Here is a 57,671-nt window from a genome sequence, read left to right on the forward strand (position 1 = left end):
ACTGGCAATACATTCCGTAGAAGATGCTGACCGAGCTTCGCATGCGCTAGAAGAGATCAACACAGCGGTGGCTTTGATTAGTGATATGGCGACTCAAATCGCCACGGCTGCTGAAGAGCAAACGCATGTGACGGGTGAAATTACCCAAAACATTACGACCATTAAAGATGTTACTGACCACTTGGTTGTGGGCGCACAGGACAGCTTAACTGAGTCGAACGAACTTAAAAGCCAAGCCGCTGGTTTAAGTGACAAAGTGGCGACTTTTAAGCTTGCTTAACTGTTTCACTCACTGATGCCTGATCAGTGAGTGATTGTTAAGCAATAAGTCAAAGCGACGTAGATTACGTCGCTTTTTTTGTGTCTGTGAACCATACAATTCTTTATTAATCAGTTTCTGAAAACTCTCTAAGCGCGCTCATTGCTTCGTCTGCTTTCTCTTTTTGAACGAAGATATGGTCATGGTAACAACCAGCAATCACGTTGGCGCTAATGCCGTATGAGCCTAGCTTGGTGGCAAAGGCCGCTGTTAATCCAACTGCTTCAAGACTGGAGTGTACCGACAAAGTGATCAGGCTAAATACACTATCGAAATCGAGTTGCTCTTGGCGTGCGGCATCCTCAGTGAGCACCAAGGTTAAGCCTTCTTTTTCACGAAAGGTCGCGATTGGTTCGAGTTGAACATAATCTGCCAATCCCCCGTCTACAGTACAAAAAACGTAATCACCTTCAATGAGCTCTGGTGACATGGACTTTAGCAGAATGTTTAAATCGGTAATGGCGGTCATCGTCTTTTTCCCTGCGTAATCGCGTTTGTTTATGGTGTTGGATCATGCAGCCAAGATAGAATTTAGCTCTGCATAAGTAAAATTAATAATACTTATTCCACATCAGCATCGTTAATGAGAGAGCTTGTCTACCAGCTTGTTGATTGCCCCATCTCGCTAGATAAATGATCGATAAAGGCTCTTAACAGCGGAGTGACTTGCTTTCGGGTTCCGTAAACAGCGTGTACTCCGAGTGTTTTAGGTTGCCACTCAGGAAGTAATGACACTAAAAGACCATCTCGTATCAAGCCTTCGACGGAAGGGAAGGGCAATATGCTGATCCCATTGCCTTTAAGTGTGGCAGACAACAATACCTCAGAGGTGTTGGCACTGATATTCCCTTTAATCGGCACTGATTCCAATCCGTTCGGGCCATTAAACGTCCACGCGGTTTTACCAAAGTAACTGAATGACAGACAGTTGTGGTGCGCTAAATCTTGTGCGTTTGATGGCGCGCCTTTCTCTTTTAGATATTGAGGAGATGCGCAAATCACCGAGCGACATTCACCTAGCTGCTTAGCGACAATATTGGGCGTCAGTTCGTTGGTAATGCGAATTGCTAAATCGATACGTGACTCAACAAGATTGACCGTTTGATCGGTAGAAACGATATCAATCGAGATATCTGGCCATTTAGCGATGAAGCTGCTGATCACCTCCATCAAGAAACTGTCGACAATGGAATAACTCGCGGTAATACGCAGTTGGCCCTTCAAGTGTTCTCGGCTTTGGTTTCTGATACCTGCTAACGATGCTTCAAGGGCAAGCAGCTCTCTCGCGACTTCAAGCGTCTCTTTCCCCGCACTGGTTAAGCTCAAGCTTCGAGTGGTTCTATGAAGCAGGCGTGTGTCCATCCAGTTTTCGAGTTCACCCAAATAGCGCGTGACTTTGGTTCGAGAGAGATCAAGGTGTTCGGCTGCGGCACTCAAACTGCCACGCTCCACTATGGTGACAAAGACATTCATTGCCTCGAGTTTATCCATTGTTCTTATTACCCAAATGATTTTTGAATCTAATAGCTACTGGAAAATTATTATATGTCCGAAAATCGCAACAGTGAAAGTTGATTTGATGTCTATTTCATCTAAATCCAATCAAATAAGATGTTTGCACACTCAATGAGTTGGCAGGCGTTCAGCTCTTAATAACGGAATCAAGCTATGAAAAAGTTATCTAAAATCCTTGTATCAAGAACCGCGCTTTTAGGATCAATGAATTTAGGAGCCATGCTAGCTGCATCGAGTGTAGTCTCTGCTACTGAGCTAAACATCACTCATTACAATCCGGGTGAAAACGCGATATTCCCCGCAAGCTCTGTGTTGGTCGCGGGTGAGAAGGAAGTGATTTTGTTTGATGCGCAATTTAGCGTCGCAGATGGGCAAAAGTTGGTGGATCAAATCAAAGCGACTGGCAAAGAGTTGTCGATGGTTTACATCAGCAGCGGCGACCCAGATTTCTACTTTGGCTTAGAACCGATTGTGGCTGCGTTTCCAAACGTCGAGATCGTAGCTAGTGAAGCGGTTGTTGCACATATCAAACGCACTAAAGATGCAAAGCTCGAATACTGGGGCCCAATCTTAGAAGACAACGCACCGTCTAAAATCATTGTTCCAACCGTGCTTAACGACACTACGTTGAGCATAGAAGGTGAAGCTATCGAAGTGAGAGAAATTAATACACACCAAGCTTACCTGTGGGTTCCATCTGAAAAGACCGTGTTTGGTGGTGTGTCGGTGTATAGCGGTGTGCATGTATGGATGGCAGATACTGCATCGAAAGAGATTCGTAGCCAGTGGTCACAATCATTAGAGCGTATGAAAGAACTTGAGCCTGAAGTTGTCATTCCGGGTCACTACTTAGGTGAAATGCCAACGGGTACTAATGGCGTTCAATTTACATTGGATTACGTGGCTGATATTGAAAAGGCGTTAGCAAGCACAAGCAATCCAACGTCTGTAGATATCAGTGATTACATGAAGACTGCTTACCCGCAATTTAAGGCAACGGAAGGCGACCTAGAGCTGGGTGCCAAAGTGTTAAGCGGTGAGATGGAGTGGCACTAAGTTCATTATCTCGGTTGTATCTCAGAAAAGCTTGAAGATTGTGTGCTAGATTTAAGTTGATACACAACTGGAGATATCGATGGTCTGGCTTTCGGTGAAGGTACTACAGATTGGACTTGTCTACGGATACAGGAAGTATCAAAAAACGAAAAGAGCGCCTATTTAGGGGCTCTTTTTTTGATGTATTAGAAGCATGTGGAAAGAAAACTCACCATTGTCCGGTTTAATACTAAGTATCTAAATTGACTCTGAAATCTAACATCATCAATAAGCGAATTTATGTTGAAAATAGAACCCAATACTCCTCACATCGGTGCACGTATCCATGGTGTCGATCTCGCCACATGCAGTGCGACTGAACTCGATGAGATTTATCAGGCACTGATTACACATCAAGTGGTTTTTCTCGATGAGCAAATCCTTTCGCCCGAGCAACACTTGATGATTGCAGAGCGATTTGGAAAGCTCGAACCTGCGCATCCTTTCTTTCCTCGCGTCGAAAGCGCACCTCAAGTGAGTGTGATTGAAACAACCCGTGGCAATGCACCCATGGAAAGCTATTGGCATACCGACTTAACGTGGCGTAGCCTGCCATCTAAAGCTTCTTTGTTGCATGCTCGGCATGTGCCCAGTGCTGGAGGGGATACGATTTGGTGTTCGATGACCGCTGTGTTTGATTCATTAGATGAAATCATGAAGGCTAAGTTGAGAGGGTTGTCTGCGACTCATTCGCTGGTGGCTTTTGAAGGCATAGAACCGGATCAGATAGAGCTTGATTGGCACAAGTCGTTAATCAAAACCGCACAGGAAAATCCACCAGTAATCCATCCAGTTGTTCAAAGCCATCCGGAAACGGGTAAAGAAACACTGTATATCAATGAGCAGTTTACCCGTTATATCAACGAACTTGATCGTCAAGAGAGCGATGAGCTGCTCTGTCATCTGTTTGAAATTGCTCGACGTCCAGAGTTTCAGGTGCGCTTCAAATGGAAGAAGGGATCAATAGCGATATGGGATAACAGAGTAACGCAGCATTATGCGGTGATTGATTACGGCGATACTCCAAGAAAGATGCATCGCGTTACAGTGACATAATGCAAACTAAGAGGCGCACCGCTTGCTAAGGCGCGTTATTGGTGTAGGCGTGAGCGTATAAATCTGAATTACGAAGGGATATTGTCTGAATCAAAGTATGAAACCGAGACTTTATCCATCTAAATCAATAATAAAATTAAAAGCGTTGATACATATTTGATTGAAAGCTCACTGCTCTGAGGAGATGTGTAATATACTCAGCGGAAAACATAAGAACCAACATTAAATTTTAGACTTTGTAAACGTCAAGGCTTAGTAAATAAAGTATTTGTATGAACGCTATTCGTAAAGTTTATCAGTACGCAGAACCTAACCTAACTCTTGTGGGTTGGATGGGCTTTGTCGGTTTCCCTGCTTACTACATTGTATGGGAATTCTTGTTTCCGCAACCCTATGAAAATTTGGCCCTGCGTCTATTTTGCTCGGTATTATTCCTGGGGATTGTCGTTCGTAATCGTGTTTCATTTGTTTGGCGAAAGTACCTTCCGGCTTATTATCAAGTCGCTATCACCCTCTGCTTACCGTGTTTTTTCTTTTACATGCTGCTGATGAATAACTGGTCCAACGTATGGGTTATGTCTTTCATGTCGGCCATTTTCCTCCATATTCTACTAGTTCACGTGACCCGAGTGATGTTTGCACAAACCTTTGCCGGGATAGGGATTGCTACCTTGTGTGCATGGGTGGCACAAGGCTTCTACTTAGAGCTCACCATGAATTGGACGCATGTACCAATCTTCTTATTTATCTATTTGTTCGGTAACTTATTTTACTTCCGCAATCAGGTGGAACACGAGAATAAGGTGTCATTGGCGAAATCTTTTGGGGCCGGTATCGCGCACGAGATGCGAAATCCTCTGAGTGGTTTACTGACCTCTATTGATGTCATGCAGTCCATACTGCCAAATCCGAAAAGTGGTGATCACAAAGGGCAATACGCTTTAAGTAATGAAGAAGTCATACAGTTACGTGAAGTGGGCGATGAAGCGATGGAGATCATTCATTCAGGTAACGAGACGATTGACCTGCTATTGACTTCAATTGATGAAAACCGAGTATCTCGCTCTACGTTTAAGAAAAATTCAGCTCAAGCGGTGATCGAAGGGGCAATAGACAGCTTTAACTATAAGCGCTCGGCCGACAAATCGGCGATCTCTTTAGATGTACAAAGTAACTTTGACTTCTTGGGCAGTGATACCTTGTTGAAATACGTGATGTATAACTTGTTCAAAAACGCATTCCATCATCGCAGCCCTGAAGATTTTCACATTCATGTCACCATGTGCAGTGATGACGTGACCAATCAAATTATGGTTACCGATAATGGAGCCGGTATTTCAAACGATGTTATTCGTCGTATTTTTCAAGACTTCTACACGACAGGCCAATCGGGTAACTACGGTTTAGGTTTGCCATTTTGTCAGAAGGTCATGCGCTCGTTTGGTGGTGAGATTAAATGTCAGTCTGAAGTGGAACAGTGGACGCAGTTCACTATGACTTTCCCATCTTTGACTTCTCACTCTGTGAAGGAAATTAAGAGTGAGCTCACTAAGCTAAAGACAGTGTTGATGGTCAGTGACCAGAAAGTGCTCTCTAATAAAATTACTGATACGTCACGTTTTATGGGGTTTGACCTCACCGTATTAGACGTTGTATCAGCACTTAAAAATAAGGAATATCAATTTGAGTTCGATCTGATTTTCGTTGATATGGAGAGCTTAGATTTAAGAGCCAATTACCTCGATAGAGTTGAATCTTTGCTATCGTTCACTCAAGCGCGAATCATCTATTTGTATGAGCATCACCCCGTGAAGCGTGTTCGCAACGTTGCTTTTGAACCGATTTGGGTGGAAACACAAGTTTGGCTACTTAATACCAAGGCGACCATCGAGCGCTTACTTTTCGATTCCAATTACGTGTTGCCATCGGTGGCTGTAAAACCACTTGAGGCGACTAATAAACGCACGATAATGGTGGTAGACGACAACGAATCTTTGCGCCGTTTTACCGCAATGTTATTAGAAAAGCAGGGCTTTGATGTTGTGCAGAAAGAAGATGGCCAACAAGCGTTAGATGCTTTGGATACCGAGGATGTTGATTTGATTCTGATGGATATCGAGATGCCGATTATGGATGGTATTGAAGCTTCTCGTCGAATCCGCAGTGCTGCCAAAGAATACTCTTCAGTGCCGATTATTGCTCACACGGGCGACAGTTCCCCAGTGACATTGGAAAAAATGGAATCGTCAGGCATGTCAGACTTTATTGTGAAACCGGCAGATAAAACCCGATTGTTCGACAAAATTGCACACTGGATTTGATTGGTTTCAGCGCTTTGTTATCCAGTTATCCTAAATATATACAAGAAAGAGCTCAGCAATTCGCTGGGCTCTTTTTGTATCGCGACATGATAGTTACATGCAGTCTTGCCGTTCAACGCTACAAATAGCAAGCTGCTATCAACAAGCTTCTAGCAAAAGGTTACACGAACTCTAACTCCGGATGATTGTATGCCTCATGACAAACGGTGAGAACATGATCAATATCACTAGGTGTCATGTCGGCATTGACTGAAAAGCGGATGATGTTTTTGTTCCTACCCGTAGCGGGGCGACAAAAAACAGCACCGAACACATCACGCTGTTCGAGGAAATCGCGAACACGCTCGGTGTTTCTTTCACTGCCGCACTCTAATGCCACAATTTGAGACTCGCTGCGGATATTAAAGCCTATTCGTTTGAGGCCGGTAGTAAGTGATTTAGAGCGATTGAATAAGGCTTGTCGTTTGTCTTCTGCACCTTTTATTACCTCTAATGTTTTCTCTAAACGAACCACTTCTTGTGGTAATACCGTCGAACTGAAAATCGCGGGATAAGCAACAAACGGTAAGGTTTCTGAAAGCAGTTTTGGCCCAAGGATCGCGCCTGCACGATAAGCAAAGGTTTTAGCCAAACTAACGGTAATGAAGTCGACTTGGTTAGTGAGACCCAATGCGTGAACTAAGCCAGCACCATTCTCCCCATGCGTGCCCAATGAATGCGATTCATCAACGACAACGGCACAATCAAACTCCTGCGCCATTTCGTAGATGTCGCGTAGTGGGGCGATGGTCCCAATGGTGCTGTAAACTGAATCGACCACAATAACGCCTGTGCCGTGGCGCTCTAGCTGTTTGCGCAGGTGATGCATATTGTTATGCATAAACGGGTGGGCAATGCCGCCAGCGGCACGAATGCCTTCCCATAGCGACATGTGGGCAAAAAAGTCGATATACACAGGTGTGCTCGGAGGGCAGATCGTTTGAAGTAACCCAATATTAGCCGCCCAACCCGACTGAGAAAGTAAACAGCTTTCCATTCCGACATAGTTCGCGAGTTCGGTTTCAAATGCAGGTTTAGACTCTTCATCTTGTAAGAAAATAGCAGACATCACTACGTTGTCATCGTGTTCGATGATCGCCGCTTGATGAGCCTCTTGGATCGGTTTGTTGTGTGACAGTGCTAAGTAATCATTGCTCTGCATTACAACGGCGTTGCGCTGAGGTCGTTTACCCAACACCAAGTGCTTTTGGCTTTGGTTCTGGGTAATGAGGTCTTGAATATAGAAGTTCAAGCGTTCTTCGATAAAGGAAGGTAGTGGTTTGTTTTTTGTTGTATCACTCATAATTATTCTCTTCAAATACGGGAAAACGCCAGCGCCGGCGGTTGTATATTGAAGTTAAAAAGTGATGTGTCATTAGTCAGTTTGCATAATTTTGTATGTGCTAGCAAACTCAGTATTTAAAGGTATCGAAGCGAGTCATTTTCCTTACGGTGCGGGGCTTTAACCTAGATAAGATAGGAATGATAGCCTTCTTTTTTATGATAAAACGCTATTAAAATTAGGTATTCGAATGACCATGAAAAAGTCGATTCTGAAAAGCTTTGATGTCCTAGCTGCGTATTATGAACTGGAACGTATTAGCTATGAAAGTGAATCAGTTCGATTAAGTCGTTCAATTCCTGCTTGGCTTTTCCCTCTAACGAGTAACCAATATTGATGCGTAAGCAATTGCTGTAAAGGTCATGAGTGCTAAACAGGTGCCCCAGCCTGATATCAATGTTGTGGTCGGCAACTGCCTTAGCAAAGCTTGATTGGTTCAAATTTGGTATTTGTAGCCAAAGTACCATGCCACCTTGTGGGTTACTTATCTTTACTCCTTGAGGAAGGTGCTGAGCCAAATAACTTAGGTATTGCTGGCGCAAAGAGAGGAGCTGAGTACACCTTCTTCTAACGTGTTTTGCGTATTGACCAGATTCGATAAAGTCAGCAACCGCAAGCTGAGTGGGCAGGGCGACGCCATAGCTTGCAGCAGAAAACTGAGCCTTGTATTCGTTAATGAACATCCCTGGTAAGCACCATCCTAATCGGTAACTCGGTGACAAGCTTTTCGATATTGAACCACACCATAGTACATAGCCGCCTTTGTCGTAGTATTTCGCGGGGAGTGGAGTGTGTGAGGAATAAGAAAGTTCCAGATACACATCATCTTCAATGATCGGTACTTGATAGTGATTCGCTAATTCAGCAAGCTTTTGTTTTTGACTAGCCGACATGTTGATCCCTTGAGGGTTCATATGAGAGGTACAAAAAATCGCGGCATCCACTCGTTTATTCTTCAAATGTGCTTCTAATTGTTGCAAGTCGATACCGTCATCTAGAGATGGGATCTCGATGATTTGTCGCGACATCTTTCCGAGCAACTCCAGAATGCCGTTGAAACAAGGTGAACTAATCGCGATGGTGTCGCCTTCTTTGGTGCACGATTCAAGTGCAGCCTTAATCGCAGACATACAGCCTGCCGTAATCACCATCTCTTCAGGTGAAAAGTGTACATCGAGCTTGGCAAAGTGAGTGGATAATGCCTGACGTAACATTGGCTCACCTTGTGTATCTGGGTAATGGTTTAGCCTGCTGCTCATACGCCGAATAGCGCGGCGAAAACTGCGTTCCAGTTCAACAATCGACTGTTCATCATTGGCGGTGCTAGACACCCCTAAAGGTCCATTGATTGAGCTGTGAGTCGATGAGGTTAGCTTGACGCTCGACACTTTACTTTCAAACTGTGCCCACTCTGGGGTTGAACGAGCAGGTTTATGAGGAGAAACAAAATACCCTGCTTGCGGTCGAGAGTGTATCCAGCCTTGTGATTCCAGTTCTTGGTAGCAGCTCACCACGGTCGACATGCTGATGGCTTGTTGTTTAGCTAATTGACGCAGCGAAGGCATGCGTCCACCTTCGGGTCTTTTCCCCGTTTCAATCTCATCAATAAACTGATTGGCTAGCTTTCTGTAGATGCTCATGGTCACGACCGTTGTTAACTGTACTGGTTTTTATTGTAAAAATTGTATCTGTACTGGTTTTATTGATCAAGGGATACTCATTCAAAACAAAGGAGGGGTCAGTATGAAAAGAAATGATTTGTTGTTAGCGGTGTTCGTGATGGCAATTTGGGGATTCAATTTCTCGATGATCAAAATGGGTGTGACCAACGTTCATCCATTATTAGCAACAGCCGCGCGTTTTTCGCTAGCGGTGATTCCGGTGATATTTTTTGTAGCAAGACCGAATGTCGCGTGGCGTTATTTAGTGAGTTATGGCTTTGTGTTTGGTGTGGGCATCTGGGGCATGGCTTCATGGTCAATCACTGCTGGGTTATCTTCTGGGCTTTCGTCGGTTTTGCTTTCAACCAATATGTTAATTGGCATGGCGGTTGGCGTGTGGGTGTTTAAGGAGAGTGCGTCGGTTCGTAAGTTAATGGGTGCGATGTTAGCCATGTGCGCGTTGGCGGTGCTGGTTTCCGCAGCAACGGGCAACATCACCGTTAATGGCGTGATTCTTATTATGATCGCAGCGTTTAGTTGGACGTTAATGGGCGTGATTGTTAAAGCGTCTAAAACCACTCAGGCTTTTGCGTTTAACGTGTGGGGCATGCTATTTGCGCCAGTTCCATTAGTGTTGTTTGCGGTGATGCTGCACGGTGACCAAATTATTTGGCAGGCGATAGAACAATGGGATTGGAACGCAACGATTGCTGTGTTGTTTCAGGCTTACCCAACCACGCTATTCGGTTACTGGGTGTGGAATAAACTGTTAATCCAATACCCGTTAAGCACGACAGCGCCGTTAACCTTGTTAGTGCCAATTTTCGCATTGATCAGCGGTTACTTTATGTATGACGAGGTGCTGTCAGTTGCTCAAGTTGTGGCATCTGTACTGTTTCTAGTCGGTATCGGTTTGATTGTGAAGCCTGCTAAGGCTTCTAATACTCAAGCTACAGCGAAACTCGCACAACAAAAGTGACGGATAAGCGAGGGTATTCGATAAAAAGGATAAGGCTCAAATGCTTTGAATAACAAATAAGGCCTCGCACTTGCGAGGTCTTACTTTGTTTCGAAGAAATGAAGTTATTTTAAGAATCAAATAACTAGCTCTCTCTTAACTCGCTCGAATTAAGAACTCTATTAACTAAGCGATCAGGTAACTAAGCAATCAATCAAGTAATCATACACGTAAGTAATTGGCGCTCTAGGTCTTCATTTATTTCATGAGCGATCACTTCAATTCTGGTTTCTGCACACTCATCAAGTTCCGATTCCGTCAAACCGTCTTCTGTTAAGTTGTAGCCAAAGATACCACTTGGGGTAATGAATACCGCTTTCATTCGTTCAGCTTTTAATCCTATTAAAAAGTGTCTCAAACGCTGCTGGTCAAACAGTTTCTCTGCTGAGAATCGCCAACCAACGCTTTCAAAACCTTCACCTTGGTTGGTCGCTTTGATCATGCCGCTTTCTGGCATCGGTAATTCTGAAGCGAGCAGCTTTTCTTGTTTATGGGCGTGGTGGTGGTGCGCTTGTTGATTGAAGAAATGAGTGTCTCCTTCGAACTCTTCAAAAGGGATTTTTCCATGGTGAGCAAAGATCAACTTAGTATTCGGCTGACAAATCTCGGTGACGTATTCAGCCAGTTTCTCTGCGTCGCCATCTTGATATAAGTCGACTTTGTTACCCACCACGGTATCGGCAATGGTGATTTGCTGATTGAAGGTATCGTGATCTGAGTAGCGAGAATCAGAGAGCTTACGCGCATCGACTAAAGTAACGTTTTTCTGCAGTGATAGTACTTTACGATAATGCTCAGAACACAAAACTTGTAGCACTTCTTTAGGGTGACCAAGCCCTGTTGGTTCGATTAACAAGCGATCTGGTTTGGCTTCGCTAAGCAGTTGATTGAGCGCGATTTGCATCGGTAAACCTGCCGCGCAACACATGCAACCGCCGGGTACTTCACGAATGAACACTTGTTGTTTGGTCTGGTTGCCTTGAATCAAACTGCCATCAACGCCGATTTCTCCAAACTCATTCACTAACACTGCCCAGCGTTCATTTACTGGCTTGTTCGTCATTAAGTTGAGAATCGCAGAGGTTTTTCCTACTCCCAGGAACCCGGTAATAATATTGGTTGGAATACCTAACATCGGTGACTTATCAGAGCTCATTGACAATTCTCCTATAGCCTTGAACTAGGGTGTGGTTGGCTGAAACCACAGACTCTGAAAACGCAGAGTACTCAGGTGGTACTGTCGAAATGCTATTTAAATCAAACCCTGAGCCTATATTGGTCATTGGTGGAACGTGGAAGTGCTCCGGTAAGTTGAGCCCATCTACCACACAGTTGTGTCGAATGACGCAACCTCTACCAATTACAGCATTGAATACCACTGAGTTGAAGCCAATAAATACGTCGTCACAAACTTCACAAGGGCCATGTATGATCGAACGATGGGCAATAGAAGAACGCTCTCCGATGGTAACTGCTGCTCCTGCTTTTGAGTGAATAACCACACCATCTTGAATATTGGTATCGCGCTTAATCACAATCGCTTCCATACCACCTTGTTCGTTAACCTCGTCGGCACGAATGACGGCGTAGGGTCCGATAAACACGTTATCTTCAATGATGACTTTACCGCAGATGATAGCAGTCGGATCAATAAATGCAGTTTCCGACACGTTGGGCATATGGCCGCTTGGGTTTCTTCTTAACATATAGATTTCTTGTTTTAATGAGTTAATTTACATTTGTATTATCTTAATTGTTCTTGATTTTGAGCGATGACTGACCCGCTTACATTATGGGTAACAATTTGGATGGGACAATCTCGAAAACTGGCGTCTAGATCGTGATGCATGGTTGTAGAGTCGTTGTGGATCAAACTTAGATCTAGTAGTGAGTTTTGTCTTAAATTATCAACAATCGTGATGTTATAACATATCGCCAAGTTGAGTAAACGTACTTTCTCATTAAAAGTGTTAAGGGGAGCGGAGGAACGATGTTTGGTTAGATGGGGTGGCAAGTGTCATTGAAGGCACGGTATATAGAGAAGCATTCTAATTGTTTGTATTAGCCAAATTCGAATTAAATTCTGAAATGATACAAATGTCATATTTAATAATGCTTACTTAGTAACCTCTGTTGAGTTGGATATCAAATCAAGTGGCTGATTTTATTGGGTATAGGATAAATGTCGCAAAAATTATCTTTTAGAACACTAAAGTTTTAAATTCTGCCTTTAGCTAGTTGGTTGAAATATAATATCACATCGTACCTGTTGGTTAGGTGTTTTTTAGCTATATATGTGACTTTACAAGAGAGTTATCTTTCTGATTTGAAAGAATAATTAAATAGATGAGATAAAAAAGTTGGCGAAAATCAGAAGCTTGGCATACACTTTCCTTGTAAATGACCTTATCTCATTGATTGAATAGGGTAAATGCTTTGGCGCTACTGAAGATGGTAGCAATGTATAACATAGCTTTGAGGAAAGTTTTATGGCACTCACTAAAGCCGATTTGGCTGAGAACCTGTTTGAAACACTCGGATACAGCAAGCGGGATGCCAAGGAAACGGTTGAAGTGTTTTTCGAAGAAGTTCGTAAAGCACTCGAAAATGGCGAACAGGTAAAACTGTCTGGTTTTGGTAACTTTGATCTTCGCGAGAAAAACGAGCGACCTGGTCGTAACCCGAAAACTGGTGAAGACATTCCAATTTCTGCTCGACGTGTTGTTACTTTTAGACCGGGACAAAAATTAAAGGCCCGAGTCGAAAATATTAAAATCGAGAAGTAGCCAAGCAATAGACCACGCCAAGCGTGGTCTTTTTGTATCTGCGTGTTATGCATCATTTGCTGACTTTCTTGTCACTAGTTTCTCTTAGTGGTATCACCTGACTCTCTTTTCTTAGCTGTCCTCTTTCTCTTTAATCATCATTAGTGACATCCCTATATTTATCTTTCTGATAGTAATTAAGCAATTAAGCAATTAAGTAATGAAAGCAATGCGAGAACGCTAGTAAAAAGAAAGGGCTGCGATTATGCAGCCCTTTGTTGTTTATGATAATTGCTTAGTCAGTGATTAAGCCGCTTTAATGTGCGTTGTAATGTACGGTTGCCATGCTTGTTGGTAAAGCTCTAAAGATTGGCGTCTTAGACTATTTATTTGTGCCGCTTCGATATCGTTGATTGGACGATGTTCTGCAATGGCATGACGCTCAATGCCTTGGATAATTTCATACAGTTCGTGCTCAGGGCCACTTTTTACATCAGCAATCGCTTTTAAGTGAAGTTGAACTTCGGCAATGATGTTGGTCTTTGGTAAACGAACCAACAAGTTAAGGTCACGGTAGCCAGAGTCGGCTGGTGATTTAAACTTGTTTTTCAGCTTAACAACGTCCGCTTCACGGCTTAGTGCTTCGTAAACTTCAACCAAGCTCTCTACATCGTTCGCGATGATAGTTGCACGGGCTAAGTCGGTAATTTTTGTTACGTCACCATCAAGCTCAAGAGCGATTTTTTCTTCTGCTCGAGCTTGTGATTTAACGCCAGCAAATAGCGCTTCAGAATTGGTGAGCAGGGCAGTACTTTTACAGATGGTTTCTAGTTCAGCTTGGCCTTGGTGCGCCTTGCTGTACAGAATATCGAAGTCGGTGTAAGGCTGAGTCGGGCGTGAGTCGAAGGCTTTGATGCCGTAGAGGCCGCTCAAACTATGACGGAATACGTTTGATGAAACTTGGTTTTGCGCAGGAGTGCGCGTTTGATCAGTCGAACTTGTTGAAACAGGTGCTGCTGCGAATGCAGGCGCTCGGCTCAATACCAATAGCATTAGGGCCGTCGTGCGGAGAAATACACTCATTCAAACTCCAAAATACAAGGTTACAAAAACGGGTAGTCAAAAGGGGTAACCAGTAACGCATAAGAGTAAAAACAGCTTAACTAAACTCACTACATATTAAATGGGGCTAGTTAAGACAGAAACCAACTCTAACGTTTAATATTGCTTTAAAATGTGAAGATATAGACAAATAATCCAACCGTTAGTTCCGCAATTATCAGAACTTTGAACTTAGCCAGTTTCTGATTTTATCGAAACCAATGTGGTACTTTAAACCAAGCTAAGGTTGCTCTTACCTCTCTATACTGTACCCTTGCATTATGACTGTTTAACATGAACGAAAGATGAATAATCCTGAATTTTGGCACAATAAATGGGCAGCCAACCAAATTGGTTTCCACCTTGAAGATGTAAATCCACTTCTGATTAAATTTTGGGAAAAGACGGAGCCTAGTTACGAGAAGAGTGTGTTTGTGCCTCTTTGTGGCAAAAGTGAAGACCTGATTTGGCTAGCGACCAAGCATGAAGAGGTTCAAGGTGTCGAATTAAGCCAGATCGCGGTTCGCGCATTTTTTGCAGAGCACCTTTACACCCCGACTGTGACTCAAATCAGTGGTCAGCACGAGTTGTACCAATTCGATGAGCTTAACGTTTACACGGGTGATTATTTCACCGCGCCCATTCAGCCAGTCGACATCATTTATGATCGCGCGTCTTTAGTGGCATTGCCTAAAGAGATGCGAGTGCAGTATGTAGAGCGTTTAAAGCAACTGTTAAAGCCTGGTGGTAAGATCCTTCTGGTGACTCTAGATTATGACCAAAGCGAGATGGCCGGGCCTCCGTTTAGCGTACCTAAGTTAGAAATCGAACAGTTGTTCGCGGGATACAAAATCACATTGTTGAATCAAGATATCGCAGACGATGAACATCCGAAGATTGCTAAGAAAGGTTTGTCTCGATTCAGTGAAGAAGTGTATTTGATTGAGTCTGACGCTTAAGTTCAGTGAGCTTTCAAGCGAAAAGACCGCTCAAATAAAAAAGAAGACACCAACAAAAAGACGGGCTCGATAGCCCGTCTTTTTTATTGTTCAAATCTGAAGTTGTGATTGTTCAGAATGAAATCGCTGGTTAGTAAATTACTTTTACTTTAGAAGCACTCTCAATTGCATCTTCAATCGCTGTCTCGGTGCTGTTACGACGAGTAAGCGTCACACCTAAACGACGGCGACCATCGATATCAGGTTTACCAAACAGGCGAACTTGCGTTTGTGGTGCGTCTAGAGCCTCTGTAAGGCCTTCAAAACGAATGTTGGTTGAAGTGCCTTGACCAAGGATAACCGCAGATGCACATGGGCCGTATTGCGTGATTGATTTGATTGGCATACCCGTAAACGCGCGTACGTGTAGTGCAAATTCCGATGAATCTTGAGACATCAATGTTACTAAGCCAGTATCGTGTGGGCGAGGGGACACTTCGTTGAAGATAACGTGATCGCCTTTAACAAACAGCTCTACGCCGAAAATACCGTGACCACCTAGTGCGTTAACCACTTGTTCAGCCGTGTATTGAGCAGCTTTAAGTGCGTTGTCTGACATCACTTGTGGCTGCCATGATTCACGGTAATCACCATCTTCTTGACGGTGGCCGATTGGTGCACAGAAATGAACGCCGTCGACTGCGCGAACGGTTAGAAGCGTGATTTCGTAATCAAAATCGATGAAGCCTTCAACGATCACACGACCGGCACCAGTACGACCACCTTCTTGTGCGTAGTCCCAAGACTTCTGAATGTCTTCTTGTGTTTTGATAACACTTTGGCCTTTACCTGAAGAACTCATTACTGGCTTAACAACGCAAGGCATACCCACGAATTCAATAGCGGCAGCAAAGTCTTCAAAGGTGTCTGCAAAGCGATAAGGAGAAGTGCTCAATTTTAGCTCTTCAGCAGCTAGGCGACGGATACCTTCGCGGTTCATCGTTAGCTTGGTCGCATTTGCAGTGGGAACGACATTTAAGCCTTGTGCTTCTAGCTCTACCAACTTGCTGGTGGCAATAGCTTCAATTTCAGGAACCACATAATCTGGCTTTTCTAGTTCAATGATCGCTTGAAGTGCATCACCGTCTAACATGTCTAAAACATGGCTACGATGCGCAACTTGCATCGCTGGTGCGTCTGCGTAACGGTCACATGCAATAACTTCCAAGCCTAAACGTTGGCACTCGATAGCAACTTCTTTACCGAGTTCACCTGAACCTAATAGAAGCACACGAGTAGCATTTTCACGAGTAGCAGTACCAAACATAGAAATTCCTTCCGATCTTTTGAACGATTGATTGAAAACGGGGTGATCATACTTATTTCAATGATAAAAGCAAACGTTTGCGCGGTTGTTGCGTTAATTACAGGCATAAAAAAAGCAGCTCTGTAAAATGGAGCTGCTTCTTTAAAATTTTGTTAATTAGATGTGCTTAGATTGCTAAGTAAGTCACTGGTATGTCGGGATTAATCGCTTCCAACGTAGACTGCGTATCCGCCAAGTGACTGATGCTACCTTCAGCGATTTCAACCAAGGCAGCACTTTCAATTTGTTCAAAATCGAAGCCCGCCAGTTTAAGTTGAATCAACGCCACTTGTAGAGGTGGTAGGCTAGGGTTGAACGCTGCGTTTTCTGCGTAAGCACCCGTGAAAATCTCACCTGACGTCAGTTGTAGTGAAACACCACTTAGGTTTCTGGTGTAAGGAGCGTGGCTGCGGTTTAGTGCTGCTAGTGCTTCTACAACAATAGGCGTTGTTTCTTCAGTCGTGTGCTGATGATCAAGCTTAGTCATTAGGCCAGTCGTCACACCTAAATCAGCAGGGCCGAACGAGTCTGGCAGGTATTCTTGCAGAGACATTTCATCACGTTGTGGAAGCTGAACTTTAAGCTCTTTCGCAGTGGTCAGTTCGTTCATGAACTGACGACAGTGACCACAGGGGCTGAAATTGATCGTGATATCGGAGATACCTTGTTCGCCTTTCATCCAAGCATGGCTGATTGCAGATTGCTCAGCGTGAACGGTTTGACCAAGTTGAGCACCAGCGATTTCAAGGTTTGCACCAAAATACAGAGTACCAGACAAACCACGTACGATTGCACCAACATAAAAGTCAGATAACGGCGCGTAAGAATACGCAGCGGCAAAAGGAAGTAGCGCAATACGTAGCTCGTCATCCGCTAAACCACTTGCTTGCAGTAGGCTAGCAAATTGTTCTGGAGACAATGTCGCGTCAAAGTTGTCTGCTAATACGATGTCACTCAAAAGTGCTTTGATTGCTGTTGGAGCACTTTCCAGCGCCAGGGTAATACGACTGTTCATGTTGAATCCTTAATTGACCTTAGGCTTTAAGTTTATGCAATACTCAGGAATTTTCTGTGACAAGTATCACTATTAGATTGTTGTTGTTACATTGGCTTGCATAGTTAGAGTGAGGTCACACTTGAAATCGATTGCAATAGCTATTTTTGCAGTTGATATCGCACTTATTGCCCGTAATAGAGCGTAACTAGTCTGCTATTACTAACTAAATGTGAGAAAAAAGCCCAAGCAGGCACTGAAATCAACAGTATTCTGGTTGGGCTGAATCGTGTGGTGAGGTTTTAGTTAAGAATAGAACCAAACCACGAGCGAAAATATGCTCGGTGCAATGATTGAGGTAATGACGCCACAAAGTACAAGCGCTAGAGAGCTGAATGCAGCATCTTCCTGATTCTTTTCAGCACATGTCGCAGTACCTAAAGCGTGAGACACAGTACCCATGGTTAAACCACGTGCGATAGGGCTTTTAATGCCAATGAGATTGTAGATTGGGTAAGCAAAGATTGCCCCAAATAGACCAACAATCAATACCAGTATTGCCGCAATCGCTGCTTCACCACCTAAATGGCTCGATACTTCCATAGCAATTGGCGTGGTGACTGACTTACCTAATAAACTCGCAATCAAACTTAAGTCCGCTTTAAAAGCCACGGCGATTAATGCTGTCGTTGTCATCGACATCACACTGCCTAGCGTGCAAGCGAAGGTAATGATTCGCCAGTTTGCTCTGATTTGAGGTAGTTGTTCGTAAAGCGGGTAAGCAAGGGCAACAACCGCAGGCTGCAGCATGTAGGTAATCCATGTGTTGTCTGCATAGTAAGTCTCAAACGGTACTTTGAAGAACGTGAGTATCGGAATGATGATACCAATACTGATTAGTAGGGGATTACACAGCGGTGAGTTTGCTTTTTTACTGACCCAACGAGCAAACAGGAATACCACGATGGTGAGTAGAATCCACATGATCAGTTACCTCTCGATAGCAAGCGGTCTAAGAACCATGATAAGGACACCAACACCAGTAACGTGCCGCCAACGGCGCTTGCCATAATTGGCAATGCGTTCGCGATGAGCATGTCGAAGTGATCCATCAACCCAACACTGATCGGAACAAACAGTAAGATCATTAGGCGGATAATCAAGCTTGCACCGGGTTGTACCCAGTGCGAAGGGACAATACCAATCACCATGGCGGCAAACAGAATCAACATGCCAAAAATACTGCCTGGGATTGAGGTATCCAAAAAGTGCTGTAACGCGTTACCTGCTGTCAGTGCTCCTATGATTAAGGTGAAGGAGATTAAGCAGTAAATCAGTTGGATCAATCTTTCTTTCAAAGTGTTACGTCTCTTGATAATGGAATTAGCTAGCTAACTTTTCTACGTATTGATAAACCGCCTTCAAGATAGCCATTTTCTTCTCGTCGCTTTCATGTTCGTGCGCGAGGTTTTCAAGATTGAGCATGTACTCTTCTAAACGGCTCTCATAAAACTCTCGACAATGGTTCGCCCATTTCAACTGTTCAGCTTCGTCGAGTGTCCATGGGAAGTTGCGCGCACGGTAACGGAACAGTAACGGTTTAATACGTTCGTCGCTGAAGGTGATATCTAAAGCGGCCAAGTTGTTCGGGTCAGTTTCGCGAATGATGTTCATCGCTGCTTTATCAGCAGGTGAAAAGAAACCGTCGTAAAGGTGTGTATCAACATCATCACTCTTCTCGTACTCTCGTTCTTGTGAGTACAGGCCGATCAGTTTTTCGCGGATCTCTGGGTGTTCGCGCAGCAGTGCCAAGTTCTTCAAGCATTGTTGGCGATCGATACCGATGGTTTCGGCGTTTTCAGCCGTCAGCGTTTTGGCTGGAGCAAGGATAGGGCACTTGTTCAGTTGGACCAATTTGATTGGCACGGGGAGCTCGTCTTCACCCAGTTCACTGCGTTTGGTGTAAAGCCTTTCTCTGAGTTCATCAGCGTCCAGTTCTAACAGTGGGCTTGGATCTTTGGCTAAATCAATCACGATAACCGCATTTTGATTGGTTGGGTGCCAAGCCATAGGCACTACCCAGCTTGTATAGTTGCAGTCACGGCCAAACATGCCCGAAACGTGCATTAATGGCGTCATGTTTACAATATCAACCAGGTCATTCAGCTTGCGCTTATGACGCATATTGTAAAGGTAATCGAACATCTTAGGTTGTGCTGCTTTCAGCTTCTTCGCTAACTCGATGGTCGCAATAACATCGGCCATCGCATCGTGCGCGTTCTCATGTTCGATGCCGTTTGCCACAGATAGGTGTTCCAGTTTGAAGCTTGGATAACCTTCTTCGTTCTCTGGCCAAACAATGCCTTCAGGGCGCAGTGCGTGAACAGCGCGCATTACATCGAGTAGATCCCAACGAGAGTTACCGTTCTGCCAGCTCCACGCATATGGGTCGATGAAATTTCGGTAGCAGGTGTAACGCGTTACTTCGTCATCGAATCGAATACTGTTGTAGCCAAGGCTTGTGGTGTTTGGTTTAGCTAACTCAGCATGGATCTTAGCGATAAATTCTGGCTCAGGAAGACCTTGAGAAGCTGCTTTTTGTGGTGTGATACGGGTGATCAGTGCCGCTTCAGGCGCAGGGAGGTAATCAGCAGGAGGTTGGCAGTAGATAACCAAAGGCTCTCCGATAACATTGAAATCTTGGTCGGTACGAACACCTGCGAATTGACTCGGACGATCTTTCGCTGGGCTCACGCCCCATGTTTCGTAATCGAAAAAGAAGTAGGTTGGCTGATTATCTGAACTCATTGAATTTCCTGAACAGTAAGCGGACGACGTTTACTGTGGCTGAAGGTTAGTTTTGTTCAGTATCTGATAGTATGCGGTGCACGTGCAACCCAGATCACAAATAAATTGTCGGAAAACGGTGCTTTACTATTCAATCGAGTCGTTGGGGATGCCTTTGAATCCAGTTGAGGCGGTTTGTTAGTTAATACAATCTGTCTAGCGTCCGTTTAATCTGATGGAGGTGAGAGTATCAACTGGACTTTCTGTTTGATGGTTAACTCTCGGTTCCTCAAATCTTTGAATATAACCTTCCATTCTTGAAAGGTAACCACTATCGGGTTAAAACTGTTTACTGGCTTAGTGACACCGTAACGTACAGTTTCAACTTCAGGTTCGAACGTACTAAACAACTTATCCCAAATGATCAAAACGCCGGCGTAGTTCTTATCGATGTATTTCGGGTTTTTGCCGTGATGTACTCGATGATGCGAAGGGGTGTTAAAGATGTATTCAAGTGGTCCCAAGCTTCGTATCCATTGTGTATGGACAAAGAACTGCAAACCTAGATTCAGAAGCACCACAAAGATGACCCATTTAGGGTCAAAACCTATGATGACCAACGGTACCCAGAATAGCCACATGCCTGCGAATGGGTACATTAAGCTTTGACGGAAAGCCGTACTGAAGTTCATCTGTTCTGAGCTGTGGTGCGCGACGTGTGCTGCCCACATCCAGCGAACACGATGGCTTGCTCTATGGAACCAGTAATAGCAAAAGTCTTGCAACACCATCAACACAATGAAACTCAGCACGCCCATTTCAATGTCTATTAAACGCCAACCAAACATCCAGAGATACAACTGAACGACCAATAACCCGGTGAGCAAATCGGAGAGTTGATGCATTCCCGCAAGCGTGAAGTTACACATCACTTCTGAAAGTCTATAGCTGGAGTTATCTGGCAGTCGACCTTGCTTCTGACCGATAAAATACTCAGCCAACATGCACACCACGAATAAGGGCGCTAATACCAACAGTAGCCATTCTGGGTGATTGATTAATGCGTCGATATTCATGTTTTATCCTTGTTGAGACGCCATACGCGTTCTTAGTATAAAGTTTGTTTAGACTTGAGCGTTGGAGATTCAGTTAGCAGAATTTCGCTACCAGCGGGCAAAGTGATCTTCTGTTAGGCCAAGAACACCATCGAGTCGATGTGTCACTCCATTATTGTCTTCAATCGAGCCAGAAAAGTGCCCAATGAACTGACGAAAATTACTCTTTAACAGCCATAAATTGAGCTTTTCGCTGCGGTTATTAAGGGGCGTAAAGGTGAGGTTAATGCGTCCATCTTGTGATGAGATCTGCCAAGGTAAACTCGTGTCTTGGCGACTAAACGTAAACTGTACCGGGTTAAGCAAGTGTCTGGTTCCATTGACCCATAATACGTTTTCGCAGCCTCCAGTTTCATTCACGCCCGCTGCTAAGTTCAGGCCAATATCTGTGCCATTGGATTGCGTGTTGATACTTGCCCAGCGCCAACTGGTTTCACGCCTCATGTAACCTGATGAAAAGTCATAACCTGCACGAGCTTGCGTGAGGTTCAATGATGTTCCCTTGATTTGGATGTCGCCGCTGATACGCAAAGCATTGTGCTTTTGGGTGTAAGTCCAACCTGAATACCCCGTTGGGCTGCACATCGCCATTGGCAAGCTGTCGGTTTCAGGCTCTAAAGCGATATCGGCCTTAATGAGTTTGGTATTCAAGCGAACTCGCCATTGTCCGGTTTCGATATCGAAAGTAATGCTTTGGCCTGCAATACTTGTCTTTCCTTCAAATGGTGAAGGCGTTACTTGTTTATCAAACCCCAGTGGTCGTAACCATGCACACTCTTCTAGTTTGTTACTCTCGATATCGTACAGATAGCAAAATGCCGAGCCTAAGTAGCGAATATCTGCGATAGCGGCACCAATAATGTGTGTGTCGGTGACGATGCTGACAAACTGGAATTGCTTGTAGTGGAAGTGCTTCTGCCAAGAGTTTGCTTTTGAATCCATCGAGTTTCGATAGTCAAAGTTCTCGATGTTCAGTTGTTTTGGGATGCCATCGAAATGTCCAATGGCCGGCTGACCATTAGAATCAATCAAACTGTACGGGGCAGGGTTCGTTTTTATCATTGCGACGATTCACATAAATTTAACAATTAAAGCCATTGTGCGATGACCAGCGTAGAATTGGGAGGTCATATTCGGACAAGAGCGCGTTGCCAATCACGATTTTATAACCATAGATTGTTTATGCTGCTTGGTGAATGTTGAGCGCTGAGTAGTGAATGCTTAGTAACGAATTTTGAGTTTTGAGTTTATAGCCGAGTGACAACTACGTTGGTAAAGGAGATACGATTGGATATTATCGCGGAGTATAAGCCGACCGGACATAGGCATCAGTTGGGTACATTAGATATCGTGCTGCTGTTGAAAACGCTAGAGCAGCGAGGTCTCGATATTGAAAGGCTACTCAATGATGTGGGTCTGTCCAACATGGATTGGCGAGATCCGCATGGAAAGCTGACTTACGCTGATAAGCTTACGTTATTTAGCGCGGCTAATCAGAGTTTTCCTCACGATGGTCTAGGGCTTTGGTTAGGAGAGCATGCTAGCTTGAGCCACTTTGGTGTGTTGGGTTATGCGCTATCGACCAGCCAGAATGTTGGAGAGGCCATCAAGTCGGGCTTCAAGTATTTGCGCCTGAATGGGCCTATATTCTCGGTTAAATTGTTTCTAGATTCCGAGCAAGCAGTGATTCAGATTGAGAACACTTTAGAAGTCGGCGATCTCCTTCCTTTCTGCAGTGAGTACTTCTTAAGTTCAATTGTCTCTTTGTTCAAAGAACTGACTGGTCATGAGTTGGATATATACACTTTGGTTTTGCCTTACGCTCGTCCCAATTACACCAAGCTTTATGACAACCGCTTCCAGTGCCCGGTGATTTTTGAGCAAAACTATTGTGAACTGCGTTTTGATGTCTCGGTTTTATCACAAACCTTATTTTCTCATGATGCCGCGACACTGAAGCGCTATCTCGCGTCTTGCCAGTCGATAGTGGAAACGCTGGACTCTGAGCATCTGCTGACTAACCAGATCAAAACGATTTTTTATCAAACCGCAGGCCGTTTCCCAAATATTGAACAGTTAGCCGAAGAGTTCGGTTGCAGTTCTCGTACCCTAAGACGAGAACTGGCAACCCATGATTCCAGTTATCAAGCATTACTGACTGAAGTTCGAGTGGAACTAGCCAAAGAACTGCTACTCGGCACAACCATGAGCATTGATGATATTGGTGACAGGCTCGGTTATAGCGACCCTGCAAACTTCAGAAGGGCGTTTAAAGGTTGGCTCAATAAAACGCCCGCGCAGTTTCGTGGCAGCTTGAGTACTTCTGGGTAATTGGCTCGATGTACGTATAACGGTATTTCGTGGAAAAGTGGAGGTTGTGAGCAACAAGAAGTGAATATGGACGCAGCTTAGAGCTTTCAGTACAAATTTTGCGATTGTTCTGTAATTTGTTCTTGTTCAGTAAACAGAAACCTTAAAAACAGGTATGATGGTGCCGTTTTTAATCCTGAACTGGGAAAGTCATGGCAAAGTTAACACTCCAAGAGCAGATGCTTAAAGCTGGCTTGGTAAATGAGAAAAAATTAAAGAAGGCGAAGAAAGGCTCTAAAAAGTCTCGCGTTCAGTCTCGTGAAGCAAAAGCGGCAGCAGAAGAAACTAAACTGGCGCAGCAAGCGAAAGACAAAGAGCTAAACCAACAGTTGAAAGAACAGCAGTTGAGCAAAGAAATTAAAGCTCAAGTGAAGCAACTGATTGAGATGAACAAGATCGAGCAGAAAAACGGTGAAATCAAATACAACTTCACCGACGGTACGCTAGTTAAATACCTTTACGTAGAAGAGCTGACTCAAAAGCAACTAAGTAAAGGTATTCTAAGTATTGCGCGTCAAGGCGAAAGCTATGTTGTTATTCCGACAGCAGTAGCGAACAAGATTGCTATGCGCGACGAAGAATCTATCGTTGATACGCAAGCTTCAAGCTCTGATGAAGTGGACGAAGATGACCCGTACAAAGACTTCGTGATCCCAGATGACCTAATGTGGTAATTGCCCGTTAGTACTGAGTAGAAGCACGAATTAAAAATGCAGCTGACAATCCTTCGATTGTGGCTGCATTTTTTGTTTATGAGCTGTGAATCTTCTAGATACTAAATAACTAAATAACTAAATAACTAAATAACTAAATAACTAGTTAGATCATGGTTGAAGCGATCAGGCGTCACCGGGCTTCTCACGTTTGCTGTTCCAACCCATAAAGTTGTAAAGGTTGTAACGAGCAAAGCCCAATTGTTCATGCAGTGCAAAGTCTGTAACTGTGAAGTTGTACCATAATGGTAACCATGAAATCTGGGCAGCCATGTAGTCGGCTCGCACTGGAACGACGTTTAATCCAAAATGATTAAAGTAGAGTTCACTACGACGAATATGCAGCCCAGATGAAACAAGAACAATGTTGTCGAACTGGTGATGCTTCGTTAGATCACTGGTGAGCTGCGCATTTTTCCAAGTGTTGACACTATTCGGTTCTTGGATGATGTCGGCGAGTGGAACGCCGAGTCTCAGCAACTGCTGTTGATAAACTTCCGCTTCGGTAACACCATTATTTTGTGCATCTCCACCACTAACGATCACTTTGCATATGGTTTGAGCCTTCGAACAGTTTTTATATTGGCTTGCCGTTTCATTGATGCGACCAAACGAGAAAAAGGTCGGCTCAAATTCTTGTGTACTTACGATGAGTTGAGTACCAGCACCAAGTAAGACAATGGCATTGTGAGAGATCCACTGAATGTCAGGTTTACGCTCATAATTGGCTTGCAAGTCGTTTAGTAGATAGCGAGGAATTAAACCAGAACCAATCAACATAAATAAAGAGATAAGAAGAAGTTTGATAAAGCTAGAGGTTTTTCGCCACTGAAGTAAACGTGTAACGCCAACGAATACCAGAAGAAGTAATAATATAATAAAGCTCATGAAGGTCCTGTTATCGAACGGATGTCGGAATGATGGGCATGCTTGAAGCGTCGCATCATATATCAGTTCTACTGATATTTAACAGTCAACCTATTGCGGCATTGAACAAATATGGTGTTTTGCGTTATAGAATGTGGATGCTTGTAAAGTAATAAACAAAAACGCTTTATTATTGTTCGTTTATTGATGTCTAAATATAGGCTTGAAAATAATAAGGACATTTACATCTTGTTCATCTTTTATTCTATGAGTACGAGGTTCTTCTATTAATTTTAATCGAATATTGAAAACCTTGTTCTATGCTATTAAACAAAACAAAACAAAACAAATAAACAAGCAATAAAAAACCGATGCATGTGCATCGGTTTTTTGTTTAACGAGACTCAAGTTATGAATCAATCGAACCTATTAAGCGTTCGCTTGTTCCAAATCTTGCTGCTTGTCCTTTTTACTCAATAGGCGGCTTGTGATTGTACCGGCTGTCATTGCGCCAGATACGTTAAGCGCTGTACGTGCCATATCGATAAGTGGCTCGATAGAGATAAGCAGTGCTGCGATAGTCACAGGAAGACCCATCGCGGGTAGTACGATAAGTGCCGCGAACGTTGCACCGCCACCAACGCCAGCAATACCGAAAGAGCTCACTGTGATAATCGCAATCAGAGACAGAATGAAGTTGATGTCCATTGGGTCGATGCCTACTGTTGGCGCAACCATGACTGCTAGCATTGCAGGGTAGATACCCGCACAGCCATTTTGACCAATTGTTGCACCGAAAGATGCTGACAGGTTTGCAATCGCTGGTGGGACGTTTAGCTTAGTGATTTGAGCTTCAACGTTCAGTGGAATCGTTGCTGCAGAACTACGAGACGTGAAAGCGAACGTTAGAACAGGCCAGATTTTTTGGAAGTACTCTTTCGGGTTTACACCAACAAAAGAAACCAACACACCGTGAACGACGAACATCAGGATAATAGCGACGTAAGAAGCAACGATGAACCCCAGTAGACTTAGGATGTCAGAAGCACTTGATGTTGCGACTACTTTCGCCATTAACGCAGCGATGCCGTATGGCGTGAGTGCCATGATCATCTTAACTAAGCGCATAACGATAGATTGAGCCGCTTCAACGAACGTACGGATTGGAGATTCTAATTCTTCTTTCTCTGCCATCACCTTACGAGCAGCAATACCCGTTAGCACGCCAAAGATAACTACCGCGATGATAGAGGTAGAGCGAGCCCCTGTTAGATCAGCAAACGGGTTGGTCGGAATGAAACTAACCAGCATTTGTGGAATGGTTAGGTCTGAAACACTTCCCATGCGGCTTTCTAGTGTCGCGATACGTGCTGTTTCACGAGCGCCTTCTGTTAAACCTTCAGCAGACAAGCCGAACGCTTGAGTTACAACAATACCAACAATCGCAGAAATTGCCGTTGTTGCTAGCAATACCGAAATGGTGATGCCAGAAATCTTACCTAGTGAACCGCCTTTCTCAAGCTTCACTACTGCCGCAATCATTGAAACTAACACTAATGGCATGATGACCATTTTTAGTAGGCCAACGTAACCACGACCAACAATGTTTACCCAGTCGAGCGTCTCTTTGATAACAGGATTGCCTTCACCAAATAGCAGTTGAAGACCAAGGCCAAAAGCACTACCGAAAACTAAACCGAGTAAAACGAGGCGTGAAAGCGTGTTTTCTTTTTTCTGCTGTCCGTAGAGAAAAAAGAGGATACCAGTGAATACCGCTAAGGCAGCGATAGCTGAAAATGACATTGTTTTTCCTTATGAATAAACTTGAATCGATAGGGCGATTAGATATATGGGCGCAAATACTGTTAGCTAAAATAGCGACCTGTATCAAAACGTAAAATAAGGAAAAGTAATTTATTAGAACGATTAGTAATATCCACCCAATGGGTTGGATGGATATTCAACATTGTGGTGAATAGATAGACGTTTTATCGATATTTCGCTAATAAATTAAGCATGTCAGTTGAGGTGTAAATTTCGATACTTTGGAAATTATTTTCGAACAATCGGAATAATATTGCTTTAGCTACATCTTCCGATTGGATAGGGCGTAGGTTTTTGAATTTTCCAAACATTAAGGGAGAGAGGAGAGGGAAAACACGTTGCAGGAGTTTTTCATCAGCTCTTGGTTCATCCCGTTCACCAACCAGCGGACCCGGACGAGCGATGAAAAGCTGCTTGAAGCCAATACGTTTTAGGTTTTGCTCCATTTGCCCCTTACAGCGCAGGTAGTGTGAATAGGAGTCTGGCGAAGCGCCATAGCTAGAAACGACTGCGACACGTTGAACGCCAAGAAATTTCATCGACTGTGCCACCTGGCTAACCAGTTCTACATCGATCTTTCGCAGCGCTTCTTTTGAACCTGCTTTTTTCTTGGTTGTTCCTAAGCAGATAATACCTAAGTTGGGTGTCGCTTTGGTGTCATCCCAGCTCGTTACTTGTAGATCGTTGTGGATGAGTGTATCGAGTTTGCCGGAGTGAAATTGTTCACCTAATGCTCTTCGTGACAAAGCATAGATGTGTTCGACAGCGGGCTCGTTAATGAGCAGTCTCAGGACATGATGGCCAATTAGCCCTGTCGCACCAGCTATAACAACCGATGTTTTATCTCCATAAATACTCATTCTATTCCTTACTCGCTCTACAAGTGCTTGTTTAATATAAACAGTGTTTGAATTTTAAGCGAACAAAAGTTTCATGAATGAGCGTTAGGAAGATGGGGTTTACACGGAAGGTATGTGCTTGGCTAGGTAAACCTCAATTAAGGTGTTAAAGATAACAAAGCCCGTTGGGCGACGGGCTTGTTATTTACTTTGCTACTTTGTTGTCATATTGCTTCGATATCTACTAGGTAAAGGAGAGTGGGATTTTCCTTACCTTTTTGCTGGTTTTCTTACTCGATTTATTTGGTTTTCTTTTACTTGAGTTTGGAATCATTCCACCTCCTAAATCATTGTTTGGTTTTGTCTTTCAATCGATTGTTTTCTTTTAAAGCAACTGCGATGTGGGTATTCACAGTATGGGCACTTATCAATGGAGAGATTAACAAGTACTTTAGATAAAGCATAAACGATGCCAAAATGTAAGTTATTGATAAACCTATTATCAATGTTGTGGGTGTTTCGGGTTCGTCAATTTGACTGTCAATTTGAGAAAATACCGGTGTGATCTGTTTAAATTAAGAACACTCTCTACCGTTTCTGTTGATTAAGCATAGATACAGCATTGCTTAACACGTAAACTGAGCCGTAATTCACATAGACCAAGGACGTGCTATGAACCTCAAGCTTGATACTCTTGCTCCCACTCAGATTTATCACCTGATGACACAAACCGTTGTGCCTCGCCCGATAGCATGGGCATTGACGGAATCTTCTGATCAAGAGTACAACCTAGCGCCTTTCTCTTATTTCACGCCTGTTTCCAGCAATCCGCCGCTACTGATGTTATCCGTTGGGAAAAAGCCGTCGGGCGAAATCAAAGATACCACCCGTAATGCCCTTGAAACGGGTAAGCTAGTGATTCACATAGCTTCTTCAAGTTCTGCCGAAACAATGACGGCGACAGCAGCCACTCTCGATCACGGTGATTCTGAAGTATCCGCGAATAATATTGAGCTGGTTGAATTTGAAGGCTTTTCTTTACCGAGAGTGAAAGAGTGTGCGGTCGCTTTTGGCTGCACCTTGTACGAAGTAAAAGAAGTGGGAGAGGTGCCTCAAAGCCTTATCTTTGCTCAAGTTGAAACCGTGTACATTTCCGAAAATGTGATTGATAAAGAGAGTGAACGTCTTAAGATTGATGCGTTGGCATTGGACCCTTTATCTCGACTTGGTGGCGGTGAATACGCGACGCTTTCCAATGTATTCTCTGTTGCACGCCCTATATAGTGTTATCGATTTAGCTTAAGCAGAATCGCAGCCCTAGAAATCCATTACCTTAAATTTAAGTGTTCCTAAACTTATGTTAGATACCCAATACTCGCAGTACATCCAACACCGAATTGACCAAAAAACCAAGCCACTTGGTGCGCTTGGCTTACTAGAAAAAGTCGCGCATCAACTGGCATTAATTCAAAGCCAAGGCAAAGAAGCTGCGGTTGAGCACATCGAATTGAATAAGCCACGTATCATCATTTTTGCTGGCGACCATGGCATAGCAGATGAAGGTGTGAGTATTGCTCCAAGTGCCGTGACACAACAGATGGTGTTGAACTTCTTGAGCGGTGGTGCGGCGATAAATTGCTTCTGTGCGGTGAATGATATCGATATCACGGTAGTCGACACGGGGATATTGTTGCCTGTTGAATCTGACAGTGACATGTTTATCTCTCAGCGTTTAGGTACACGAACCAATAACTTTGCTAATGAAGCGGCAATGAGCCTCGAAACGGTTGAACGTGGGATTGAACTGGGAACTGAGCTTGTATCTAGAACCATTTCGAATGGCACGAATATCATCATGTTTGGTGAAATGGGCATCGGCAATACCAGCAGCGCGTCTGCCATCTTAAGTGCGCTAGCAAACCGAACTGCAGATGAGTGTGTTGGTTTAGGCACTGGTATCAACAATGAACAGCTTGCACGTAAAGTGGCGGTGGTTAAGCAAGGTGTTGCTCGTTGCATAAATCCTGACGCAAAAAAGGTGTTAAGCCAAGTCGGCGGTTATGAAATAGTTCAAATGGTGGGGGGCTTCCTTGGCGCTTACGAAAACAGAACCCCTGTGTTGGTCGATGGTTTTATCGTGTCGGTTGCGGCGTATGTCGCGACTCTAATTGAACCGAGTTGCCGTGATTACATGATCTTTGCTCATCGATCTGAAGAGTCGGGGCACAAGATTCTATTAGAGCTGCTAGACGCTGAGCCACTGCTCGATCTTGGATTGAGATTAGGCGAGGGCACAGGTGCTGCGCTAGCTATGCCAATAATTCGTGCGGCGGCAGAGTTCTACAACAACATGGCGAGTTTTGAGAGTGCTGGAGTCACGGTTTAATGAGTGATGCACCAGAAAGATCGTTGAAAGATAGCATCACATACCAATGGGAACTTTTTTCGTTGGCGATGGGCTTCTTTTCTCGTTTGCCAATGCCGAAGAATACGCCTTATTCAGAAGAGAGAATGAATCGTTCTGGTCGTTACTTCTCAACGGTTGGTTTGTTACTTGGTGTTTTGTGTGGCGGGATCTTCCTAGCGCTGAGTGCGGTATTACCGAGCGCTATTGCTATCTTTTTGATGATGAGTTTTAACTTGATGTTGACTGGTGCTTTTCACGAAGACGGCTTAACCGATATGGCGGATGGCATTGGCGGCGGCATGACCTTAGAACGCCGCTTGACCATTATGAAAGACAGTCGAATTGGTACTTATGGCGCGTCTGCACTGGTTATGGCTCTGCTTGGTAAGTGGGTGCTATTAAACGAGCTCTTGAACATGACAGCCTTGTTTATGGTTATCGTTACCAGTTATACCTTTAGTCGCGCGATAGCGGCGTCACTTATTTATGATATGCCTTATGTCAGCGATTTAGATACCAGTAAAAGTAAGCCATTGGCGAACAAGCAAACTAAAGGTGAACTTGTCTTTTTATTGCTTGTTGGCGTGTTGCCTAGCCTGTGGTTTGGTCTTGAATTCGCTTTGGTTTTATCTGTTGTCGCCTATCTGTTTAGATTAGGTTTCAAAAAATGGTTAACGGCACGAATTGGCGGCTTTACTGGCGACTGTTTGGGTGCGGCTCAACAGTTGATGGAGTTGCTGACTTACCTTGTGTTCATTGCTGCTTTTTACAATGGTTTTCTATAACGACTCCTTATGACAAATACGAATCAAGCTAATCAAATTAATCAAGCAAGTCAGCGAAACAGCCATCTGGTATTGGGTGGGGCTCGTTCTGGTAAGTCGAGTTTTGCAGAACAACAGGCATTATGTGCGCTTGCAGCATGCTCAAATGGTCGTCTCAACTATATTGCGACGGCCACTTATTTGGACGACGAAATGCGTGACAGAATTGTGCATCATCAACAACGTCGTGGTGAGCTGTGGATTGAGCATGAAGCTCCTGTTGAGTTAGCCGAAAAACTGCAGTCTTTTGATCAAAACGATGTGGTATTGATTGACTGCCTAACCTTGTGGCTGAACAACATCATCTTTGAACTGGGTGATGATGCGACCAATAAACAGGTTGAGGCCGTGGTTGAAGTTTTAGTGAAAAGTGTAGAGCGAAGCCCGGCGCAAATTATCATGGTGTCTAACGAAGTTGGTCTAGGTGTCGTGCCGTTAGGTAAAGTGTCGCGCTTATTTGTCGACAATGCGGGTCGCATGAACCAAGCGCTAGCTCGAGTTGTTGAGCGGGTCACGCTGGTCGCCGCAGGATTACCATTGAGCTTAAAACCGTCTAGCTATTCGACTCAAAGCTCGACTCATAATTCGACGGATATCAAAGGTTAGGTGAACAGATGGAAAATGGAACAACCAAAAACATCTATCTACTAAGACATGGCAAAGTAGAAGGCGGAGCGGCACTTAATGGTTTATCCGATGTGTTGGTTAATCCTGATCTTCAAGATCGGATATGTGGGGCGCTAGTAAAACAAGATATTGCCTTTGATTGCGTGGTTACCTCGCCATTAAGGCGATGCAGCGATCTCGCAAACAGATACGCACAGCGTATGTCTGTGCCTTTATCTGTAACACCAGACTTTCAGGAAATGAACTTCGGTGACGTTGATGGTGTCCCATTTGATGAGCTTGAAGACAAGTGGGGAATGTTAGAAACCTTTTGGAAAGACCCTGCTAATCATCAATTAACTGGCGCAGAAAGTTTACAGAGCTTCCACGACAGAGTAACTCAAGCTTGGTCGCAACTTTTGGACGATCCAAGTGACAATCTATTATTGGTTACTCATGGTGGTGTGATTCGCATATTGTTAGCGCATTGCCTTGATATCGATTGGGAAAATCCGAGTTTGTACTCGAAGCTATCGATAGAAAACGCGTCGATAACGCATATTCAAATCACTCAGTTTGCGCAGAGCTTTATTAGCGTAAAATCAATAGGTTTACCTGTTCTCTGAGCGCTTAGAAAACACACTTTTAAGAATTAATAATCTATTAGACCTGCTAGATAGAGATAGAAATAAAATTCAAAATATAAAGCGGCGTTCACAGCCGCTATACCAGATTGGTATTACTACCTACGTGAAAGGAATTTAGTCATGACAACACCGAGTTGGGATCTAAGCATTGCTTATTGCGATCTTGATGATGCAAAAATCGAACAGGACATTGAACTCATCCAACAGTGCATTGAGCTGTTGTACCTACACGTTGAAAAGCGTCATATTATCCTAGCGATGCAAAACGCCATTCAAACATCTGAAGCGGCAGGCACGTTACTGAGCACGATCAACACCTTCGCTAATTGCCACGCATCGGTCGATGCGACACACACAGAAGCCAAAGCACTGCTTGGTCGAGTTGCGAAACTGAACTCTGAAATGTCTCAAGCGTTCAGCCCTTACGAAGACACGCTAATCCACGCAGAACCAGAATTTATTGATGCCGTATTAGAGCATGAGAGCGCAGATGTTGCGGGGCAACGCTTTGCTATCGAAAGCTCACGTAAATTAGCAAGTAGCCGACTCAGTGTGGCTGAAGAGCAGTTATTAGCCGCCATGAAAGTGGATGGCCGTGATGGATGGGGACGTTTGTACGATAACCTCACCGGTTCTCTAAAACTGTCGCTGAAGCTGAACGGTGAAGATGAAGCGCTAGGTTTTTCACAAGCCGCGAGTTTGTTGTACGGCAGCGAATTCGACAAACAAGAACCGGCATGGCGCGCGGTTCAAGGCGCAATGAAGACGCATCAAGAGTCTTTTGCTTCGATCCTAAATGCATTGGCGGGTTGGCGACTGACTGAAAACAAAAAGCGCTCGAAGATTAGCGATGTGCATTTCCTTGATCCAAGCCTACACGGCAGCCGCATTGTGCCAGAAACGCTAGACACCATGATGTCGGTAGCAAAGGCAAATCGAGCAGTAGGCCAGAAAGCAGGCCTGTTAATGGCAAGAGTTCACGGGCTCGATGAAATGAAGCCTTGGAACCATTTAGCAGCGATGCCACCGCTGGGTGACAGCGAATCTAAGGTTTACCCATTTGATGAAGCGATCGAAGTGATTAAAACCGCCTTCGCTGAAGTCAATCCAGAGATGGCTGATTTCGTCGCATTAATGGTTGAGAACGGTTGGATTGATGCCGCTCCAGCAGCCAATAAACGTCTAGGTGCGTACTGCACTAAATTTGCTGCGACACGCACCCCGCTTGTGTTTATGACATGGAGTGGTAGCCGCTCAGGCTTAATGACATTGGCGCACGAGCTAGGCCACGCGTTCCACAACTGGGTGATGAAAGACATGCCGTTGTGTCAAACACGCTACCCAATGACGCTAGCAGAAACCGCTTCGATCTTTGCTGAAAATATCGTTCGTGACCATCTATTGAAGCAAGCACAAACACGTAATGAGAAACTTGAAATGCTGTGGGAAGAGCTTTCTTCTTCTTTGGCATTAATGGTGAACATTCCCGTTCGTTTTGAGTTTGAGAAAGCCTTCTACGAGCAGCGTGAAAAAGGTGAGCTCACGGCTCAGCAGCTGTGTGACTTGATGGAAACGACTTGGAAAGAGTGGTACGGCGATGCAATGACAGAAGCCGACCCTTATTTCTGGGCGAGCAAGCTACACTTTAGCATCTCTCAAGTGAGCTTTTACAACTACCCATACCTATTTGGTTACTTGTTTAGTAAAGGTGTTTACGCTCAGCGTGATGCGAAAGGTGATCAATTCTATGGCGATTATGTTTCACTGCTTCGTGATACGGGCAGCATGATGGCGGAAGAAGTGGTTCAAAAACACCTTGGCATGGACCTGACTCAAGCTGATTTTTGGCAACAAAGCATCGACATGGTCAAAGTTCAAATCGACGAATTTGAAAGATTGCTCGATCAGGAAGATTAATTGATCTCAATCTGTTCATGACAGGTAAGAGCTGTGTTAGCTTACGTGGCTCTTATCTTGCTGAAATGACTAAATTTAAAATGATTATTTAGACCAGAATTAAAAAATCATTATTTGGAACAGATGTCGATTAGTAAAGTCAGCAGGTAATACAAAAAATATGGGTAGTATTTGTGAGAGATAACGGAGTTTCTATTGATAAGTGCGATCCTAGCAACACAATTTCTATGTACAATTTATTAACATACGGCCGTGCAATTAAGGAGTAGCGCATGACGAAGACCCTCTTTCGCCAATCATTTCTTTTTGACAGCCTAGATCTTGAGCAAGAAGTGGTTGCAGGACTGACCGTACTAAGTAACGGTGTTCAAATTAAGCTTCATCAACGCGGTGTATTGGAAGTGATTCCCGCGGAGTACAATTCTGAAACCAAGAACATCATATTTTCGACCGGTGTTCATGGAGATGAAACCTCGCCAATGGAGCTGATTGATAAGCTCATTGAGGACGTTGAAACCGGCTTCCAAGTCGTGACCGCAAGATGTTTGTTCATCATCGCTCACCCAGAAGCAACCAACGCGCATACTCGTTTTCTTGATGTGAACATGAACCGTCTGTTTGATGACAAGCAGTACGAGAGCAATCGAGAAGTGGATATCGCGAATAACTTGAAAGACTTGGTCACTGAGTTTTACAAGGAAACGGTCCCATCGACTCGTTGGCACTTAGATCTGCACTGTGCGATCCGTTTGTCTAAGCATTACTCTTTCGCAGTGAGCCCTAAGGTTCGTCACGAAGTTCGCAGTAAAGCTTTGTTCGATTTCATTAACAGTGCCCACGTTGAAGCGGTGTTGTTATCTAATGCGCCAACGAGCACCTTCAGTTGGTACAGTGCTGAAAACTTCGAAGCGCAAGCTCTGACAATGGAGCTTGGGCAGGTAGCAAGAATAGGTGAGAACCAACTTGATAAGTTAACGGCTTTTGATTTGGCGATGCGTAATCTGATTGCTGAAGTAGAACCAGAGCATTTACCAAAGAAAACCATTACTTATCGCGTAAGCCGAACCATTGTTCGTTTGCACGATGATTTTGATTTTATGTTCTCAGATGCCGTTGAGAACTTTACGGCGTTCAAACACGGTGAAGTGTTTGGTCATGATGGTGATAAGCCATTGATGGCGAAGAATGAAAATGAAGCGGTGGTATTCCCAAATCGTAACGTTGCTATTGGTCAACGAGCGGCCTTAATGGTGTGCGAAGTCGAAACACGATTCGACCATGGTCAGCTTGTGTACGATTAATCTCCAGTCGGATTTAATCGACCAAAACAACCACCCAACTGGTTGAAATATCAAGGTTCACATTACGGTGTGAGCCTTGAGTTTATTTAGGGATACAGGTAAGGTTACGCGAACAATTTCAAAGTAGCTTGATATGGATTTCCAACAACTTCTTCACCAAAAACAGCGCAAATGGACGCGAGCCATTTACCTGATGGCTGCACTGCTTGTCACGCTGAGTGCGATTTATCTAATGGTTGGCGATCTCTTCATCTCCCCTCTGGGCATCTTGTCGACATTAGAACAAAAATTACTGATTGATTTACGCTTACCCCGACTATTGGCGGCTATTGCTATCGGGGCTGGGTTAGCTGTATCTGGCGCAAGCTTACAAGTCTTATTGGGTAACGTATTAGCAGAGCCCGGTGTGCTCGGCATTTCTGGTGGCGCAAGCTTGGCGATGGTGATCGCGCTGTTCTTCTTACCGTTTGCTCCTACGCCTGAATTGTTTATGATTGCCGCCGTTTTAGGCTCACTCTGTTTTACCGTGATTCTGGTTAGCATGGTAAAAACGATGCGACTTACTACCGCCAAATTACTGCTAGTCGGTGTCGCGTTGGGCATTCTTTCTGGTGCGATGGTGACGTGGGCGTTCTATTTTAGTGATGACCTCAGCCTACGCTTATTGATGTATTGGCTGATGGGCAGCTTAGGTGGCGTCACTTGGTATCAACACTCGCTCACGTTAGTTATGATCCCTGTGATTATTTGGTTGTGCCTGCAAGGTAGCAAGCTAGACAAATTGATGATTGGCGAGACCCATGCTGCGCAGTTAGGCGTGAACGTTCCGAGATTACGTTGGCGCTTGATCTTCGCTGTGTCTATTTTGGTCGGCTGCGCAGTTGCGTTAGGCGGCGTAATCAGCTTTGTCGGTTTGGTTGTGCCACACTTACTGCGTTTAGCGATTGGTACCGACAACCGATATCTTCTTCCTTTGTCTGCCGTTGCGGGCGCTGCTTTGTTGGTGTTTGCTGATATCTGTGCTCGAACTTTATTAGATTCAGCAGAACTTCCTTTAGGTGTGATGACCACCAGTATCGGCGCACCAATCTTCATTTGGATGTTAATTAGAAATCATGATTCAAATTAAGAGCCTGAGCGTCGGCGCTCGTTTATTACCACTATCATTTGAGCTCAAACAAGGGCAGGTGACTCACGTTATCGGCCCCAATGGCAGTGGCAAAAGTACCTTACTAGAAGCGATATCTGGCGTTGGTGATGGCTACAAAGGTGATATAAAGCTCGACGGTCAAGACTTGTCAGTGTTGTCGTTACAAGACTTATCATTGCATCGCGCTTACCTGTGTCAAAGTGCAAGGCCAGCCTTCAACTTGGAAGTGTTCCAATACCTCGCGTTGTCACTGCCAAGCTCGTCGCACGGCCTTGATGCTGAAATCAATGCAGCTTTGGAAGAAATAAGCCAGATGCTAGACATCACAGACAAACTTCATCGTTCAATTCAGACACTGTCTGGTGGTGAATGGCAACGGGTTCGCTTGGCGGGAATGTGCCTGCAAATTTGGCCGACGCTTAATCCTTACGCAAAACTCCTGATCCTAGACGAACCTGCAGCGCCATTGGATATTGCGCAAGAAGCCTTGCTGTACAAGCTTATCGAACGAGTGGCTGAGAAGGGCATTGCGGTTATTATGGCTAACCACGACCTGAACCGAACCTTGAAACATGCCGACCAAGTACTGCTGCTCGACAAGGGCGTACTACAAGCCTCAGGCAGTGCAGAACAAGTACTTGCGCCTGAACAGCTAGAATCCGTATTCAACACACAAGTAAAAAGCATCTCGGTCGACAATCAAACTTATCTTTTGTTTGGTTAACTTAGGCTCATCAATACAAGGCAACCTATATGTTTAGATATATTCAACGACGACGAATCAAGAAAGTAATCAAATCACTTTCAGCAAAGTTGGTAAAAGCGTACGGAAGCAGTGACTTTTTCTCTATTGGTCAGGTAGAAACGAGTTCTAGTCAACTGAGTAAGCGCCAACAACTGGTTGCTTTAGCTTTGTTTGCAGATCCACAAGACCTTGCTGTTGAACTGGCTCCTGCCATTCAATTGCTGCGTAATGACGTGTCTAACGACTTCTTCGGTGGTGAGGAATATACCGCGCGTGATGTACTTAACTTATTGGGCGGTGGCGGTTGGAAGGGCGGTCGTATGGACGATGATATGTCGAATCGATTTGGCATGAATAGCCGCTATTAGTTTAGCTCGTTCAAATTAACGTTTAATGATTTATCGATTTATAAACGTATACGCTCAATAGCTTAGTAACTTAGAGACTTAGAGACTTAGAGACTTAGAGACTTAGCGACTTTGCAACAGTCTCAACAACGTTATAATGAAGCTCAAAAGCACTCAATATCATTATTTATGCGAGCGTTTCACTCGGATTGATTCAATAAAAAAATACCTTCCTAATGAACTATTTTCTTAGGGAATGCGTGATTCGTGTCGGTAAAAATCGATAATTCGAAGCAATATCATCTATCTCTAACGCATTTCTTTGAGTTGTGTGACTCTGATTCCTTTCAAAATAAATCCCACTTTTATTGATAGTTATGACGTATATATTTTCCGTGTTCTTAAAGTCAGAAACTATAAACCCTCGAACTGCAATCTTGATTAGAAAATGTCCAATCAATATTGCATACGGGGGTAAAATAATAGAGAGTGGGAAAGTGAAAACAGCAAATAATAATATTCTAAAAATAGCAGTGGGGATGGCTATGCTATCCAGCGTACCATCAGTAGCAAACGCTCATGGCTGGTCTGAATTTCCAAGTGCACGTCAGAATACGTGTTATGAACAAGGTGGGGTTTGGTCGGGTACGCCACCAAATGCGGCGTGTGCTCAAGCAAAAGAGATTTCTGGGTCATACCCGTTCGTTCAACGCAACGAATACGCCAAAAACATTGAAGACTTCAACAACATCAATGCTGTAAAGGCTGCGATTCCAGACGGCACTTTGTGTTATGCCAATGATTCGCAAAAGCGTGGTATGGGCGCACCTCATACAGGTTGGACTCGCACCGAGTTAAGCACTGGTACATTTGAATATGTATTCAACGCGACTGCACCACACAACCCGTCATTCTGGGAGTTCTATCTAACGAAACCAAACGCAGACCTAAGCAAAGGCTTAGCGTGGGGAGACTTAGATCTTATCCAAGAAGAGGGTAACGTTCCGGTTAATGGTGGTAAGTACCGCATTAACGTCACTATCCCTTCAGACCGTTCTGGCGATGCGATTCTATTCGTTCGCTGGCAACGTGATGATGCTGCGGGCGAAGGCTTCTACAACTGTTCAGACATCACTATCGCGGGTGGCATAACCCCTCCACCAGAGCCGGGTCCAGAGCCCGATCTCGTGCGTGGTGATCTGTTTGTTTCAGACCAATTTGGAACGCCAAAAGTTGGTGACACAGTTAAGTACGACATCATCAACAAGTATGGTGAAGTAGCGCGTAGCTTCGACATCGTCATCGATGCTTCAAACGTTAACGATTGGTCTCGTTTGTTGGCTTCAGAAATTAATGGCTGGCACGAAGAGTTTAAAGATGGCGCGATCTTCATTGGTGACTGGCATGCCGAAATGGAACACTACATGTATTTCCAAAACGATCCGTCACGTAACTTCTTCAACTCAAAGGATAGCCGTGCTTCTGGTCAGTTAACGTTGATTGATGGTGGCGACGGTGGTCTTGAACCATTGAAAGGCGACATCTACGAGCTAGTGAAGAGTGACAACGTAGTGAATGCTGGCGACAAAGTTGTGATTGCGACAAGCGAAGCAGCAAACCTAACACAGACTCAAGGTTCTGCCGTTAGCATTCAGAACAACGGAACGGCTTCAATTGTTGTTGATACGACTGCGATTACAGCGAACGAAACTCTGTCGTTCATTGCTAGCTCAATTGAAAGCGAAAGTGTAGAAACCTTCACATTCGAAGTGATTGCTGATGACGGTGGCGTAACACCAGACCCAGATCCAACGCCGGATCCTGATCCGACTCCTGACCCAGACAATGGCACTTGGGACTCTACAGCGACTTACCTAGGCGGTGAAGTAGTAACGTACTCAAACCAGTCTTGGAAAGCACAGTGGTGGATTCAAGGTGGTACAAACCCTAAAGCGACCTACGAAAATGAGAAATGGGGAGTTTGGCGTCCAGCGAACTAATCTTAACTATTGTTAGTCAATTAGCTTTAAAGTAATAATCAAGACACCACACTTTTTGACGAGTGTGGTGTCTTTTTTAACGTTTACATTTGTGGTATTGAATGTCATCAGCCTAGAAAAAGATGATTCAGAAACGGAGTCTTAATCGCTGAGCAGGGCTCTATAAGAAGATGAGAGTTATATAGAAAACAAGAGCTATATAAAAAGACCAGAAGCGTGATTTTCTGGTCTTTTACGTTTTGTCATGTGTTAGCGATTTATTCCAGAATAAGGTTTTGTTTAATCTCATCGTTAAGATATCCCTGATCAAAACCTGGTGTCATGAATTCGACGAAGGAGGAGTCTAGATAGCTGGTTTCTAGATACCCCGGTTCTAGATAATGGACATCTAAGTGATCAGCACTTGCGTAGGTGGGAATCGCGGAAAACAAAACGATACTGATCGCTGCAGCGATATTAATGACTTTGTTACGTTGAGGAGTCATTTTCATAGTAGTGCCCTCGAAAGGTGGGCAAATCCATCTGCCTATGAGAATTGAATCTGAGATGTTTAGAAGTCGTAAGACAAACCAAGTGTGATGATGCTGTCGTTGTCGATCGGGCCCATCGATTGGCCGTTCAAGTAAAGGTCACCTTCGTTGGTGTTGAAATAGGTGTATTTCACGTAGGGTGTCCAGTCGTCGATGCTCTTAGAAAGAACGACTTCGTGTTCATTGGTACGGTAGTCACCTTGATGAAAATAGACATTGTCACCGTCATGGGTAAACCCGCCGTTGGATCCATCACTGTTTTCGTGAGTGTATTGGTAAGCTAAATCCCAACCGGCGAGTGAGTACCCTGCACCGGCGATGAACTTATTGGTATTAATCGTGGTGTCGCTTACACTCTCGAGTACTTGGCCTGACTGGTTATATCCCAATCCACTGAATACATTGAAATTATCGTTCACTTGGTAATCGATAATACCTTCGATTAATAACTCTTCACCGTTGTCCCATTTACCAAGCTCACCGTATAGGTTGAACGTGAAGGACTCGCTGATGTGAAAGTCGTGGCTGTAACCCGCTGCCAGCCAACCCTGGTCATCAAAACCTATATAGACTTGTCCATTTTCTGAGGTGTCGATTAATGCACCAGCTTCTGTGGTGTAGACGCCGTTATCAGCAGCATTAGAGGCAACGTTTTGTTCGATGTAAACTTGAGTCGAAGTCGCAAATGCTGTGCTGCTGAGTAATGTAAGTGGTAGAGCAATGAGGTTAAGTTTGTTCATGGATTCTCCAGTGTTGTTCTATTGAATTAACTTGCTGGAGAGTATGTGATGAAACCAAATTTATATTAATAGGGTTAACTTTAGTTAAAACCTCAGTTTCATTTATGTTTTCTTAATGCCGATTTGATTGCTTCGCGGGTTTTGATGTGTTGCTCGTCGGTAGCGTAACGGCGGTGATAGAGCATTCGAAACGTGATCGGTCTTAATCTGATGGGGATAGGGTGAACGCGTAAGCCAAGCGCTGGTGCAAGCATTTCTGCAAAAGAGCGAGTAGAAGCGGCGATATAATCCGTCGTGCTTGCCAAAATCAGCATGCTTGAAATTGAGCTGGTTTCAATCCTGACTTTTCGCGGCTCGATATCGTTCTCTGATAAAAACTCGACCGTATTCATATTGGCGCGTTTGATCTTAAGTGCAATATGTTCCTCTTGGAAATACTCTTCTTTACTCAGTGTCTCACCAATTCGAGGGTGGTTGATTCGAGTCAGGCACACGGGTTCCTCATCGACGATGGTTTCTTCAATCAATGAGTGTTTCTTACTCGAAAGTACATCGATGACGATATCCACTTTTTGTGCAGTAAGCGCATCAAACAGTTCTTCCTCTTCGAGTGGCGCTTCCGTAAAGCTTACGCCTTCAACCTGGCTAACGAAATGAAGCAAGCTCTCTGTGCAATAGACTTTAAGGTCATTCTTTTGCTGCTCAACCGTTCCAATGATGTTCAATGGATCTTCTATCTTATTAGCGAGTGATACTGCTGCACCAGTAGGCGCGATACCTCGTCCTTCTCTCACAAATAAAGTTTTCCCCACGACACCTTCGAGTCTCTTAATAGCCGCGCTGACCGCGGGTTGAGAAATATCAAGCTGCTCTGATGCCACGGTGATAGAGCTGTGTTTGTAAACGGCCAAAAATGTCGTCAGTAGATTAAGGTCCAAATTCAGTTCCCTCTATTCTTATTGCCACTCATCCAAATCATTGTGGAGTCTTTGCTGATTCATAAATGAAATGGAGGTTTTAAGTAAAGTTTACACTATATATCAAGGTTCTGTTTATTAATAAACTTGTTTGCATCGGAGTGAGGAAGGAACTTCATTCATTTAATAAATACTCAGACCGATAGGTGAAACTATGAGAACTTTCGCAAAATTATCAATCATCTCTACAGCAATGATCATCACGACAACCGCTTTTGCTGCTGACCCAATGATGCAATACAACACCAAGCAGACTAACTCTGATATTCAAAAACTCGAGAAATTTGAATATCACGAGGGGGAAACCCTTGAAGAGTATCTGAGCACTCAACCTAAGGGGAACTTGTACTCTTCAGAAGAAGAAGTGCTTTCTGTGTTAATGGGCGGTGTAAACAATGGTGACTATCGCAAAGAAACCAATTCAGGTTGGAAAGAAGGCCTGATGTTTGAGGGCATTGCACCTTATGGGGATCACATGGTGTCGGGCGCGAACTGGTTCCCACGGACTGAAGAAGTTCAACCGGATGAAATGCGTGTCACGTTCATGGGGACATCACCAATGATTCGCCCGGGGCAAGCAAACACCTCGATATACGTAGAATTGGGTAACGGCTCTAACTTTGTCTTTGATTTAGGTGAAGGATCAATTGCGAACTATGTAGCGGCGGGTGTCGCGATGAATGAACTCGACCATATCTTCATTACTCACTTGCACGTAGACCATTACGGCTCGCTACCTTACCTGTATCAATTTGGCGGCTGGAATGGTCGCTGGGAAAAACCGCTTAACATTTATGGCCCGAGTGGTGCGACTCCAGAGTATGGCACTCGTCATATGATTGAAGGCATGCAGCAAATGTTGAACTGGCACACCGATGCATTTGATGTGTTCCCATCTGGCAACGACATTGTGGTTCACGAGTTTGATTTCCGCGATGACGGAGGCGTCATCTATGACCAAGATAATGTGGAAGTGATTCACTGGCGACGCAGTCATGCAAAAGATGGCGCGTCTGGTTACCGCTTGAATTGGACTCAAGATGACGGTCGAGTGCTTTCATTTGTTTGGACAGGAGACGGTCGCCCAACAGAGTTGGATTTGAAATACGCAAAAGGCGCAGACTTGTTCATTACTGAACTGCAGACCGAAACGTTTGGTGTGTCTTCGATTATTCAAGGTGTGCCTCCATTCTTAGCACGTTACACCGTTGATACTCACCACACGCCAGCGTACGCGGCGGGTTATGTGGCGAATGAAGTACAACCGCGCTTGTTTATGACAACGCACATGACATTCGACCCATATCTTAATGAGGAAACCGTTGCAGAGGTTCGCCACCATTGGCAAGGACCTTACCACTTCGGTGCGCCTGATGGCATTGTCGTTAACATGACCAAAGATAATGCGTGGGTTCGTGAAGGTATTTTACCTGATTTCCCGAATGCGAGAGCGCCACAATTTGATATGGCAGATGGGTCTGATTTTAGAATTCCATTACCGAAAAACAGCCGTGAAGACATACAAGAACAAGAGATTCGTGATTTAGAGTTGGATCCAAAGCTGTACTACCCAGAAGGCTACCACCCAGAGCTGTTAACAGAGTGGCCAGTCGACCGTGACATCGTGATCCCAGCTGAACAAGTACCAGAAGCAATGAAGCAAGGTATGAACACTAAGCAAGAATACATGGATAGAGTGCGTGCTCACCACAATCTTGAGCGCAAGTCGGTCAGTCGTCCAACTGAGCCTGGTGAAGGAGCAGGAACCGATAACAAATAGGGTATTTGTAGTGAGGGCTGATATTGCCCTCACATCCTAAAAAGTTAGGTAAATAAACCCATTCTCTTACTCAATCATAAAAACTATTGCTTACCACATCTTTGCTTAGAATATCTGGAGTTCATTATGAAAAAATCAATTTTAGCGGTCGTCATTCTATCTTTAGTGTCAGCGTCTGTTTTCGCCAACGGACAATCAAATGCTCACAACTATCAACCTGGTGCGACGAATAACTCAGAACGTTTAGCGGACATTGATCCTAACTACGAACTGACCTTACCTTCAGAAAAAGAAGGCTACACCATGTACGACAATCAATACATGTCAGATGGCGGCACCTACACAACGTATGTCAAACCGAACCCTTCCGATGCAATGCATGTTGCCGATGAAGGCTCACTAAAAATAACGCACGGTGAAGGTGGAGGCATTATGACGGAATACACAATAAAGGATGGTCAACACGCTTTTTCTGTTATGTGTGGATACACCTCGGGTCCTTCATTCTGGGCTGACGGAAAACCAGCGAAGGTATGCGAAGAGGCACAAGCATTAGCGGTTGCCTTGGAAGCAAAAGGGCAATGGGAGATGAAGCAGATGGCTTACACCATCGCTCCAGCAAGAATCGTGGTTGATAAGTGATTTTTGTCTACAGAACGTTCGTTATATCGAGCCACGTTATCCAATCATATTGATTATTTGTAGTGAGACAGAGGGGTACTCAGGCTGAAATGGTCTTGAAGTTCCCCTTAACTTAGCTCACCTCACAAGATGCTAAGTCAGCCAACTAATCAAATTTGTATTCGAAAATACAGAAGGTCTATCCCATGAAAAATACCATTAAGCTACTGGCTATCGCATGTGTTTTACTTACTCCAATGCTTGTCGTCGCTGCCGAACATAATCATAGTCACAATCATTTTAACCCTGCATTAGAGCAACTTGGCGACGACATTATTGGTCTAACCGTGTGTTACAAAAATGGTCATCTATCAGATGAGAATCAAGAACCTGCTTTCATGAATCTTATCAACCACGCCAATGTAGAAGGTGAGGAGTTGGGGATGTACTACATGGATAAGTTGGGCCCTAAAGCTGAGCAAATCATGAGTGATGACGAGGCTCGTCGCTTATGGACTCAAGATTATTGTGCTAATTTGACTGACACTTATTTGGATTCAGATAAGCTAGTTCAAAGATCAAATGAACATCAAAGTCATTCACGCGGCCACGATCATGGACATCACCATAATCACGATCACCATGGACATGGCGACTTGACACCAGAAGTACTTGAGCAAGATATCGAACGAGGTCGTTTACTCAGTATCAACTAAGCCCAATAAAATAAGTCCATCTAACCTATTGTTAAATATTTACTATTTGATAGTGTGTCTAGGTGTACATTAAGGATGTGTTTCATATTTAGCGATGAAAATAGTAGGAGTTGCGATGAGTATTATAGTGAGACGGTCTGAACCGTCAGATGCAAAGGGAATCAAAGAAGTTTACGAATGCACTAATGCTTATACCGGTACGCTGCAACTCCCTAATCCATCTCTGGAAAGCTGGCAGAAGCGAATCTCTAATATGCCTGACAACGTGTACTCTTATGTCGCGATGATCGATGATGAGATTGTTGGCAACTTGGGAATGGAAGTGTGTGTGAACCCAAGAAGACGACATGTCGCTTCATTCGGTATGGGTGTTAAAGACGATGTGTTAGGCAAAGGCGTTGGTAGTCAACTGCTCGCGACAGCGATCGACTTGTGCGATAACTGGATTAACATCAAGCGAATGGAGTTAACGGTATACACCGATAATGAAAGAGCGATCAGCCTGTATAAGAAATTTGGCTTCGTGATTGAAGGAGAGTCTGCAGGGTTCGCTTTCAGAAATGGCGAATATGTAGCGGCTTATCATATGGCTCGACTGGTATAGCATTTAGCTGCAATTAACACTCGGCTACAATTAACACACAGCTGCATTTAACACAAAGCTACAACTGACACTCGGGTACAATAAGAACACAGCTACGATTAACACAGTTAGAATTAACTGACAGAGAATAAAACGCCACGTTATTTAAACGTGGCGTTTGCTATTTTAGTGAGCTGCTCGTTTTAACAGCTTCATACTCAGTGCAACTTAAGCCGTTAGTGGCTCAAGGTTCGCAGGGCGGTAGTGTACTGATTTTAGTACCTTACCTTGGCGAACTGTCTTACCTTCAGATACGAAATCTTCCGCACACTTAGCGATGATGTATTCGCCTTTTTGAACCGCCATCAGTTTGATGTTCTGCTCAGCATAGAAAGCTTCTGTTTCAGCATATTCAGTTTCGTTGCGACATACTTTGCTCATGTTGCTTGAGTGTACTTCGTCCCAGCAAGGTAAGAAGTCAATTGAGCGGTTTTTAGAAACATTCAACAGTAGGTCGATCAGGTAGCTGATTGCTAGGTTGTCTTCAACCTTAGCTTGGCCAAGATGAACCAGACGTCCCATCAAAACATACACGCTGTCTACAATAGCGTCCGCTTGTTCGATTTTAGAGTCAGCTTCTGCAAGTTCTGTTAGTTCTTCGATCGCTAGAGAGGTATGTAGCGTATCGCCTTTTTCGTCCATTGTTTCAGGAGCAGCAACAGGCAGATCAAAAGTACTGCGGAACTCTTCAATGTCGCGGTAAAGGTGATCGTAGATTTCTTGGCTTAGTTGAGAAAGGTTCATTTTCCTATCCATTTTGTTTCGTTAATGGGGCATTTTATCAAAGCTGGGTATAGGGTGCTAACGCAAAGTCGACTTTTATTCATTGGTCTAATGAGGTATCTTGCATAAAAACTAATTGATTATTATATAACTTACAGTAAGCCATCACGTAATATTGCCAATCAGCTCTCCGTCGTAGGATCACAGTTATGCACCAAGCTAATGAAAGTGAAGTTGTTATACGTCGTTTGTATCAAATCACCAATGATTACCGAAAAGGGTTCGATATTCAGATCGCTCAGCTGCTTATCATGGGGCTTGAACGTTTTAATTTAGACATTGGTATTTTGTCGAAAATTGATGGTAATACTTACTTAGTTGAACACTCTGTCAAACCGGAAGGGGTTGAGCTCAATAGTGGCGATATCTTTGATACTGGGTCGACTTATTGTGCGATAACTTGTAAATCTGTAGCACCTATTTGCATTGAATATTGTGGTAAACACGACAAGTATGCGACACATCCTGCCTATCAATCTTTTGGGTTAGAGTCTTATATTGGTATCCCAATTTTTGTTAATGATGAGCTTTATGGCACCTTAAACTTTTCAAGCCCAGCTCCCTATCATCGCGAGTTTAAAGAGTTCGATATCGACGTTATGCGGTTAATGGCGTCATGGATCGAAGTGGAACTCGTGAGAAGACAGCAAGAACGTAAATTGACAGAGTTAAATGAAAAACTTGAATATCAAGCTTTGTACGATCCTCTGACCCACTTGCCGAATCGACGTTGCTTGTTCAAAACGTTGAATGCAGAAGTGGAGCAGTTAAAAGGCTCTCTAGGTAAAGGGACACTAGCCGTCGTAGACATCGATTTCTTTAAGGTCGTTAATGACACTTACGGTCACCAAATGGGTGACGTTGTTTTAAAGAAAGTGTCAAACGTTCTGCGCAATAATATTCAAGATGGAGAGTTTGTAGCTCGCTTTGGTGGTGAAGAGTTCATTCTTTGGTATCCAAATAGTACACCAAGTGGTGTTGAAGATAAGTTCATGACTCTTTTACAAGAAATGAAGAAAATCACACTAGATAGTAAGCCTATCACCATATCAATTGGTGCGTGTCATTTTGAGTTGAGCGCTGGAGATAGCAAAGGGGAGAGAATGTCGGCATTAGACTCGCTAATCAAAGTTGCCGATGAATGCCTGTACATGGCTAAACAAAATGGACGAGATCAGTTTATATCTCGCCCATATCATCAAGAACACTCAGACTCGTAAGTTGAAGCTGTCAGCTCTTAAAGCTCAAAGGTTAGTTCTTAACTGAATAGATAAGGGAACAACTTACGACGCTCTTCGGGTGTTAAAGATTCAACTCTCGCGATGTTGGTATCAGGAATCGCTTCAGGATTAGGGTAGTGCTTTAACACCTTTTCCATACTCGCTTCACGAATCAAATGGTAAACCGGGTACGGAGAGCGGTTTGTTAGGTTTTCATCGTCTTCTGGATCCGCACCACCAAAGCAATAGTCTGGGTGGAAAGTTGCCACTTGGTAAACGCCTTCCCAACCTTCTTGCTTGATCAAGGCTTCAATCCAATCAATGAACATGTTGTAGTCGAAGAAATCTTGCAGCATGTTAGGTACAACCACCAACGTCGTCTCTAATTCCGCGACTGGCGTGTTATCTAACTCTACAAAATGCGTCATGATGTCTCCCAATAACGCTTCTTCCGTATTCGCTTCACTCACAAAGATCTTAATCTGTTTATTACGTTGTGGCTTGGCTGCGAATGGACACAGGTTTAGGCCAATAACGACATCGTCTAACCACTGTTTTACTTGGTCATGGATGGTTTGAAGATCTGAGCCTTGAGTGTTCGACATAACAGGTTCCGAAATGAAATTTTGCGTAGGATATCAGAACGGACGTTAATCAAAAGCAATAATTGAGTTACAAAATCCATCCCACTTATGCTTGTGCAAGTTTAGAGGCTGAGACTTGAAGCTGTTTCAACTGATAGACCCAAGCAAATATCGCAACATAGAAGATAGAACCACCGGCGATAACACCATTCCAACCGAACAACTGCCAGCAATATAAGAGTAAGAAACCACCTAAGCTCCCGCCTATGTAATAGTGGACTAAGTAAAGTGCGGTTGCCGTTGCTTTCGCGCTTGGTGCTTTTTGACTTACCCAAGAATAGGCTAAGGTATGGGCGAAGAATGCGCCGCCACTGATCAATAACAACCCAGCTAGCATGAACGGGACTTTGTCGACGGCAGAAACCAACATACCAATTAAGCTGATACAAACGCCCATCAATATACCGTTTAACGGATCAAAGCGAAGTGTCCATTTGTTGGAGAGCTTAGAGGTTACCGTACCGGCCAAGTAACATAGGAATATCAGCGAAGCTAAACCAACGGGTACCGAGTGAGGCGCAGATACTAGCCTGAAGCCCATTACTGAATACAAGTTAACGAACAGGGCAAAGTTAGCGCCACCAATCAACATCGCGAGCCACAAGGTACGGTTTCTTAAATGCATCACTACCGAGCGGTTATGATGAAAGAACAGCCCTTTCTGTGGTTTGAAGTTTTGCTGGTCAGGCAGACTATACGCAATATAGAGTGCGCCAAGCAAAGAGCCGACAACGAAAAACAGAACTGTTGCATGCCAGTCGAAATAGTCCGTAATCAAGCCACCCAATACACGACCGAAGATGCCACCTAATGAGTTAGCCGCAATATAACCGCCGATCGCGACTGCGAATGCTTTGGGAGATAACTCTTCGACCATATAGGCAACCGCCACGCCTGCAAAAGCAGCAACGGCGATCCCCATGAATGCTCTGACAATAACAAGTTGTAGTAGAGTGGTCGTGAACACCATGCTCAATCCAATCAAAGGAATAGCGAACAGACTGAACAGAATGATGGGCTTTCGGCCAAAGGTTTCAGATGCGATTGCCCAAGGCACCAAACTGATGGAAAGCCCAAGTGTTGTCGCGGCAAACAGCCAGTTGATTTGAGTTTCAGATACTTGGAAGTGCTCGGCCATGTGCGGCAAGATAGGCTGAAAGAGATAAAGGTTACAGAAAATGATGAACGAACCAATCGCCAATGATTGGGTGATTCGTTTGTATTGAGGGCTGCCTTTATCAAACATTTACGTTGTGCCTGCACGAGTTAATAAGCTATTTGTGAACAAGTTATCAGCACAAGGGTGATTAAAGAAATATATTAAAAATATCGCCTCTATATATTTAGTATATCGCCATGCTTGAATCAAAACCACTTCGACATTTTCTGGCTGTCGCGCAGTTTGGTAACTTCACTCAGGCCGCTAAAGCGCTGCATATCGCGCAGCCTGCATTGAGTATCTCCATTAAAAAACTAGAACAAATGCTTGAGTTGATTCTATTTCGTCGCGGAGATAAATCCGTCACCTTAACGGAAGAGGGAAAGGTATTGTTTGAGCATGCCAAGCGAATCGCCCAACAGTTCGATGATGCTCAACTCGCGATGAATGAGTTAAAGGGTTTAGAAAAAGGTGAGGTGCGATTAGGTGCTCCAAGCATGATGGGCAGCTACTTTTTCCCGCAAGTTGTTATGGCATTTAAAAGCCAATACCCAAACCTTAAGTTGACCTTGATTGATGCGGGTACTGAATCGATTAGGGAGATGCTATTAAACGGCGAACTCGATATTGGCGTAATCAACCATGAAAATGTCCCGGATGCTTTCGAAACCGACCACTTGTTGAGTTCTGATATGGTCGCCGTTGTCGGTAAGGAGCATCCGTTAGCACAGCAGCCTTCGATGACCTTTGAAGAATTCTTTGCTCAAGAGCTGGTCATGTTTAAATCGGGTTATTTCCACCGCGACTTCATCGATGCGACCTGCAAAAAATACAACCTCGATATGACCATAGCCTTTGAAACCAATTTATTGCCAATGATTCTTTCTATCGTAAAACGAGAGTTTGCCATTACTGCGCTACTGAGTTTGGTCACAGAATATGAAGAAGACGTCGTGGGGGTGCCATTTAAAGATCCTGTAAAACTGAATCTATCTTTGGCTTGGAGAAAGGAAGGGTACTTGTCGAAGGCAGACCGAACCTTTATTGATTTCGTTAAGCGCTACGTGTGATTTAGAATGGTATAGAACAACAAAGCCCGAATATCCTAGATTGGACATTCGGGCTTTATTATATAGAAGTATTATTGGCTTAGAGCACTTAGGTACTCTTTGAGTTATACATCTTATCGAAGTTCTTCTGATTCCAGCCGACCATCACCTGGTCGCCGATTTTAAGTACGGGGATAGAGCGAGCCCCCATCGCTTGTAACTCTTTACGGCCACGCTGCATCTTTGCATTCGTTAGGCGGTAAACAATTTTCTTTGAATCCAAATAGCGCTGTGCATCTTTACAGTGCGGGCATTTGTCTGCGACGTACAATACAACACGTTTCATTTTTACAATCTCTTTTTGAGTCTAGCTCTTGGTGAATCTCGCTAAAGTGTAACGAATCTTAGGTGATTAGAAAAGTGTGATCAGTTACACTATGCGGCTCAATTTTCAAGACCACAACGTAATGTCGTGGTGTAACTTGTACGGTCTTTCAGCATGCATCCTTCTTTACGCTATATCCAAGGCTACCCGAAGCACATACTCGACCCGGTAACTCAACTTGTTGAATCGGGGAAATTGGTGCCGTGGTTTGAAGCTCGCTACCCAAAGAATCATGAAATAAAAAGCGAGAAAGCCCTGTTTGACTATGCGATTGAGATTAAAAATCGCTATATGAAAAAAACACCACCGATCAGTAAAGTGATTTATGACGGCAAGATACACCTAATTAATAATGCATTAGGTCTGCACTCTTACGTGGCGAAGAATCACGGTGGAAAAATCAAATCGAAGAATGAGATTCGTATCGCCAGTGTTTTTAAAAATGCACCAGAACCTTTGCTGAGAATGCTGGTGGTACACGAACTGGCGCACATCAAAGAGAAAGAGCACGACAAAGCCTTTTACCAACTATGCTGTCACATGGAACCGGAATATCATCAACTTGAGTTGGATGCCCGTTTATTCATGATGTATTTAGATTTAAAGAAGTAGCCCAATGAGCCAATCACAAAATAGAACGACGCTAAGCCTGTCGAAAAACAGTACCTCCGCGGCAAAAACAAAAGATAACCAAGCTAACGAAGGTAACCGTACTCAAGGTAATAGTACGCAAGGTAACCGCAAGCAAGGTGATGTTAAGCCAAGCAGCGACAAGCGTATTTCTTCAAAGAACACATCAGATAAAAACCGAAAGAGTACGGCTTCAAAAGGCGCTGGTAAAAACAAAGCAAAGCGACCTTTTGTAAAAGATAGCAAAGGCAAGCCGGGCGCGAATAAAGGGCCATCGAATAAGGCATCTTTCAATAAAACTGCATTTAACAAGAATGCAGCACAGAAAAGACGTTCGACTGAGAAGCCTCAAGGTGGATTACACCCAAGAAACCAACACACAGGTCGCTACGACTTTGAGTTATTGGTTGCAGCCTTGCCTGAGCTAAAAGAACATCTGATCAAGAACCCGGCGGGCGAAGACACCGTTAATTTCTCTGATCCACTGGCCGTTAAGTTACTTAACAAAGCTTTACTGGCGCATCACTATGGCGTTAAGCATTGGGATATTCCTGCTGGTTACTTGTGTCCGCCAATTCCTGGCCGTGCAGACTACATTCACAGAGTGGCAGACATCCTTAATAGCGATGGCCAAGGTGAACCTTATAACCACGCGTCTGTGAAAGCATTAGATATCGGTGTGGGTGCAAACTGTATCTACCCAATTATTGGTGCGACAGAATATAAGTGGCGCTGCACGGGAACTGATGTCGATTCAGTATCTATCAAAACAGCAAACTTCATTGCTGAAAGTAACGCTAATCTAAAAGGTAAGATCCGAGCTCGTCTACAAGCGGATTCTGAATCTATCTTTAAGGGCGTGATTAAGGATAATGAACGTTACGATGTCACTATTTGTAACCCTCCATTCCATAGTTCTCTAGAAGAGGCGGAAAAGGGATCACAACGCAAACTAGATAATCTAGCGGCAAACCGAGCTAAGAAAGCGGGCAAGTCATTCAAGCCAGAGATGAATAAGAAGCCAGTTAAGTTAGATAAATCAACTACGCAAAATAAACCAATTAAGCAAGAGAAACCGACCTTAAACTTTGGTGGCCAAAAATCTGAACTTTGGTGTCCGGGTGGCGAAGCTGCTTTCATTATGAAAATGGCGAGAGAGAGCCAGCTTTTTGCTACTCAAGTATTGTGGTTTACGACATTGATTTCTAAGAAAGACAACGTTGATATGATTCGTTCAGAATTGGGTAAGCTACGAGCTAAACAAGTAAAAGTGGTTGAGATGTCGCAAGGCCAGAAGGTGAGTCGCTTTATCGCATGGACCTTTATGGACGACGATCAAAGACAAGAGTGGATTGCGCTAAAATAGCGGCTGCACTGAGTTAAGACATTAAGTTGAAATTACGTACGGGCTTGTTGTTAACGCAACAAGCCCGTTTTTTGTGTTTTTCATATGCGCTAAGCAGAAAGCAACTCATCTAACTTACTCTGATATTTCTTTTCTAGTGCACTATTTCCTGCTTTTCTTTCGAGTTCAATTAAAATTTGAAGTGATGGAATTTGGTAGCCATAACGCTGGTGGAATTTGAATAAGCGAAGCCTAGCGTCGTTGTAATCGGCGTTACTCACTTCAATTTTTGATAGCTGTAGTATTGATTTTGCGCGATTCGGGTCGTGGTCAATAGCACGTGTGAAGTAGTATTTTGCTTGGTCAGTATTACCAGCTTTAAACGCGCAAAAAGCCGCATTCTCATAACTGGCAGATACTAGATAATAATAGGGTTGGTCAATTGCGCGGTTGAAGTATATATCAGCTTGCTCGTATTCGCCTTGTTTACACAAGAACGTACCGTAGTTATTCAATACATTGCCGTTTCTTGAATCGAGACTGAGTGCTTTGCGGTAAGTGGTTCTTGCTTCATCTACTTCGCCAACTTGTTCGTAGTAATGTGCCATCGAAAGTTGGGCGCGGTAATAACTAGGAGCGTGTTTGATAGCGAGCTCTAGATTTTCACGTGCTTTGACCATATTACCTTGTCCCATGTAGCCCAACCCCAATTCTATACGTGATTGAGACATCGCAATTGGGTCACTTTCCATTTTTGGTGGCCCTTCGGTTACAGAAACACAACCTACCAGAGAAACAGAGGCGAGTAGCGTGAGATGAGATATCAGGGTGGATTTTGGTGATAGCGACTTGTTAGGCATGTGCAGCTCCTTTTGAACACAAACCTATGATATGAAATTGAACACACTTAAGTGTTAGATCGATTATGGAATGCGACCCAAACACCATAAAAAAACCGTGTCCAATTTGGCGTTTTATCAACGACCTATGGAACACGGCTTTATGTATTTGTGAATCGGAAGAAAGAACTTAATCGTCTTTGGTAAAGTTGTCTTCGCTGAAATGATCCAGATCGTAAGGCGTTTGTTGGTAAACGCAGTAGTTTAACCAGTTAGAGAACAACAAGTGTCCATGACTACGCCAGCTTGCAACAGGCTTGTTGTCTGGATTGTTGTTCGGGTAGTAGTTGATTGGTATCACTGGCTCCATGCCTTCACCTAAATCACGAATGTATTCGTTGTGAAGTGTATGCGAGTCGTATTCCGGGTGACCGGTTACAAACACGTTTCGCTTATCTTTAGTCGCTGCTAGGTATACGCCCGCCACATCAGAAGTCGCAAGAACATCAAGGTCAGTATGCTCGGCTAAGTATTCCTGAGAGAAATCAGCATAGCGAGAGTGCGGTGCCAAGAAGGTATCGTCGAAGCCACGTAAAATTGGGTGGTACGGGTTATGGATCTCGTGGTTGTAAACTCCAGAAAGCTTATCTTTACGAGTACGCTTTGGTAAATCATACAAGAGCTTTAAGCCAGCTTGAGCTGCCCAACACACATACAAGGTTGAGGTCACATGCTTGTTTGCCCATTCCATGATGGTTTTTAGATGATCCCAGTAGATAACGTCTTCAAATTGAACCAAGCCAAGTGGCGCGCCAGTGATGATCAATCCATCAAAGTTTCTCCCTTTGACCATTTCAAATTGGCGATAGAAGTTATCAAGGTGTTCTGTTGGTGTATTTTTGCTTGGACGGTCATCAATACGCAGCAGCTCTACATCGACTTGCAATGGGCTATTCGATAGTAGGCGTAAGAATTGAGTTTCAGTTTCAATCTTCTTCGGCATCAGGTTGAGGATCAAGACTCGAAGTGGACGAATTTCCTGTGTCGATGCTCTTGATAACGGCATAATAAAGATGTTTTCTTCACGAAGAACATCAGATGCTGGCAATTGGTCTGGAATGCGAATAGGCAAAGCTTTCTCCCTAAGCTAGATATGTAGACGTCTATACATCTAAATCTATAGTAGTTTGATACGCTTGTCGATATCCAAAATGGATAGATGTAAATTATTTGTGTTTTCTATCAGAAGCCACCTTCCGACGTCGAGGGAGTCTTATAATGTTCAACGACTACCCGAGTAATGCATAAGTGCTTGGTTCTGTTATGTAGAACTAGGCAGTTATCAGAGCAAGCAGTTCGCATTTACGATAAACTCATGTTTTCGAATTAGCCTGTAAAGTGACAGATGAAGTTAATACTCATTCGAGGGCTACCTGGCTCGGGTAAATCAACAAAAGCAAAGACCTACGATGCATTACATGTCGAAGCGGATATGTATTACGTGAAGGAACAAGGTGAGTACTGTTTTGATCCTAGGCAATTGCAGCAAGCGCATGAGTGGTGTCAGAACACGACGGAAAATGGCCTAAAGCAAGGGCTAGATGTTGTTGTTTCGAATACCTTTATTAAGCATTGGGAAATGAAGGCTTACCGCCAACTTGCGCGTAAATACAAAGCAGAATTGATTATCGAAGTGTGCCGAGAGCAATATGGCAGTATTCACGACATCGAACCGTCTGTGATTAAGCGTATGGCGAAAGACTGGCAAGAATAGCCTCGTGTTTATCCAGGTTGTCTGAATGGCAAATAGAATTAAATTAATAGAACAACTCCAAGGTAACGATTGAAATGGCAAAGCGCTCTGTTGTGGTCGATATGACTTCTTATGGTATTTATTCCACATGGGATTCTAAATCTAAAGACCTTCCAAAAATCCAAGAGTTCACCACTATTGTTGATGCTGAAATCGACGTGGAATTTGGCTATATCCTGAATATCAAAAAAGCCAAAGGTGAAAAGATCCGCTACTGCATCTATCACCCGAACATCACCACCGACACTGGCGAAGTGCTCGAACCGTTCGATGGTGAAGAGCATGTCGGTAACAACGACTGGGATTTCTACTTAGGTGACACCATCTGGGCGCCAGTCTCAAATAAGCTTGGTAAATGGCGCATGACGGTCGAGCTAAAAGGCAACATCATTGCCGATAAGACATTCGACCTTGTTGCAAAAGACGAAGGCCAATTTTGGAAGCGTAGGGGTTTTTAGGTTAAAACTTCTGTCTAAATTAAGACAACAAAAAAGCCGAGTCACACGTTACACGTGAACTCGGCTTTTTTCATTGTGCTAGATAGAAGTGACTACCTAACTAATGGATTAGATTATTGCGTCACGTAAGCCACAACAAACTCAGTGATTGCGACCATGTCTTTCACTGCAATGTACTCTTCAGTGGTGTGAACTTTCGCCATACCTGTAGAAAGGTTAACCGTTGTTAGACCTTTTGCGTTGAAGTTGTTCGCATCACTACCGCCACCAGTGCGTTTGGTGTTCGCCGTTACGCCAAGCTTCTCGAATGCGGATTTAATAGAAAGAATGTGCGGGTGATCGTCTGCGATAACGAATGCATCGTAAGCACGAGTAGATTCGATTTCTACTTCAGCGCCGAACTGTTTTGCACTCTCTTGGAATGTAGAGATCATGTGCTCAACTTGAGCTGTTAGCTTTTCGCCGTTTAGAGAGCGAGCTTCAGCCACGACTTTAAGCTCTGGCATTACGATGTTAGTCGCTAGACCGCCTTCAACAATACCGACGTTTGCCGTAGTTTCTTCATCGATACGAAGTAGATTCATCTTAGTGATTGCGTCTGCAGCCACTTGAATTGCGCTGATGCCTTCTTCTGGTGCTAAACCTGCGTGAGCAGGGCGACCTTTGATGTTGGCAACAATCTTCTGCTGACCCGGTGCCGCATTGACGATGGTGCCAATTGGACCGCCTGTATCTAGAACGATAGCGTGCTCAGATTGAATGTAAGACATATCAAAGTTCAAAGAACCGAACAGACCGCCTTCTTCGAATACAGTAAATGCAATCTCAATAGTTTTGTGTTCTTTGCCTTCCGCTTTAATTACGCGAACTGCTTCCATGATAGCTGCGATACCAGACTTGTCGTCGCCACCTAGAATAGTGTTGCCTTTTGAACGTATGATACCGTCTTCGATGATTGGCTCAATGCCGATACCTGGCGTTACTGTGTCCATGTGGCAGCTGAACACTGTGCTACCTGGAAGAGTGCCATCTAGACGAGCGTAGATGTTGAAACCGTTAGACACTTCTTCAGGAACCGTCAGTTTGTGAACTTCAAAACCCAGTTCACCGAGTTGCTCAGCCAAAGCTTCAGCAATCGCTTTTTCGTTACGAGATTCACTATCAATTTTCACTAGATCGCAGAAATGTTCTACAAGACGTTGTTCATTAATTTGGGTCATTGTTAATTCTCATTTTGCTCCGCTGTTTCTAAAGAAGTGACGGAGGCTGGAACAGGAAAATCACTATAACGCCTTTTTACAGAATCATTGTCTGAGTTAAATCAAGAAAATTATCTGATTACTCTAATTC

The 57,671-nt window shown here is 43.9% G+C and carries 57 protein-coding genes (1 of these 57 running past the window's edge); 30 read left to right on the plus strand and 27 right to left on the minus strand.

Annotated features, from left to right (window positions below; translation table 11 throughout):
- Positions 1-280, plus strand: partial view of a methyl-accepting chemotaxis protein gene (locus K08M4_RS06415; protein WP_086049251.1) — the end only. 1,607 nt of this gene lie to the left of the window's left edge; only the last 280 of its 1,887 coding nucleotides appear in the window; the start codon falls outside the window, past its left edge; the stop codon is at positions 278-280.
- A 106-nt stretch (positions 281-386) separates the two neighbouring features.
- Here the strand turns inward: K08M4_RS06415 and K08M4_RS06420 are convergent, their stop codons facing one another.
- On the minus strand, positions 387-788 hold the full coding sequence (locus tag K08M4_RS06420) for an ACT domain-containing protein (RefSeq protein ID WP_086049252.1): 402 nt from the start codon (positions 786-788) through the stop codon (positions 387-389).
- A gap of 128 nt (positions 789-916) precedes the next feature.
- Complete coding sequence (locus K08M4_RS06425; RefSeq protein WP_086049253.1) at positions 917-1,810, minus strand: LysR family transcriptional regulator; 894 nt, start codon at positions 1,808-1,810, stop codon at positions 917-919.
- A gap of 177 nt (positions 1,811-1,987) precedes the next feature.
- Here K08M4_RS06425 and K08M4_RS06430 point away from each other — a divergent pair, with 177 nt between their 5' ends.
- From K08M4_RS06430 to K08M4_RS06440, 3 genes are all read left to right on the plus strand, one after another.
- A complete protein-coding gene (locus tag K08M4_RS06430) occupies positions 1,988-2,890 on the plus strand; it encodes a Vmh family MBL fold metallo-hydrolase (protein WP_086049254.1) in 903 nt (300 codons plus the stop codon).
- A gap of 279 nt (positions 2,891-3,169) precedes the next feature.
- A complete protein-coding gene (locus tag K08M4_RS06435; protein WP_086049255.1) occupies positions 3,170-3,985 on the plus strand; it encodes a TauD/TfdA dioxygenase family protein in 816 nt (271 codons plus the stop codon).
- Positions 3,986-4,257: 272 nt separating this feature from the next.
- Entirely contained in the window at positions 4,258-6,306 is a 2,049-nt protein-coding gene (locus K08M4_RS06440; RefSeq protein ID WP_086049256.1) for an ATP-binding response regulator, read from the plus strand.
- Positions 6,307-6,466: 160 nt separating this feature from the next.
- On the opposite strand, the gene cqsA is transcribed toward K08M4_RS06440, so the two are convergent.
- Together cqsA and K08M4_RS06450 are read right to left on the minus strand one after the other, a co-directional pair.
- Positions 6,467-7,648 (minus strand): alpha-hydroxyketone-type quorum-sensing autoinducer synthase, encoded by a 1,182-nt coding sequence (gene cqsA, locus K08M4_RS06445; RefSeq protein ID WP_086049257.1) that lies wholly within the window; start codon positions 7,646-7,648, stop codon positions 6,467-6,469.
- Positions 7,649-7,944: 296 nt separating this feature from the next.
- On the minus strand, positions 7,945-9,327 hold the full coding sequence (locus K08M4_RS06450) for an aminotransferase-like domain-containing protein (protein ID WP_086049258.1): 1,383 nt from the start codon (positions 9,325-9,327) through the stop codon (positions 7,945-7,947).
- A gap of 103 nt (positions 9,328-9,430) precedes the next feature.
- Between K08M4_RS06450 and K08M4_RS06455 the strand changes: the two genes are divergently transcribed.
- Positions 9,431-10,327 carry an EamA family transporter gene (locus tag K08M4_RS06455; protein WP_086049259.1) on the plus strand — a complete coding sequence of 299 codons (897 nt, stop codon included), beginning with the start codon at positions 9,431-9,433 and terminating at the stop codon, positions 10,325-10,327.
- A 193-nt stretch (positions 10,328-10,520) separates the two neighbouring features.
- On the opposite strand, the gene K08M4_RS06460 is transcribed toward K08M4_RS06455, so the two are convergent.
- Both K08M4_RS06460 and K08M4_RS06465 read right to left on the minus strand, forming a co-directional pair.
- Positions 10,521-11,522 carry a CobW family GTP-binding protein gene (locus tag K08M4_RS06460; protein ID WP_086049260.1) on the minus strand — a complete coding sequence of 334 codons (1,002 nt, stop codon included), beginning with the start codon at positions 11,520-11,522 and terminating at the stop codon, positions 10,521-10,523.
- A complete protein-coding gene (locus K08M4_RS06465; protein WP_086049261.1) occupies positions 11,512-12,072 on the minus strand; it encodes an LbetaH domain-containing protein in 561 nt (186 codons plus the stop codon). The genes K08M4_RS06460 and K08M4_RS06465 overlap by 11 nt, the downstream gene beginning before the upstream one ends.
- 783 nt (positions 12,073-12,855) lie before the next feature.
- Between K08M4_RS06465 and ihfA the strand changes: the two genes are divergently transcribed.
- Complete coding sequence (gene ihfA / locus K08M4_RS06470; RefSeq protein ID WP_004734853.1) at positions 12,856-13,152, plus strand: integration host factor subunit alpha; 297 nt, start codon at positions 12,856-12,858, stop codon at positions 13,150-13,152.
- A 285-nt stretch (positions 13,153-13,437) separates the two neighbouring features.
- On the opposite strand, the gene K08M4_RS06475 is transcribed toward ihfA, so the two are convergent.
- Positions 13,438-14,214, minus strand: coding sequence for a RelA/SpoT domain-containing protein (locus K08M4_RS06475; RefSeq protein ID WP_017059130.1), 777 nt, complete (start codon positions 14,212-14,214; stop codon positions 13,438-13,440).
- Positions 14,215-14,537: 323 nt separating this feature from the next.
- Here K08M4_RS06475 and K08M4_RS06480 point away from each other — a divergent pair, with 323 nt between their 5' ends.
- Complete coding sequence (locus K08M4_RS06480; RefSeq protein WP_086049262.1) at positions 14,538-15,191, plus strand: thiopurine S-methyltransferase; 654 nt, start codon at positions 14,538-14,540, stop codon at positions 15,189-15,191.
- A gap of 130 nt (positions 15,192-15,321) precedes the next feature.
- Here K08M4_RS06480 and purT read toward each other — a convergent pair whose 3' ends face one another.
- From purT to K08M4_RS06515, 7 genes are all read right to left on the minus strand, one after another.
- Positions 15,322-16,497, minus strand: a complete 1,176-nt coding sequence (purT, locus tag K08M4_RS06485) for a formate-dependent phosphoribosylglycinamide formyltransferase (protein WP_086049263.1) — start codon at positions 16,495-16,497, stop codon at positions 15,322-15,324.
- Between the two features lie 166 nt (positions 16,498-16,663).
- Complete coding sequence (gene cdd / locus K08M4_RS06490; RefSeq protein WP_086049264.1) at positions 16,664-17,551, minus strand: cytidine deaminase; 888 nt, start codon at positions 17,549-17,551, stop codon at positions 16,664-16,666.
- 285 nt (positions 17,552-17,836) lie between these two features.
- A complete protein-coding gene (locus tag K08M4_RS06495) occupies positions 17,837-18,514 on the minus strand; it encodes an LrgB family protein (RefSeq protein ID WP_086049265.1) in 678 nt (225 codons plus the stop codon).
- Between the two features lie 2 nt (positions 18,515-18,516).
- Positions 18,517-18,888, minus strand: a complete 372-nt coding sequence (locus K08M4_RS06500; protein ID WP_086049266.1) for a CidA/LrgA family protein — start codon at positions 18,886-18,888, stop codon at positions 18,517-18,519.
- Positions 18,889-18,913: 25 nt separating this feature from the next.
- Positions 18,914-20,338, minus strand: a complete 1,425-nt coding sequence (sbcB, locus tag K08M4_RS06505) for an exodeoxyribonuclease I (protein WP_086049267.1) — start codon at positions 20,336-20,338, stop codon at positions 18,914-18,916.
- A 206-nt stretch (positions 20,339-20,544) separates the two neighbouring features.
- A complete protein-coding gene (locus K08M4_RS06510; RefSeq protein ID WP_086049268.1) occupies positions 20,545-21,393 on the minus strand; it encodes a sterol desaturase family protein in 849 nt (282 codons plus the stop codon).
- 87 nt (positions 21,394-21,480) lie between these two features.
- Positions 21,481-22,494 (minus strand): DUF2804 domain-containing protein, encoded by a 1,014-nt coding sequence (locus K08M4_RS06515; RefSeq protein WP_086049269.1) that lies wholly within the window; start codon positions 22,492-22,494, stop codon positions 21,481-21,483.
- Between the two features lie 225 nt (positions 22,495-22,719).
- On the opposite strand from K08M4_RS06515, the gene K08M4_RS06520 reads away from it, so the two are divergent.
- Positions 22,720-23,763, plus strand: coding sequence for an AraC family transcriptional regulator (locus tag K08M4_RS06520; protein WP_086049270.1), 1,044 nt, complete (start codon positions 22,720-22,722; stop codon positions 23,761-23,763).
- A 191-nt stretch (positions 23,764-23,954) separates the two neighbouring features.
- The gene (locus K08M4_RS06525) at positions 23,955-24,476 is read left to right on the plus strand and encodes a DUF2058 domain-containing protein (RefSeq protein ID WP_012604134.1); all 522 of its coding nucleotides are present in this window, start codon (positions 23,955-23,957) and stop codon (positions 24,474-24,476) included.
- 165 nt (positions 24,477-24,641) lie between these two features.
- On the opposite strand, the gene K08M4_RS06530 is transcribed toward K08M4_RS06525, so the two are convergent.
- From K08M4_RS06530 to K08M4_RS06540, 3 genes are all read right to left on the minus strand, one after another.
- Positions 24,642-25,403 carry a YdcF family protein gene (locus tag K08M4_RS06530; RefSeq protein ID WP_086049271.1) on the minus strand — a complete coding sequence of 254 codons (762 nt, stop codon included), beginning with the start codon at positions 25,401-25,403 and terminating at the stop codon, positions 24,642-24,644.
- Positions 25,404-25,811: 408 nt separating this feature from the next.
- On the minus strand, positions 25,812-27,185 hold the full coding sequence (locus tag K08M4_RS06535; protein WP_086049272.1) for an L-cystine transporter: 1,374 nt from the start codon (positions 27,183-27,185) through the stop codon (positions 25,812-25,814).
- Between the two features lie 185 nt (positions 27,186-27,370).
- Complete coding sequence (locus tag K08M4_RS06540) at positions 27,371-28,066, minus strand: NAD-dependent epimerase/dehydratase family protein (RefSeq protein WP_086049273.1); 696 nt, start codon at positions 28,064-28,066, stop codon at positions 27,371-27,373.
- Between the two features lie 651 nt (positions 28,067-28,717).
- Here K08M4_RS06540 and K08M4_RS06545 point away from each other — a divergent pair.
- From K08M4_RS06545 to K08M4_RS06595, 11 genes are all read left to right on the plus strand, one after another.
- Positions 28,718-29,329, plus strand: coding sequence for a flavin reductase family protein (locus K08M4_RS06545; protein ID WP_086049274.1), 612 nt, complete (start codon positions 28,718-28,720; stop codon positions 29,327-29,329).
- Positions 29,330-29,402: 73 nt separating this feature from the next.
- Positions 29,403-30,431 carry a nicotinate-nucleotide--dimethylbenzimidazole phosphoribosyltransferase gene (gene cobT / locus K08M4_RS06550; protein ID WP_086049275.1) on the plus strand — a complete coding sequence of 343 codons (1,029 nt, stop codon included), beginning with the start codon at positions 29,403-29,405 and terminating at the stop codon, positions 30,429-30,431.
- Positions 30,431-31,237: an adenosylcobinamide-GDP ribazoletransferase gene (locus tag K08M4_RS06555; RefSeq protein ID WP_086049276.1), complete on the plus strand. Its 807-nt coding sequence runs from the start codon at positions 30,431-30,433 to the stop codon at positions 31,235-31,237. Before cobT ends, K08M4_RS06555 begins: the two co-directional genes overlap by 1 nt.
- Before the next feature lie 9 nt (positions 31,238-31,246).
- Entirely contained in the window at positions 31,247-31,882 is a 636-nt protein-coding gene (gene cobU, locus K08M4_RS06560) for a bifunctional adenosylcobinamide kinase/adenosylcobinamide-phosphate guanylyltransferase (protein ID WP_086049277.1), read from the plus strand.
- A gap of 8 nt (positions 31,883-31,890) precedes the next feature.
- Positions 31,891-32,508, plus strand: a complete 618-nt coding sequence (locus K08M4_RS06565) for a histidine phosphatase family protein (RefSeq protein ID WP_086049278.1) — start codon at positions 31,891-31,893, stop codon at positions 32,506-32,508.
- A 141-nt stretch (positions 32,509-32,649) separates the two neighbouring features.
- Positions 32,650-34,446 carry a M3 family oligoendopeptidase gene (locus tag K08M4_RS06570; protein WP_086049279.1) on the plus strand — a complete coding sequence of 599 codons (1,797 nt, stop codon included), beginning with the start codon at positions 32,650-32,652 and terminating at the stop codon, positions 34,444-34,446.
- 272 nt (positions 34,447-34,718) lie between these two features.
- Complete coding sequence (locus K08M4_RS06575; RefSeq protein ID WP_086049280.1) at positions 34,719-35,747, plus strand: succinylglutamate desuccinylase; 1,029 nt, start codon at positions 34,719-34,721, stop codon at positions 35,745-35,747.
- 133 nt (positions 35,748-35,880) lie between these two features.
- Positions 35,881-36,876: a vitamin B12 ABC transporter permease BtuC gene (gene btuC / locus K08M4_RS06580; RefSeq protein ID WP_086049281.1), complete on the plus strand. Its 996-nt coding sequence runs from the start codon at positions 35,881-35,883 to the stop codon at positions 36,874-36,876.
- Positions 36,863-37,621 (plus strand): vitamin B12 ABC transporter ATP-binding protein BtuD, encoded by a 759-nt coding sequence (gene btuD, locus K08M4_RS06585; RefSeq protein WP_086049282.1) that lies wholly within the window; start codon positions 36,863-36,865, stop codon positions 37,619-37,621. The genes btuC and btuD overlap by 14 nt, the downstream gene beginning before the upstream one ends.
- A gap of 29 nt (positions 37,622-37,650) precedes the next feature.
- Positions 37,651-38,010, plus strand: a complete 360-nt coding sequence (locus K08M4_RS06590) for a DUF6559 family protein (RefSeq protein ID WP_086049283.1) — start codon at positions 37,651-37,653, stop codon at positions 38,008-38,010.
- A gap of 518 nt (positions 38,011-38,528) precedes the next feature.
- Positions 38,529-39,989, plus strand: a complete 1,461-nt coding sequence (locus K08M4_RS06595; RefSeq protein WP_494338369.1) for a lytic polysaccharide monooxygenase — start codon at positions 38,529-38,531, stop codon at positions 39,987-39,989.
- A gap of 257 nt (positions 39,990-40,246) precedes the next feature.
- Here the strand turns inward: K08M4_RS06595 and K08M4_RS06600 are convergent, their stop codons facing one another.
- The 3 genes from K08M4_RS06600 to K08M4_RS06610 form a co-directional block, all read right to left on the minus strand.
- Positions 40,247-40,480, minus strand: a complete 234-nt coding sequence (locus tag K08M4_RS06600) for a hypothetical protein (RefSeq protein ID WP_086049284.1) — start codon at positions 40,478-40,480, stop codon at positions 40,247-40,249.
- A 59-nt stretch (positions 40,481-40,539) separates the two neighbouring features.
- Positions 40,540-41,259, minus strand: coding sequence for a hypothetical protein (locus tag K08M4_RS06605; protein ID WP_086049285.1), 720 nt, complete (start codon positions 41,257-41,259; stop codon positions 40,540-40,542).
- 98 nt (positions 41,260-41,357) lie between these two features.
- A complete protein-coding gene (locus K08M4_RS06610; RefSeq protein ID WP_086049286.1) occupies positions 41,358-42,197 on the minus strand; it encodes a LysR family transcriptional regulator in 840 nt (279 codons plus the stop codon).
- A 193-nt stretch (positions 42,198-42,390) separates the two neighbouring features.
- On the opposite strand from K08M4_RS06610, the gene gntH reads away from it, so the two are divergent.
- The 4 genes from gntH (at position 42,391) to K08M4_RS06630 (ending at position 45,957) form a co-directional block, all read left to right on the plus strand.
- Entirely contained in the window at positions 42,391-44,016 is a 1,626-nt protein-coding gene (gene gntH, locus K08M4_RS06615; RefSeq protein WP_017068281.1) for a guanitoxin biosynthesis MBL fold metallo-hydrolase GntH, read from the plus strand.
- A 126-nt stretch (positions 44,017-44,142) separates the two neighbouring features.
- Positions 44,143-44,658, plus strand: a complete 516-nt coding sequence (locus K08M4_RS06620; RefSeq protein WP_086049287.1) for a hypothetical protein — start codon at positions 44,143-44,145, stop codon at positions 44,656-44,658.
- Between the two features lie 185 nt (positions 44,659-44,843).
- Positions 44,844-45,353 (plus strand): hypothetical protein, encoded by a 510-nt coding sequence (locus K08M4_RS06625; RefSeq protein WP_086049288.1) that lies wholly within the window; start codon positions 44,844-44,846, stop codon positions 45,351-45,353.
- A 115-nt stretch (positions 45,354-45,468) separates the two neighbouring features.
- On the plus strand, positions 45,469-45,957 hold the full coding sequence (locus K08M4_RS06630) for a GNAT family N-acetyltransferase (protein WP_017068284.1): 489 nt from the start codon (positions 45,469-45,471) through the stop codon (positions 45,955-45,957).
- A gap of 207 nt (positions 45,958-46,164) precedes the next feature.
- Here the strand turns inward: K08M4_RS06630 and K08M4_RS06635 are convergent, their stop codons facing one another.
- On the minus strand, positions 46,165-46,740 hold the full coding sequence (locus tag K08M4_RS06635) for a nucleoside triphosphate pyrophosphohydrolase family protein (RefSeq protein ID WP_017059167.1): 576 nt from the start codon (positions 46,738-46,740) through the stop codon (positions 46,165-46,167).
- A gap of 188 nt (positions 46,741-46,928) precedes the next feature.
- Between K08M4_RS06635 and K08M4_RS06640 the strand changes: the two genes are divergently transcribed.
- Positions 46,929-47,999, plus strand: a complete 1,071-nt coding sequence (locus K08M4_RS06640; protein WP_086049289.1) for a sensor domain-containing diguanylate cyclase — start codon at positions 46,929-46,931, stop codon at positions 47,997-47,999.
- 38 nt (positions 48,000-48,037) lie between these two features.
- On the opposite strand, the gene K08M4_RS06645 is transcribed toward K08M4_RS06640, so the two are convergent.
- Together K08M4_RS06645 and K08M4_RS06650 are read right to left on the minus strand one after the other, a co-directional pair.
- Complete coding sequence (locus tag K08M4_RS06645) at positions 48,038-48,604, minus strand: DUF1415 domain-containing protein (RefSeq protein WP_086049290.1); 567 nt, start codon at positions 48,602-48,604, stop codon at positions 48,038-48,040.
- Between the two features lie 85 nt (positions 48,605-48,689).
- On the minus strand, positions 48,690-49,889 hold the full coding sequence (locus K08M4_RS06650) for an MFS transporter (protein WP_086049291.1): 1,200 nt from the start codon (positions 49,887-49,889) through the stop codon (positions 48,690-48,692).
- A 110-nt stretch (positions 49,890-49,999) separates the two neighbouring features.
- Between K08M4_RS06650 and K08M4_RS06655 the strand changes: the two genes are divergently transcribed.
- Positions 50,000-50,872, plus strand: a complete 873-nt coding sequence (locus K08M4_RS06655; RefSeq protein WP_086049292.1) for a LysR family transcriptional regulator — start codon at positions 50,000-50,002, stop codon at positions 50,870-50,872.
- An 88-nt stretch (positions 50,873-50,960) separates the two neighbouring features.
- On the opposite strand, the gene K08M4_RS06660 is transcribed toward K08M4_RS06655, so the two are convergent.
- Positions 50,961-51,197: a glutaredoxin family protein gene (locus K08M4_RS06660; RefSeq protein WP_012604109.1), complete on the minus strand. Its 237-nt coding sequence runs from the start codon at positions 51,195-51,197 to the stop codon at positions 50,961-50,963.
- Between the two features lie 153 nt (positions 51,198-51,350).
- On the opposite strand from K08M4_RS06660, the gene K08M4_RS06665 reads away from it, so the two are divergent.
- Together K08M4_RS06665 and rlmF are read left to right on the plus strand one after the other, a co-directional pair.
- Entirely contained in the window at positions 51,351-51,848 is a 498-nt protein-coding gene (locus K08M4_RS06665; RefSeq protein ID WP_004734935.1) for a YgjP-like metallopeptidase domain-containing protein, read from the plus strand.
- Positions 51,849-51,852: 4 nt separating this feature from the next.
- On the plus strand, positions 51,853-53,232 hold the full coding sequence (rlmF, locus tag K08M4_RS06670; RefSeq protein WP_086049293.1) for a 23S rRNA (adenine(1618)-N(6))-methyltransferase RlmF: 1,380 nt from the start codon (positions 51,853-51,855) through the stop codon (positions 53,230-53,232).
- 89 nt (positions 53,233-53,321) lie between these two features.
- Here the strand turns inward: rlmF and pilW are convergent, their stop codons facing one another.
- Together pilW and metA are read right to left on the minus strand one after the other, a co-directional pair.
- Positions 53,322-54,071 carry a type IV pilus biogenesis/stability protein PilW gene (pilW, locus tag K08M4_RS06675; RefSeq protein ID WP_086049294.1) on the minus strand — a complete coding sequence of 250 codons (750 nt, stop codon included), beginning with the start codon at positions 54,069-54,071 and terminating at the stop codon, positions 53,322-53,324.
- Positions 54,072-54,240: 169 nt separating this feature from the next.
- Positions 54,241-55,182, minus strand: coding sequence for a homoserine O-acetyltransferase MetA (metA, locus tag K08M4_RS06680; protein WP_086049295.1), 942 nt, complete (start codon positions 55,180-55,182; stop codon positions 54,241-54,243).
- Between the two features lie 273 nt (positions 55,183-55,455).
- Here metA and K08M4_RS06685 point away from each other — a divergent pair, with 273 nt between their 5' ends.
- Both K08M4_RS06685 and K08M4_RS06690 read left to right on the plus strand, forming a co-directional pair.
- Positions 55,456-55,824: an ATP-binding protein gene (locus K08M4_RS06685; protein WP_086049296.1), complete on the plus strand. Its 369-nt coding sequence runs from the start codon at positions 55,456-55,458 to the stop codon at positions 55,822-55,824.
- A 74-nt stretch (positions 55,825-55,898) separates the two neighbouring features.
- Entirely contained in the window at positions 55,899-56,321 is a 423-nt protein-coding gene (locus tag K08M4_RS06690; protein ID WP_065100333.1) for a DUF3859 domain-containing protein, read from the plus strand.
- A gap of 113 nt (positions 56,322-56,434) precedes the next feature.
- Here K08M4_RS06690 and K08M4_RS06695 read toward each other — a convergent pair whose 3' ends face one another.
- A complete protein-coding gene (locus K08M4_RS06695; protein ID WP_086049297.1) occupies positions 56,435-57,541 on the minus strand; it encodes a M20/M25/M40 family metallo-hydrolase in 1,107 nt (368 codons plus the stop codon).
- Between the last annotated feature and the right edge of the window lie 130 nt (positions 57,542-57,671).

Origin of the sequence: Vibrio syngnathi, assembly GCF_002119525.1 — a bacterium.
Lineage (GTDB): Bacteria > Pseudomonadota > Gammaproteobacteria > Enterobacterales > Vibrionaceae > Vibrio > Vibrio syngnathi.

Excerpts from the sequence above, each read along its gene's own strand:
- cdd (WP_086049264.1), bottom strand. The coding sequence starts at position 17,551 with ATGAACAGTCGTATTACCCTGGCGCTGGAAAGTGCTCCAACAGCAATC.
- K08M4_RS06480 (WP_086049262.1), top strand. The coding sequence starts at position 14,538 with ATGAATAATCCTGAATTTTGGCACAATAAATGGGCAGCCAACCAAATT.
- K08M4_RS06555 (WP_086049276.1), top strand. The coding sequence starts at position 30,431 with ATGAGTGATGCACCAGAAAGATCGTTGAAAGATAGCATCACATACCAA.
- K08M4_RS06595 (WP_494338369.1), top strand. The coding sequence starts at position 38,529 with ATGGCTATGCTATCCAGCGTACCATCAGTAGCAAACGCTCATGGCTGG.
- K08M4_RS06460 (WP_086049260.1), bottom strand. The coding sequence starts at position 11,522 with ATGAGCTCTGATAAGTCACCGATGTTAGGTATTCCAACCAATATTATT.
- K08M4_RS06685 (WP_086049296.1), top strand. The coding sequence starts at position 55,456 with ATGAAGTTAATACTCATTCGAGGGCTACCTGGCTCGGGTAAATCAACA.
- ihfA (WP_004734853.1), top strand. The coding sequence starts at position 12,856 with ATGGCACTCACTAAAGCCGATTTGGCTGAGAACCTGTTTGAAACACTC.
- K08M4_RS06635 (WP_017059167.1), bottom strand. The coding sequence starts at position 46,740 with ATGAACCTTTCTCAACTAAGCCAAGAAATCTACGATCACCTTTACCGC.
- btuD (WP_086049282.1), top strand. The coding sequence starts at position 36,863 with ATGATTCAAATTAAGAGCCTGAGCGTCGGCGCTCGTTTATTACCACTA.
- K08M4_RS06455 (WP_086049259.1), top strand. The coding sequence starts at position 9,431 with ATGAAAAGAAATGATTTGTTGTTAGCGGTGTTCGTGATGGCAATTTGG.
- cobT (WP_086049275.1), top strand. The coding sequence starts at position 29,403 with ATGTTAGATACCCAATACTCGCAGTACATCCAACACCGAATTGACCAA.
- K08M4_RS06510 (WP_086049268.1), bottom strand. The coding sequence starts at position 21,393 with ATGAATATCGACGCATTAATCAATCACCCAGAATGGCTACTGTTGGTA.
- K08M4_RS06640 (WP_086049289.1), top strand. The coding sequence starts at position 46,929 with ATGCACCAAGCTAATGAAAGTGAAGTTGTTATACGTCGTTTGTATCAA.
- K08M4_RS06495 (WP_086049265.1), bottom strand. The coding sequence starts at position 18,514 with ATGTGGATTCTACTCACCATCGTGGTATTCCTGTTTGCTCGTTGGGTC.
- K08M4_RS06535 (WP_086049272.1), bottom strand. The coding sequence starts at position 27,185 with ATGTCATTTTCAGCTATCGCTGCCTTAGCGGTATTCACTGGTATCCTC.
- K08M4_RS06630 (WP_017068284.1), top strand. The coding sequence starts at position 45,469 with ATGAGTATTATAGTGAGACGGTCTGAACCGTCAGATGCAAAGGGAATC.
- cqsA (WP_086049257.1), bottom strand. The coding sequence starts at position 7,648 with ATGAGTGATACAACAAAAAACAAACCACTACCTTCCTTTATCGAAGAA.
- K08M4_RS06695 (WP_086049297.1), bottom strand. The coding sequence starts at position 57,541 with ATGACCCAAATTAATGAACAACGTCTTGTAGAACATTTCTGCGATCTA.
- cobU (WP_086049277.1), top strand. The coding sequence starts at position 31,247 with ATGACAAATACGAATCAAGCTAATCAAATTAATCAAGCAAGTCAGCGA.
- K08M4_RS06570 (WP_086049279.1), top strand. The coding sequence starts at position 32,650 with ATGACAACACCGAGTTGGGATCTAAGCATTGCTTATTGCGATCTTGAT.
- K08M4_RS06625 (WP_086049288.1), top strand. The coding sequence starts at position 44,844 with ATGAAAAATACCATTAAGCTACTGGCTATCGCATGTGTTTTACTTACT.
- K08M4_RS06530 (WP_086049271.1), bottom strand. The coding sequence starts at position 25,403 with ATGAGCTTTATTATATTATTACTTCTTCTGGTATTCGTTGGCGTTACA.
- K08M4_RS06575 (WP_086049280.1), top strand. The coding sequence starts at position 34,719 with ATGACGAAGACCCTCTTTCGCCAATCATTTCTTTTTGACAGCCTAGAT.
- K08M4_RS06565 (WP_086049278.1), top strand. The coding sequence starts at position 31,891 with ATGGAAAATGGAACAACCAAAAACATCTATCTACTAAGACATGGCAAA.
- K08M4_RS06440 (WP_086049256.1), top strand. The coding sequence starts at position 4,258 with ATGAACGCTATTCGTAAAGTTTATCAGTACGCAGAACCTAACCTAACT.
- K08M4_RS06430 (WP_086049254.1), top strand. The coding sequence starts at position 1,988 with ATGAAAAAGTTATCTAAAATCCTTGTATCAAGAACCGCGCTTTTAGGA.
- K08M4_RS06690 (WP_065100333.1), top strand. The coding sequence starts at position 55,899 with ATGGCAAAGCGCTCTGTTGTGGTCGATATGACTTCTTATGGTATTTAT.
- K08M4_RS06545 (WP_086049274.1), top strand. The coding sequence starts at position 28,718 with ATGAACCTCAAGCTTGATACTCTTGCTCCCACTCAGATTTATCACCTG.
- btuC (WP_086049281.1), top strand. The coding sequence starts at position 35,881 with ATGGATTTCCAACAACTTCTTCACCAAAAACAGCGCAAATGGACGCGA.
- K08M4_RS06425 (WP_086049253.1), bottom strand. The coding sequence starts at position 1,810 with ATGGATAAACTCGAGGCAATGAATGTCTTTGTCACCATAGTGGAGCGT.
- K08M4_RS06515 (WP_086049269.1), bottom strand. The coding sequence starts at position 22,494 with ATGATAAAAACGAACCCTGCCCCGTACAGTTTGATTGATTCTAATGGT.
- purT (WP_086049263.1), bottom strand. The coding sequence starts at position 16,497 with ATGTTTGGTACTGCTACTCGTGAAAATGCTACTCGTGTGCTTCTATTA.
- K08M4_RS06650 (WP_086049291.1), bottom strand. The coding sequence starts at position 49,889 with ATGTTTGATAAAGGCAGCCCTCAATACAAACGAATCACCCAATCATTG.
- K08M4_RS06655 (WP_086049292.1), top strand. The coding sequence starts at position 50,000 with ATGCTTGAATCAAAACCACTTCGACATTTTCTGGCTGTCGCGCAGTTT.
- K08M4_RS06465 (WP_086049261.1), bottom strand. The coding sequence starts at position 12,072 with ATGTTAAGAAGAAACCCAAGCGGCCATATGCCCAACGTGTCGGAAACT.
- K08M4_RS06620 (WP_086049287.1), top strand. The coding sequence starts at position 44,143 with ATGAAAAAATCAATTTTAGCGGTCGTCATTCTATCTTTAGTGTCAGCG.
- K08M4_RS06540 (WP_086049273.1), bottom strand. The coding sequence starts at position 28,066 with ATGAGTATTTATGGAGATAAAACATCGGTTGTTATAGCTGGTGCGACA.
- K08M4_RS06660 (WP_012604109.1), bottom strand. The coding sequence starts at position 51,197 with ATGAAACGTGTTGTATTGTACGTCGCAGACAAATGCCCGCACTGTAAA.
- K08M4_RS06525 (WP_012604134.1), top strand. The coding sequence starts at position 23,955 with ATGGCAAAGTTAACACTCCAAGAGCAGATGCTTAAAGCTGGCTTGGTA.
- K08M4_RS06605 (WP_086049285.1), bottom strand. The coding sequence starts at position 41,259 with ATGAACAAACTTAACCTCATTGCTCTACCACTTACATTACTCAGCAGC.
- K08M4_RS06665 (WP_004734935.1), top strand. The coding sequence starts at position 51,351 with ATGCATCCTTCTTTACGCTATATCCAAGGCTACCCGAAGCACATACTC.
- K08M4_RS06590 (WP_086049283.1), top strand. The coding sequence starts at position 37,651 with ATGTTTAGATATATTCAACGACGACGAATCAAGAAAGTAATCAAATCA.
- rlmF (WP_086049293.1), top strand. The coding sequence starts at position 51,853 with ATGAGCCAATCACAAAATAGAACGACGCTAAGCCTGTCGAAAAACAGT.
- K08M4_RS06645 (WP_086049290.1), bottom strand. The coding sequence starts at position 48,604 with ATGTCGAACACTCAAGGCTCAGATCTTCAAACCATCCATGACCAAGTA.
- K08M4_RS06420 (WP_086049252.1), bottom strand. The coding sequence starts at position 788 with ATGACCGCCATTACCGATTTAAACATTCTGCTAAAGTCCATGTCACCA.
- K08M4_RS06450 (WP_086049258.1), bottom strand. The coding sequence starts at position 9,327 with ATGAGCATCTACAGAAAGCTAGCCAATCAGTTTATTGATGAGATTGAA.
- pilW (WP_086049294.1), bottom strand. The coding sequence starts at position 54,071 with ATGCCTAACAAGTCGCTATCACCAAAATCCACCCTGATATCTCATCTC.
- K08M4_RS06475 (WP_017059130.1), bottom strand. The coding sequence starts at position 14,214 with ATGAGTGTATTTCTCCGCACGACGGCCCTAATGCTATTGGTATTGAGC.
- sbcB (WP_086049267.1), bottom strand. The coding sequence starts at position 20,338 with ATGAGTTCAGATAATCAGCCAACCTACTTCTTTTTCGATTACGAAACA.
- gntH (WP_017068281.1), top strand. The coding sequence starts at position 42,391 with ATGAGAACTTTCGCAAAATTATCAATCATCTCTACAGCAATGATCATC.
- K08M4_RS06600 (WP_086049284.1), bottom strand. The coding sequence starts at position 40,480 with ATGAAAATGACTCCTCAACGTAACAAAGTCATTAATATCGCTGCAGCG.
- K08M4_RS06435 (WP_086049255.1), top strand. The coding sequence starts at position 3,170 with ATGTTGAAAATAGAACCCAATACTCCTCACATCGGTGCACGTATCCAT.